Annotated in this window: 49 protein-coding genes (1 of these 49 running past the window's edge); 31 read left to right on the top strand and 18 right to left on the bottom strand. The window is 45.0% G+C overall.

The genetic code is table 11. The annotated features are described in order from the left end of the window. Positions 1–93: 93 nt before the first annotated feature. Positions 94–3,117 carry a PAS domain S-box protein gene (locus AC07M6_RS21945; protein WP_494893192.1) on the bottom strand — a complete coding sequence of 1,008 codons (3,024 nt, stop codon included), beginning with the start codon at positions 3,115–3,117 and terminating at the stop codon, positions 94–96. 142 nt (positions 3,118–3,259) lie between these two features. Here AC07M6_RS21945 and AC07M6_RS21950 point away from each other — a divergent pair, with 142 nt between their 5' ends. The 4 genes from AC07M6_RS21950 to AC07M6_RS21965 all read left to right on the top strand — a co-directional run bounded on the left by AC07M6_RS21950 (position 3,260) and on the right by AC07M6_RS21965 (position 9,523). Further along, positions 3,260–4,546, top strand: coding sequence for a citrate synthase (locus AC07M6_RS21950; protein ID WP_494893194.1), 1,287 nt, complete (start codon positions 3,260–3,262; stop codon positions 4,544–4,546). A 263-nt stretch (positions 4,547–4,809) separates the two neighbouring features. After that, positions 4,810–7,515, top strand: coding sequence for an alanine--tRNA ligase (alaS, locus tag AC07M6_RS21955; protein ID WP_494893196.1), 2,706 nt, complete (start codon positions 4,810–4,812; stop codon positions 7,513–7,515). Between the two features lie 64 nt (positions 7,516–7,579). Then, positions 7,580–8,848, top strand: coding sequence for a type IX secretion system plug protein (locus AC07M6_RS21960; protein ID WP_494893198.1), 1,269 nt, complete (start codon positions 7,580–7,582; stop codon positions 8,846–8,848). A gap of 153 nt (positions 8,849–9,001) precedes the next feature. Further along, on the top strand, positions 9,002–9,523 hold the full coding sequence (locus AC07M6_RS21965; protein WP_494893771.1) for an acyl-CoA thioesterase: 522 nt from the start codon (positions 9,002–9,004) through the stop codon (positions 9,521–9,523). A 4-nt stretch (positions 9,524–9,527) separates the two neighbouring features. Here AC07M6_RS21965 and AC07M6_RS21970 read toward each other — a convergent pair whose 3' ends face one another. After that, complete coding sequence (locus AC07M6_RS21970; protein ID WP_494893200.1) at positions 9,528–10,388, bottom strand: transglutaminase-like domain-containing protein; 861 nt, start codon at positions 10,386–10,388, stop codon at positions 9,528–9,530. Positions 10,389–10,425: 37 nt separating this feature from the next. Between AC07M6_RS21970 and AC07M6_RS21975 the strand changes: the two genes are divergently transcribed. Next, positions 10,426–11,211 carry an O-methyltransferase gene (locus AC07M6_RS21975; protein ID WP_494893202.1) on the top strand — a complete coding sequence of 262 codons (786 nt, stop codon included), beginning with the start codon at positions 10,426–10,428 and terminating at the stop codon, positions 11,209–11,211. Between the two features lie 94 nt (positions 11,212–11,305). Here AC07M6_RS21975 and AC07M6_RS21980 read toward each other — a convergent pair whose 3' ends face one another. After that, positions 11,306–12,442 (bottom strand): BamA/TamA family outer membrane protein, encoded by a 1,137-nt coding sequence (locus AC07M6_RS21980; RefSeq protein WP_494893204.1) that lies wholly within the window; start codon positions 12,440–12,442, stop codon positions 11,306–11,308. A 252-nt stretch (positions 12,443–12,694) separates the two neighbouring features. On the opposite strand from AC07M6_RS21980, the gene AC07M6_RS21985 reads away from it, so the two are divergent. The 20 genes from AC07M6_RS21985 to AC07M6_RS22080 all read left to right on the top strand — a co-directional run bounded on the left by AC07M6_RS21985 (position 12,695) and on the right by AC07M6_RS22080 (position 32,761). Next, complete coding sequence (locus AC07M6_RS21985) at positions 12,695–13,675, top strand: deoxyhypusine synthase family protein (protein WP_494893206.1); 981 nt, start codon at positions 12,695–12,697, stop codon at positions 13,673–13,675. Positions 13,676–14,117: 442 nt separating this feature from the next. Further along, positions 14,118–15,377, top strand: a complete 1,260-nt coding sequence (locus AC07M6_RS21990; RefSeq protein ID WP_494893208.1) for a c-type cytochrome — start codon at positions 14,118–14,120, stop codon at positions 15,375–15,377. 40 nt (positions 15,378–15,417) lie between these two features. Further along, positions 15,418–18,477 carry a TAT-variant-translocated molybdopterin oxidoreductase gene (locus AC07M6_RS21995; RefSeq protein WP_494893210.1) on the top strand — a complete coding sequence of 1,020 codons (3,060 nt, stop codon included), beginning with the start codon at positions 15,418–15,420 and terminating at the stop codon, positions 18,475–18,477. 26 nt (positions 18,478–18,503) lie between these two features. After that, positions 18,504–19,976, top strand: a complete 1,473-nt coding sequence (gene nrfD / locus AC07M6_RS22000) for an NrfD/PsrC family molybdoenzyme membrane anchor subunit (protein WP_494893212.1) — start codon at positions 18,504–18,506, stop codon at positions 19,974–19,976. Positions 19,977–19,984: 8 nt separating this feature from the next. Continuing rightward, positions 19,985–20,521, top strand: coding sequence for a DUF3341 domain-containing protein (locus AC07M6_RS22005; protein WP_494893214.1), 537 nt, complete (start codon positions 19,985–19,987; stop codon positions 20,519–20,521). Then, a complete protein-coding gene (locus tag AC07M6_RS22010; RefSeq protein WP_494893216.1) occupies positions 20,505–21,089 on the top strand; it encodes a c-type cytochrome in 585 nt (194 codons plus the stop codon). Before AC07M6_RS22005 ends, AC07M6_RS22010 begins: the two co-directional genes overlap by 17 nt. Before the next feature lie 13 nt (positions 21,090–21,102). Continuing rightward, entirely contained in the window at positions 21,103–22,371 is a 1,269-nt protein-coding gene (locus tag AC07M6_RS22015) for a quinol:cytochrome C oxidoreductase (protein ID WP_494893217.1), read from the top strand. Positions 22,372–22,416: 45 nt separating this feature from the next. Beyond that, positions 22,417–23,604 carry a cytochrome c oxidase subunit II gene (locus AC07M6_RS22020; RefSeq protein ID WP_494893219.1) on the top strand — a complete coding sequence of 396 codons (1,188 nt, stop codon included), beginning with the start codon at positions 22,417–22,419 and terminating at the stop codon, positions 23,602–23,604. Positions 23,605–23,621: 17 nt separating this feature from the next. Then, a complete protein-coding gene (locus AC07M6_RS22025; RefSeq protein ID WP_494893221.1) occupies positions 23,622–25,508 on the top strand; it encodes a cytochrome c oxidase subunit I in 1,887 nt (628 codons plus the stop codon). Positions 25,509–25,611: 103 nt separating this feature from the next. Then, entirely contained in the window at positions 25,612–26,673 is a 1,062-nt protein-coding gene (locus AC07M6_RS22030) for a COX15/CtaA family protein (RefSeq protein WP_494893222.1), read from the top strand. Next, entirely contained in the window at positions 26,670–27,533 is an 864-nt protein-coding gene (gene cyoE / locus AC07M6_RS22035; protein WP_494893223.1) for a heme o synthase, read from the top strand. The genes AC07M6_RS22030 and cyoE overlap by 4 nt, the downstream gene beginning before the upstream one ends. After that, complete coding sequence (locus AC07M6_RS22040; RefSeq protein WP_494893225.1) at positions 27,530–28,114, top strand: cytochrome c oxidase subunit 3; 585 nt, start codon at positions 27,530–27,532, stop codon at positions 28,112–28,114. The genes cyoE and AC07M6_RS22040 overlap by 4 nt, the downstream gene beginning before the upstream one ends. Positions 28,115–28,135: 21 nt before the next feature. Continuing rightward, on the top strand, positions 28,136–28,852 hold the full coding sequence (locus tag AC07M6_RS22045) for a cytochrome c oxidase subunit 3 (RefSeq protein ID WP_494893227.1): 717 nt from the start codon (positions 28,136–28,138) through the stop codon (positions 28,850–28,852). Between the two features lie 22 nt (positions 28,853–28,874). After that, positions 28,875–29,219, top strand: coding sequence for a cytochrome C oxidase subunit IV family protein (locus AC07M6_RS22050; protein WP_494893229.1), 345 nt, complete (start codon positions 28,875–28,877; stop codon positions 29,217–29,219). Next, positions 29,219–29,911 (top strand): SCO family protein, encoded by a 693-nt coding sequence (locus AC07M6_RS22055; RefSeq protein ID WP_494893231.1) that lies wholly within the window; start codon positions 29,219–29,221, stop codon positions 29,909–29,911. The genes AC07M6_RS22050 and AC07M6_RS22055 overlap by 1 nt, the downstream gene beginning before the upstream one ends. A gap of 7 nt (positions 29,912–29,918) precedes the next feature. Then, positions 29,919–30,491 carry a DUF420 domain-containing protein gene (locus tag AC07M6_RS22060; RefSeq protein WP_494893233.1) on the top strand — a complete coding sequence of 191 codons (573 nt, stop codon included), beginning with the start codon at positions 29,919–29,921 and terminating at the stop codon, positions 30,489–30,491. 23 nt (positions 30,492–30,514) lie between these two features. Then, a complete protein-coding gene (locus AC07M6_RS22065) occupies positions 30,515–30,790 on the top strand; it encodes a hypothetical protein (RefSeq protein ID WP_494893235.1) in 276 nt (91 codons plus the stop codon). A 37-nt stretch (positions 30,791–30,827) separates the two neighbouring features. Then, positions 30,828–31,253, top strand: a complete 426-nt coding sequence (locus AC07M6_RS22070; RefSeq protein ID WP_494893237.1) for a DUF983 domain-containing protein — start codon at positions 30,828–30,830, stop codon at positions 31,251–31,253. Then, positions 31,231–31,893 (top strand): DUF2461 domain-containing protein, encoded by a 663-nt coding sequence (locus tag AC07M6_RS22075; RefSeq protein WP_494893239.1) that lies wholly within the window; start codon positions 31,231–31,233, stop codon positions 31,891–31,893. Before AC07M6_RS22070 ends, AC07M6_RS22075 begins: the two co-directional genes overlap by 23 nt. A 19-nt stretch (positions 31,894–31,912) precedes the next feature. Next, the gene (locus AC07M6_RS22080; protein ID WP_494893241.1) at positions 31,913–32,761 is read left to right on the top strand and encodes an OmpA/MotB family protein; all 849 of its coding nucleotides are present in this window, start codon (positions 31,913–31,915) and stop codon (positions 32,759–32,761) included. A 132-nt stretch (positions 32,762–32,893) separates the two neighbouring features. Here the strand turns inward: AC07M6_RS22080 and rfbC are convergent, their stop codons facing one another. Genes rfbC through AC07M6_RS22095 form a run of 3 tightly spaced genes read right to left on the bottom strand, consistent with a single transcriptional unit; the run spans position 32,894 to position 35,580 of the window. Next, complete coding sequence (rfbC, locus tag AC07M6_RS22085) at positions 32,894–33,442, bottom strand: dTDP-4-dehydrorhamnose 3,5-epimerase (RefSeq protein ID WP_494893243.1); 549 nt, start codon at positions 33,440–33,442, stop codon at positions 32,894–32,896. After that, on the bottom strand, positions 33,439–33,747 hold the full coding sequence (locus AC07M6_RS22090) for a DUF4286 family protein (RefSeq protein WP_494893245.1): 309 nt from the start codon (positions 33,745–33,747) through the stop codon (positions 33,439–33,441). The genes rfbC and AC07M6_RS22090 overlap by 4 nt, the downstream gene beginning before the upstream one ends. A gap of 18 nt (positions 33,748–33,765) precedes the next feature. Further along, the gene (locus AC07M6_RS22095; protein WP_494893247.1) at positions 33,766–35,580 is read right to left on the bottom strand and encodes a tetratricopeptide repeat protein; all 1,815 of its coding nucleotides are present in this window, start codon (positions 35,578–35,580) and stop codon (positions 33,766–33,768) included. Positions 35,581–35,727: 147 nt separating this feature from the next. On the opposite strand from AC07M6_RS22095, the gene AC07M6_RS22100 reads away from it, so the two are divergent. From AC07M6_RS22100 to AC07M6_RS22110, 3 genes are all read left to right on the top strand, one after another. Next, entirely contained in the window at positions 35,728–37,629 is a 1,902-nt protein-coding gene (locus AC07M6_RS22100) for a S9 family peptidase (protein WP_494893249.1), read from the top strand. An 11-nt stretch (positions 37,630–37,640) separates the two neighbouring features. Continuing rightward, on the top strand, positions 37,641–39,284 hold the full coding sequence (locus tag AC07M6_RS22105) for a sensor histidine kinase (RefSeq protein WP_494893251.1): 1,644 nt from the start codon (positions 37,641–37,643) through the stop codon (positions 39,282–39,284). Between the two features lie 98 nt (positions 39,285–39,382). Next, a complete protein-coding gene (locus AC07M6_RS22110; RefSeq protein ID WP_494893253.1) occupies positions 39,383–40,069 on the top strand; it encodes a response regulator transcription factor in 687 nt (228 codons plus the stop codon). 423 nt (positions 40,070–40,492) lie between these two features. Here AC07M6_RS22110 and AC07M6_RS22115 read toward each other — a convergent pair whose 3' ends face one another. The 6 genes from AC07M6_RS22115 to AC07M6_RS22140 form a co-directional block, all read right to left on the bottom strand. Beyond that, entirely contained in the window at positions 40,493–41,110 is a 618-nt protein-coding gene (locus AC07M6_RS22115) for a class I SAM-dependent methyltransferase (RefSeq protein WP_494893255.1), read from the bottom strand. 1 nt (position 41,111) lies between these two features. After that, positions 41,112–41,993, bottom strand: coding sequence for a UbiA family prenyltransferase (locus AC07M6_RS22120; RefSeq protein WP_494893257.1), 882 nt, complete (start codon positions 41,991–41,993; stop codon positions 41,112–41,114). A gap of 26 nt (positions 41,994–42,019) precedes the next feature. Beyond that, positions 42,020–43,312 carry a metallophosphoesterase gene (locus AC07M6_RS22125; protein WP_494893259.1) on the bottom strand — a complete coding sequence of 431 codons (1,293 nt, stop codon included), beginning with the start codon at positions 43,310–43,312 and terminating at the stop codon, positions 42,020–42,022. A 34-nt stretch (positions 43,313–43,346) separates the two neighbouring features. Continuing rightward, positions 43,347–44,849 carry a sigma 54-interacting transcriptional regulator gene (locus AC07M6_RS22130; protein WP_494893261.1) on the bottom strand — a complete coding sequence of 501 codons (1,503 nt, stop codon included), beginning with the start codon at positions 44,847–44,849 and terminating at the stop codon, positions 43,347–43,349. A 221-nt stretch (positions 44,850–45,070) separates the two neighbouring features. Beyond that, positions 45,071–46,168, bottom strand: a complete 1,098-nt coding sequence (locus tag AC07M6_RS22135) for a vWA domain-containing protein (protein ID WP_494893263.1) — start codon at positions 46,166–46,168, stop codon at positions 45,071–45,073. Positions 46,169–46,552: 384 nt separating this feature from the next. Continuing rightward, entirely contained in the window at positions 46,553–47,422 is an 870-nt protein-coding gene (locus AC07M6_RS22140) for a carbohydrate kinase family protein (RefSeq protein ID WP_494893265.1), read from the bottom strand. Between the two features lie 40 nt (positions 47,423–47,462). Between AC07M6_RS22140 and AC07M6_RS22145 the strand changes: the two genes are divergently transcribed. Then, entirely contained in the window at positions 47,463–47,882 is a 420-nt protein-coding gene (locus AC07M6_RS22145; RefSeq protein ID WP_494893267.1) for a YybH family protein, read from the top strand. A gap of 203 nt (positions 47,883–48,085) precedes the next feature. On the opposite strand, the gene AC07M6_RS22150 is transcribed toward AC07M6_RS22145, so the two are convergent. The 6 genes from AC07M6_RS22150 to dnaK form a co-directional block, all read right to left on the bottom strand. Further along, entirely contained in the window at positions 48,086–48,967 is an 882-nt protein-coding gene (locus AC07M6_RS22150; RefSeq protein WP_494893269.1) for a cupin-like domain-containing protein, read from the bottom strand. A 223-nt stretch (positions 48,968–49,190) separates the two neighbouring features. Next, entirely contained in the window at positions 49,191–50,063 is an 873-nt protein-coding gene (locus AC07M6_RS22155; protein ID WP_494893271.1) for a cupin-like domain-containing protein, read from the bottom strand. 141 nt (positions 50,064–50,204) lie between these two features. Beyond that, positions 50,205–50,753 carry a fasciclin domain-containing protein gene (locus AC07M6_RS22160; RefSeq protein WP_494893273.1) on the bottom strand — a complete coding sequence of 183 codons (549 nt, stop codon included), beginning with the start codon at positions 50,751–50,753 and terminating at the stop codon, positions 50,205–50,207. 252 nt (positions 50,754–51,005) lie between these two features. Further along, on the bottom strand, positions 51,006–52,214 hold the full coding sequence (locus AC07M6_RS22165; RefSeq protein WP_494893274.1) for a threonine synthase: 1,209 nt from the start codon (positions 52,212–52,214) through the stop codon (positions 51,006–51,008). A 401-nt stretch (positions 52,215–52,615) separates the two neighbouring features. Continuing rightward, positions 52,616–53,407 (bottom strand): diadenylate cyclase CdaA, encoded by a 792-nt coding sequence (gene cdaA, locus AC07M6_RS22170; RefSeq protein WP_494893275.1) that lies wholly within the window; start codon positions 53,405–53,407, stop codon positions 52,616–52,618. 277 nt (positions 53,408–53,684) lie between these two features. Next, on the bottom strand, positions 53,685–55,592 hold the full coding sequence (gene dnaK, locus AC07M6_RS22175) for a molecular chaperone DnaK (RefSeq protein WP_494893276.1): 1,908 nt from the start codon (positions 55,590–55,592) through the stop codon (positions 53,685–53,687). Positions 55,593–55,901: 309 nt separating this feature from the next. Here dnaK and AC07M6_RS22180 point away from each other — a divergent pair, with 309 nt between their 5' ends. Both AC07M6_RS22180 and AC07M6_RS22185 read left to right on the top strand, forming a co-directional pair. After that, complete coding sequence (locus tag AC07M6_RS22180; protein WP_494893277.1) at positions 55,902–57,029, top strand: M42 family metallopeptidase; 1,128 nt, start codon at positions 55,902–55,904, stop codon at positions 57,027–57,029. Positions 57,030–57,124: 95 nt separating this feature from the next. After that, a protein-coding gene (locus tag AC07M6_RS22185; protein WP_494893279.1) for a nucleotidyltransferase family protein crosses the window boundary here: on the top strand, positions 57,125–57,671 show its 5' portion. Its footprint extends 353 nt past the window's final position; 547 of the gene's 900 nt are visible here — the first part of the coding sequence; its start codon is at positions 57,125–57,127; its stop codon lies off the right edge, out of view.

Genomic DNA, 57,671 nt, shown 5'->3' on the forward strand with positions numbered 1-57,671 from the left:
TGACCCAATGACCCAATGACCCAATGACCCAATGACCCAATGACCCAATGACCCAATGACCCAATGACCCAATGACCGCGCAGCGACTAATGACTACCCCTCTGCCGGCGTCCGGTAAAATTTCGATACCTTCTCAAAAAGTATTTCGGGCATAAAGGGTTTGGTCAGGTAATCGTCCATGCCGCAGTCTTGTGCTTTGGCAAAGGTTTCGGGCATGGCATCGGCAGTAAGGGCAATAATGGGCAGATGGGGATGGGCTTGTTTGATAATTCGGGTGGCTTCAAAGCCGTCCATCACAGGCATTTGCAGGTCCATGATGATTAGGTTGTATTGGTTTTTGGCAACCATTTCGGTAGCGATCAGGCCGTTGTTGGCCTCGCTGATGGTGACATTCCATTTGTTAAGAAAACGGCTGGCAATCAGGATATTCATTTTATTATCATCCACCACCAATACTTTCATACCCGTCAGGTCGCCTTCCTGCATTTTTTGTACCGGGTTAATCTGCGGTTTGGTCACCGGCGCGGCCGAATATTCAAACTCAATAGAAAAGTTAAACTGTGTGCCTTTGCCCAGTGTGCTGCTTACGCGGATAGTACTGCCGTGCAATTCAACCAGGCGCTTAATAATAGCCAGGCCTAATCCGGTGCCACCATAGTCATGCCGTTGCGATTCCTGCACAAAAGGTTCAAATATTTTTTCGAGGCTTTGCTCATCGATACCGATGCCGGTATCAGCCACGGTGAAATTTAGTTTTACCCGTTTGCCATCACGGTTTTCTTCGCGTACCAGTATGGTAACCGACCCTTTGTGGGTAAACTTAATGGCATTACTCAACAGGTTATTCATGATCTGGCTGATACGGATCTGGTCGCCGATCAGATTATTGGGAATCAGTTGGTCAACCTCGACAACAATATCCAGCTTTTTCTCCATGGCCCGGGCCTGAAAAGTTTGTTTGATATTATTAATCAGGTCGCCAATGTTCAGCTGTACCTTGTTGAGTTCCAGCTTGCCAGCCTCAATTTTATTATAATCAAGTATATCATCTATGATACCCAGCAAGTTTTCGCCCGAGAATTTGAGATTATTAAGATAAGCCAGCTGATCGGGTCGCGGGTTTTCTTCCAGTAACAGGTTGGTGGTGCCAATAACCGCGTTCATAGGCGTGCGGATCTCGTGGCTCATGGTTGATAGGAAATCCGATTTAAACAAAGACGACCTTTCGGCTTCCTCTTTAGCACTGATCAGCCGCTGACGATCTTTTTGCTGATCGGTTACATCTTCGCCAATACTGGTAGTTTGCTTAATGTGGCCCTCCTCATCGTAAATGGTGGTGTTTTGCCAGCTGATGATACGTTGCTCGCCGTTGCGGCAAATCACGGGGTTAATATAGTCTGATTTAATGTTATGGTTGAGATACCACTCCTTAAATACGCTTTTTAAATTTGGGGGTACCAGTTTATCGTACCAGTTGATGCCAATCAATTCGCTTTGATCGTAGCCTAACAGGCTGGCCAGGTATTTATTACAATAAATAATATTACCGCTTTTATCCAATGATAAGGCTGCCAGCTTAATACTTTCTAATACCAGTTTGTAGTTATCCTCGGCTTGCTGAATATTCAGCTCGGCTTTTTTGCGGTCGGTAATATCCTGCAGGGTGCCAATTACACTACGTACGCTGCCATCCTCGCCATATTTTATTTTAGTGGTGATCAGGCTCAGGTATTTTATTTCACCCTTGGGGGTGATGATACGGAACTCGTACGAGGTACGGCGCAGGTTAACCGGGTTTTTCAGGAAGCCAAGCAGTATGGATTTATCCTCGGGGTGTACATACTTCAGCAGCAGCTTAAAATGACTGATACCGGCTTTCATGGTAGCAGGGCTAACCTCGTAAATATGGTAAATCTCGTCAGACCAGGCAATGGTTTTTTGACCCAGGTACCATTTCCAATTACCAATTTTGGCAATGGTTTGCGCTTCCTGCAGTTCGGCTTTGCTTTTTTTAATGGTGCGCTCTGTTACCCGGTTTTCGGTAATGTCCTGTATTACGCCGGTTACGCGGGTTATTTCTCCTTTATCATCGCGCACAGGTTCGCCGCGCACGATACGGAAGTAGCGCAAATTGCCGTTGGCCGTTAATATCCTGTGCTGGTTATCCGGATGCTTTATGCCCGCAACATCCGCGAAGAACTGGTAAACCGACCGGCGGTCGTCTGCCTGCACCCGGCTGGTATAATATTCAAAATGGCCGGTGTTTTTCGGCAGGGCGTCAATCTCCAGCAAAGCATACAGATTGTCTGACCAATGGGTTTCTTTCCGGGTAATATCATACCACCAATCGCCCAGGCGGGCAATTTTTTGTACTTCAAGCAGGCGTTGTTGTTTTTCCTTTAATTCGTTCTCGCGCTGCTTTTCGTCGGTAATGTCGGTTACTAACGATGTAGTGCGGCCTGTAAAAACGCCGGCATCATCAAAAACCGGGCTAACGTGCGATTGGTACCACCTGTTCTCTCCGAAAACCGATCGTAACTCAATAGTGGTTGATATACCGTTGGCCGAAACAAAATCAAGCGTGTCGTTAACAATTTTGGCATTTTCCGGGGACATGCTTTCGCTAACAGTTTTGCCGCGAAATAGTTCGGGGTCTGCAACCAGCTTTTGGTTTTTGTTATACCAAAGGTTAATGCAAACATTGTTCTCGTCGTATTCAAAAATAATATCCGATAGCGAATTCAGTATCGCGTTAACTTCGTTAGTGCTTTCGGATAACATTAATTCGGTGGGGGCACTTACCGGCTGTACCGGGACAGGGATAACTTCGACTATGGGTTCGGGCGCAATTGCAACAGGGGCAACAGGTTCTGGAATATATGCCGGCGCTGGGGCAGCGGCTGTAAATTTGATAACGGGTGTTGATGGTACAGGGGCCTGGGGGCTAACCGGTTCCTCTTCGCCCTCAAAATCAGCTTCAAGGCGCAGGCGGTTTAATTTTTTATACAGCATAAAGGCCGCCGCGCATACCAGCAGCAGTGCAAAGCCTGCCAGCATTAACTGGTAGGCAGAGAAGCCCTCGTGTATCAGTAACAAATTTCCTTTAAAAATGTACATTAATAATAAACAGGAGCAACCTGTAAAACAATAATGCTGGTTTATATCTTAGCAAAGATAATTTTACAAACGGTAAATTATTATTGAAGGGTAATAATACGCAGATTTAATTACATTTGTTGAGTATACAATTAAATTTTCTATGTCGGAAACAGCACAGCTAAAAATAGGTGATAAAACATATGATCTGCCTGTAATTGAAGGGTCGGAAAATGAAAAGGCCATCGATATTTCTAAACTAAGGGACCTTACAGGTTACATTACCCTTGATGTGGGCTACAAAAATACCGGGGCTACCAAAAGCGCTATTACTTTTTTAGATGGCGAATTAGGTATCCTGAAATACCGTGGTTACCCGATTGAGCAATTAGCCGAAAAATCGACATTTATTGAAGTTGCCTACCTGCTGATCTACGGCGAATTGCCGACTGCCGAAAAATTGCAGGAATTTGGAACCCTCATCAGCCGCCATACGCTGGTGCACGAGGATATGAAGAAATTCTTCGATGGTTTTCCATCTGGTTCGCACCCGATGGGGCAGCTGTCGTCGCTGATCGGCGCTTTGGCCGCATTTAACCCCGACTCGTTAAAGCCAGGTTTAAATGCCGACGAGATTAATCTGGAAATTGTGAAGCTGATTGCCAAAATGAGCACCATTGTATCCTGGATCTATAAAAAGTCCTTAGGGCATCCGCTTATTTACCCGCAAAATAAATACGATTATGTAAATAACTTCCTGCACATGACCTTTGGTCAGCGCACCGAGGAAGTGGAAATAAAGCCGGTAGTGGTAAACGCCATGAACAAGCTGTTGATCCTGCATGCCGATCACGAGCAAAACTGCTCGGCATCAACCGTAAGGATAGTAGGGTCATCGGATGCTAACCTTTATGCCTCTATCTCGGCCGGGATCTCGGCCCTGTGGGGCCCGCTGCATGGTGGCGCTAACCAGGCGGTGATCGAGATGCTGGAGAAAATTAAAGCCGACGGCGGCGATACCGATAAATGGATCAAAAAAGCTAAAGACAAGAACGATCCTTTCCGCCTGATGGGTTTTGGACACCGCGTTTACAAAAACTTCGACCCGCGCGCCAAGATCATTAAAAAAGCCTGCGACGATATACTAGACGAATTAGGCCTGGACGATGAAGTGCTGGAAATAGCCAAACGCCTGGAAGAAGTGGCTCTGAAAGACCCATACTTTGTTGAGCGTAAACTATACCCTAACGTTGATTTTTACAGCGGGATCATCTATCGCGCCTTAGGTTTCCCTACCGAAATGTTTACCGTGCTGTTTGCCCTGGGCCGTTTACCGGGATGGATTGCGCAGTGGAAAGAAATGAAAGAAAACAAAGAGCCTATCGGCCGCCCGCGCCAGGTATATGTAGGCGCTACCACCCGCGATTATACGGATATTAAAGGGAGATAAAGCCCCCTGCCCCTAAAAGGGGAATTAGAATTTTAAAAAACGGCACCGATGTTTCATCGGTGCCGTTTTTTTATGCTCAAAGTCATGCCGAACTTGTTTCGGCACCCCATCCTAAGGTCAGATTTGCATAATGTTCACTTTGCATGTGGGGTGCTGAAACAAGTTCAGCATGACACCCCCTCTGTTGTAGTAGCTCACAAAAATCCTGTTAATCCTTAAATCCAATAAATCATGGTTCAGACAAATTCCTATCTTTGTCCACTATGACTGCTAAAGAGATACGCCAGGCTTTTCTTGATTTTTTTGCCGCTAAGGGACATACCATTGTTCCATCGGCCCCTATTGTGATAAAAAACGATCCTACCCTGATGTTCACCAACGCGGGGATGAACCAGTTTAAAAGCATTTTTTTGGGTGAGGAACCGGCCAAATTTCCGCGCACGGTTGATACCCAGCGCTGCCTTAGGGTAAGCGGCAAGCATAACGATTTAGAGGAGGTGGGGATTGATACCTATCACCACACCATGTTTGAGATGCTGGGCAACTGGAGCTTTGGCGACTATTTTAAAAAGGAAGCCATCGACTGGAGTTGGGAACTGTTGACCGAAGTTTACAAGCTGGATAAAGACCGCCTGTATGTCACCTATTTTGAAGGTGATGCCAAAGAAGGCCTGGAAAAAGATACCGAAACCCTTAACCTTTGGAAACAATACGTAGCCGACGACCATATCCTGCCCGGTAATAAAAAAGACAATTTTTGGGAAATGGGCGAAACCGGTCCCTGCGGGCCATGTTCGGAGATCCACTTCGATAGTCGCCCGGATAATGAGCGGGCCGAGGTAAGCGGCGCTACTTTGGTAAACGCCGATCACGACCAGGTGATAGAGATTTGGAACAACGTGTTTATGCAGTTTAACCGCATAAAAGATGGTTCGCTGCACCCGCTGCCGGCTAAGCATGTGGATACCGGTATGGGCTTCGAGCGTTTGGTGCGCGTGATGCAGGGGAAGACATCAAACTATGATACGGATGTTTTTCAGGAGATGATCCAGTTTATTGCTGTCAAAAGCGGTAAAACATATAACAGCCAAGCCAAACCCGGTGATACCGATTGGAACGATGCCGTAGCCATGCGTGTAATGGCCGATCATATCCGTGCCATCAGTTTCGCTATTGCTGATGGACAATTGCCGGCAAGTAATAAAGCAGGTTATGTGATCCGTCGTATTTTACGCCGTGCTGTACGTTATAGTTATCAAACTTTAGGTTTTAAAGAACCTTTCTTTAATGAGTTAGTGCCTTTACTGGCCGAACAGTTTAAGGGGGTGTTTGATGAGTTGTATACCCAGAAGGATTTTGTGCAGAAGGTTATTTTGGAAGAGGAAATTTCTTTCTTAAAAACCTTGGAAAAAGGACTTCAACGATTGGGAATTAATGAATTGCAAAGAGCAGCAGATCGTTTTAACGCGGCTGGGAAAATAGACACAACAAAATTCGACTTAGATAGATTGCTAAAACAACCTTATTTAATAGATGGTAAGGTTGCGTTCGAGATTTATGACACATATGGCTTTCCCATCGACTTAATCCAACTGATTGCAAAAGAGAACGATTGGGTTGTCGATATGGAAGGGTTCGAACGAGAACTCCAGCAACAAAAAACCCGCTCCCGCGCTGCTACCGCCATTGATACCGGCGATTGGACAGTTTTGCAGGATGACGACAGCGTGGAATTTACCGGCTATGATGAAACCGAGAGCGTTACTCATATCATCAAATACCGTAAAGTAACTGCCAAAGGTAAGGAGCAGTACCAGATTGTGCTGGATAAAACACCTTTCTACGCCGAAAGCGGCGGGCAGGTGGGCGATACCGGCGAACTGGTTTTCCCCAATGGCGAGGTGATCCATATTACCGATACCAAAAAGGAGAACGGCCTTACTGTACATTTTGCCGATAAGTTGCCATCTAAACCGGATGATGCCCTTACCGCCATTGTAGATGCCGAACGCCGCCAAAGTATTGAGGGCAACCACAGCGCCACGCACCTGCTGCATGCCGCTATGAAACAGGTTTTAGGTACCCACGTTAACCAAAAGGGTAGTTTGGTGAACGGCGATTACCTGCGTTTCGATTTTTCGCACTTCAGCAAGGTGACCGACGAAGAAATTGCGCAGATAGAAGCTATCGTAAACCAAAAGGTACGCGAGAATATCCCGCTGAAAGAGGAACGTAACGTAGCTTATCAAACAGCTATCACCAGTGGCGTAACTGCATTGTTTGGCGAAAAGTATGGCGAGTACGTACGTGTAATTACCTTCGATGATGATTTCAGCAAGGAGCTTTGCGGCGGTACGCATGTGAAGGCTACCGGTCAGATCGGGTTCTTTAAAATAGTGGCCGAAAGCGCTGTGGCTGCCGGCGTGCGCCGTATTGAAGCCATTACCGGGATTGCCGCTCAAAACTATATTAATGAGCAAAATCAGTTGATCCACCAATTAAAGGAGCTGCTGAAAAACCCGAAGGACATAGCCAAAAGCGTGGAAACCCTGCTGGACGAGAACAGCCGTTTGAAAAAGGAGATCGAGAAATCGGTACTGGAAAAATCATCAGGATTAAAAACCGAACTGGCAGCCAAAGCGGAAGCTATTAACGGCATCAACTTTATTGCCCAGCGTGTGGCCCTGCCCAATGCCGACGCGGTGAAGAACCTGGCTTACCAGGTAAAGGATATCGTTGATAACCTGTTTATGGTACTGGCAACCGAAATAGACGGCAAGCCCGGTTTAACCGTCATGGTATCCGAAAACCTGGTGAAAGAGAAAGGCCTCAATGCCGGCAACATCGTGCGCGAACTGGCTAAAGAGATCCAGGGCGGCGGCGGTGGTCAGCCGTTCTTTGCTACTGCCGGTGGTAAGGATGCCAGTGGTTTGGACAGGGCTTTGGAAAAGGCGAAGGGCTTTGTTTAACCGCCGTCTTGTTTTTGCACATTAATTCCATGCGCTTTTCCTATCTTGCTTCATTATAATTATAATGAAGCAAGAACTTTATATTCTTTTCCTGCTCGTCATCGGTTTTAAAGCTACTGCCCAGCAGGCCATGGTTTATGATGATAAAGTTTACCGCCCTCAAATTAAAAGCGTGGAGTTTTATGCGCTGGGTAAAGAGGGCAGCTTGCCCATGATCAACCTACGGACTAACGAGCAGGTGCTGCTATCGTTTGATGACCTGAGCAGTAGCTCCCGCAGTTTTACCTATACCATTGAGCATTGCGATGCGCAATGGCAATCATCACGCCTTTCGCCTACCGAATATCTGCAAAGCTTTACAGATGACCGGATCATGGACTACCGCTATTCTACCGGGACGCGGCAAAAGTATGTGCATTATGAATTGATGCTGCCCAATCAAAACATCGTCCCCAAAATTGCGGGCAACTACCTGCTGAAGGTTTACGAAGACGGCGATCAAAACCGCCCCGTATTGACCCGCCGCTTATACGTGTTAGGCAGCAAAGTGAGCATAGCTGCCGACATAATGGCATCGCAAAATACCAGCCTGCGCGAAACCAATCAAAAGATCAACTTTCAGCTGGATTACGGCGCGCTGAACGTGCAGAACCCTTATAATGATATCCGCACCTTTATCATGCAAAACGCCCGCACGCCAACTGGTGTTATGAACAACCGGCCGGCTTATATCCGCGGCACGCAACTGATCTATAACGATGTAAGCACCAACGATTTCCCCGGCGGTAACGAGTTCAGGCATTTTGATACACGGTCGCTCAGGGTAAACTCGGATAGGATTGACCGGATCTATCGCGATACCGCCAACACAGTAATGCTGCTAACCGACCATAGCCGCGATAAACCAAATTATACCTTTCAGTATGATAACGATGGTAAGTACTTTATCGGCAACCAGGAAGGCCGCGACCCACGCACCGATGCCGACTACGCCCACATTTATTTTAACCTGGCAACCAACAAAACCGATAAGGACGGTGCCGTTTATATCGTTGGGCAGTTTAACAACTATCAGCTTACCGCCGATAATAAAATGGAGTTTGATAATACCAGCGGGCGCTTTTATACCAGTCTGTTTTTAAAGCAGGGTGTGTACGATTACGAATACGTTTGGGTTGATGCCGTCACCAAAAAGCCCGATAATACCTTTTTAGAAGGCAGCCATTTTGAAACCGAGAACGATTACCAGCTATTGGTATACTACCGCCCGGTAGGCGCACGCTGGGATGAATTGGTGGGGTATAGATTGTTGAATACGGGAGCGAGGAGGTAATCCCCCTAACCCCCTAAAGGGGGAACGATGTGCAGATGTGCGAATATGCAGATGTGCAAATGAATATATTAATGTGCAAAGATGCGTTTGGGTGTGAGCAAATGAGCGATAATCTGCATATTTGCACATAAGCACATTTGCACATTGAAAAACATGAACCCGAAGGCGCCCAAAGAATCGTACACGATAATGAATGAACTGGTATTACCCAATGATACCAACACGCTGAATAACCTGATGGGCGGGCGTTTGCTGCACTGGATGGATATTGCCGCGGCTATATCGGGCCAAAAACACTGTAACCGCACGGTGGTAACGGCATCGGTAGATAATGTATCCTTTAAACATCCTATTAAACTGGGCGATGTGGTGAGCATCGAAGCTAAAGTAACCCGCTCGTTCAATACTTCGGTGGAGGTGCGGTTGGATGTTTGGGCACAAAATATACCATCCGGTACAAAAGTGAAAAGTAATGAGGCTTATTACACCTTTGTTGCACTGGATGTGGACGGCAATACTGTTAAAGTTCCCGAGTTATTGCCCGAAACCGAGGAGGAAGCAAGTTTGTTTGATGGCGCCCTTCGCCGCCGTCAGCTGCGTTTGATCTTAAGCGGCAAAATGAACCCGGATGATGCTACCGAACTGAAAGCTTTGTTCTTTGCCGCGAAACAATAACGGCTTACTCCATTATAGCCAATAGTTCTGTAAGCTCCCTTACTTTATCGGGCGATCCTAATGCTTCGTAAGCGCTGATGAGGTTTCGTAAAATGCGTTTAATAATATCGCTGTTGCTGCAGGGTTCGTAAAACTGTTTTTCGGCTTTCAGGTTCAGCTGTTTCAGAAACATATCCACATCGCGCCTGCCAAAAATAAAGCCTTTGTTAAAGGCGTTGATATAGAACAGGATGCCGCCCTCAAAATCGTTCTCCATGCTTTCGTCTACATAAGCCAGGATAAAATGCTGCGGCAGGTTAACGCCATAGATAGGCACATCCAGTTTCTGGGCGATGATAGAATAGATAATAGCCAGCGAGATCTGGTTGCCTTTTTTGGTTTCCAGCACCTGGCTCAGGTAACTGTTTTGCGGGTCCTGGTGGTTGGCGGTATTGCCGCTAAAGCCGTAAATGCTGTACAGCACATGGTTAATCAGCTTCACATGCTCGGCCGGACTGGCATCGTAGATCATCTGCAGCCAGATATCGCGCTTTATGGCTTCAATCTGGTTGATTACTTTCTGCTCGTCAAGGTCGGGGTATTGGTATTTATTGATGATCAGGGCGCCCTGTAACAAGTCGAACGCGCCGCTTTGCTGCCAAAGTTTTAAATCGTCTTTTAACGCCCCAAATTGGATCTCGTGCACCAGGTTGGCAATACGGTCTTGCTGTATCGGGTCAAAGGCCTCTTCAAAAGCCCCTTCCAGGTATTCGATCACCTCGCTGCCATACGATTTTAATTTATCGTGCACATGTTCAAAAACCTCCATGTCTGGGTCGTCCAGCAGGCGTATCAGTGATGCTATTTCTTTAGTATTCTCTATCATTTTCAGTCCCAACCAAAAATATTAATAATTTTACCGCATGTTAAATATAAGGTTCGGTATAGATTACCTGCTACACAAATTTACGGCTAAAAACAGGCATGGCCTGCACTCACCATTTGTGTACCGTTTGGTTGATAAGGTAATTTACGATTTTTCTGAAAAAGAAATATATTCCCGGATTGAAAAAATCAGAAAAAGACTGCTGAATGACAATCATACCATCACGGTAACCGACTTAGGCGCCGGATCGCACCTGAACAAAAACCGCGAAAAACAGGTAAGCGTAATTGCCCAAAATGCCCTGAAATCGCCACGATTGGCACAATTGATCTACCGCCTGGTGGCCGATCTGCAACCCAAAAGTATGATAGAGCTGGGTACCTGCTTAGGTATTACCACCCTATACCTGCAACATGCCGCCCCAACCGCCAAAACATACACACTGGAAGGCTGCCCGCAAACTGCCGCTGTAGCCGGCGATGTATTTAAACAGGATGCTGCTACCGGTATTGAACAAGGGGTAGGCAATTTTGATGATACCCTGCACCCGCTGATTGACAGTTTACCCCAACTGGATTTTGTTTACGTAGATGGTAACCACCAAAAGGATGCTACCCTAAGGTATTTTGAATGGTGCCTGCCCAAGGTGCACGAGGATACCCTGCTCATCTTCGATGATATTTACTGGAGCGAGGGGATGAAGGAAGCCTGGGCACAAATAAAAACCCACCCGCAGGTAACAGTAACGGTGGATTTGTTTTGGATAGGGTTGGTGTACTTTAAAAAAGGACAGGCTAAGGAGGATTTTAAGATCAGGTTTTAATATGATGTGCAAATATGCGTATATGCAGATGTGCAAATAATTCGCAAATCTCTGTTTCTCATCTGCATATTTGCACATCCTCGCATTTGCACATTTAAAACGCTTCCCCCAAACTCAAATAAAACCCGCTCTGCCTTTGCTCGCCGGCAACTTTTTGGCCTACGCCGTAGTCCATACGCATGGTGAGGCCTTTTTCTACATCAAAAAAGTAACGTAGGCCACCGCCGTAATTGGGTTTCAGATCCGAAAAGGAGAACGTTTTATTAAATACCGTACCTGTCCCTGCAAAGCCCGCAATGCCCACACGATCGCTTAGGCGGTAGCGCAGTTCGGCCTGGCCGGCCAGCATGTTACGGTCGCGGTAACGGCCGTTATAGTAGCCGCGCATAATTTCGTCGCTGCCTAAGGATGGCAGCAGGTAAAACGGCGACCGGGCACCTGTCAGGTTTTGGCTTTGTATATCAAACCCCAGCATCAGGCGTTTACTAAGCGAGTTATATTGCGATATTTCAATGTTCAGCAAGCCGCCTTTATAAGTATCGTTAGCGCCAATGCCATGGAACAGGTTAAAGTAACTGGTAACGATAATGCCTTTGGTGGTGTAAGTATTATTATTGCGGGTATCAAAAATAAAAGCTGGTCCGGCTAATACGCTGGAGCCGCCTTTGCGGTCTTCCACACGCGGGTTGGTATCAAAGCTGCCGCCCGGGTTCTCGTTGGTGAATTTATAATCAAAGCCGCCTGCCATAAAACCGATGTAGACGTATTTGCCAAATTTTTTATCGGCCTCAAAATTAAGTTTAAAGCGTTTTTGGCCCAGATGGTCTTTGCCTGCTTTATAAGTATTTGGCCCGATACTATAAAAATCAAACGGGAAATTAATATAACTAATGCCGGCCATATAACGCCAGGCATTGTGCGGCGCCCAATAAGTGGTGCTTAAGCTTAAACGGCTTTGGCCCTTGGTGGTAATGGTGCCATACCCGAAGATGTTTGATACACGGGTATCGTTATGTATGGTATCGGTATAGAAAGAATATAATGCCGAGCCGCCCACTTCCAAACCGGTTTCAGGTGCCGAACTGAGTACGGGCAGCAGGAAAAAGCTGCTGTGCTTGCTGCTGTCTTTCTCGAACAGCATTTTGCGGACAAATTTAGGCAGCAGGTTTTTTTGCGCGAAAAGGGGAGGGGCTAATAAGATGAAGGCTAAAAGCGGGATAAGTTTTTTCATGTTCAGATTTACGGAACTAAGATAGGGGGATTTTGTTTGCCGTGGTGGCTATTTAACCACAAAGTACACAAAGAAAGGAAGCACAAAGTACACAAAGTTTTATTTTATGATGATTGATCCATGGATGTTAATTTGTGACAATTTATTACCGATATAATTAGCTTAGTGCCCTTTGTGCAAAAAACTTTGTGGCCTTTGTGGTTAAACTCACCACACAATCCGTACTTTTGCCCCCTGAAAAATCAATTGAAAATGAGCACTACAAGAGGACCCATATCTCAGTTTATTGAGAAAAACTACCTGCATTTTAACGCGGCCGCTTTAATGGATGCGGCAAAAGGCTACGAAACCCACCTGCTGGAAGGCGGTAAAATGATGGTGACCCTGGGTGGGGCCATGAGTACTGCCGAACTGGGTATTTCTTTGGCCGAGATGATCCGCCAGGATAAGATCCACATTATATCGTGTACAGGCGCAAACCTGGAAGAGGATATCATGAACCTGGTGGCGCATTCGCACTATAAGCGTGTACCAAACTATCGCGATCTGAGTCCGCAGGACGAGTGGGATTTATTAGAGAACCACTACAACCGCGTTACCGATACCTGTATCCCCGAGGAAGAAGCCTTCCGCCGTTTACAAAAGCATATCCACAAAATATGGAAAGATGCCGATACCGCCGGCGAACGTTATTTCCCGCACGAATACATGTATAAAATGTTATTGAGCGGCGTGCTGGAGCAATATTACGAGATAGATCCAAAAAACTCGTGGATGCTGGCTGCTGCCGAAAAAAACCTGCCGATAGTGGTTCCGGGATGGGAAGATAGCACCATGGGCAATATCTTCGCGTCGTATGTGATCAAGGGCGAGATCAAAGCCTCGACCATGAAAAGCGGTATTGAATATATGGCCTGGTTAGCCGGCTGGTACCCCGAAAATTCGGATGGTAAAGGCGTGGGCTTTTTCCAGATAGGCGGCGGTATAGCCGGCGATTTCCCGATATGCGTAGTGCCTATGCTATACCAGGATATGGAGATGCCCGAGATCCCGTTCTGGAGCTATTTCTGCCAGATCTCGGATTCGACCACGTCATACGGCTCTTACTCGGGCGCGGTACCTAACGAGAAGATCACCTGGGGCAAGTTGGATATCAACACCCCTAAATTTATAGTAGAAAGCGACGCGACCATTGTGGCCCCGTTAATTTTTGCGTGGTTATTGAAGCAATAACAGCCCCCCTTCGGGTCTAACCCATAGGGAGAGACCCGAAGGAAATTTTTAAAGCCCTTTCTTTTTGGGGATAGGCCCTGATAAATTGTGTACTTAACAGTTTACCGGGGCTTTTTTTATGATTAATGGATCACTTGTAATTAAATAATCTAAAAGACGCAATAACCGGGTGTTATAACAGATATTAACAATTTTTGCAAAAAGCAGGATGGTGTGGATAAAAAATTGCACAGGCTGTTTTTATAAAAAATGCCGTTTAAAGCAAATTTAGGCTGTTTTTCATACTTATTTAGAACAATTATAAATTATAGTTTACTGTCATTAATTTGTCAGCGATACTGTAATAAATTTTACTTTTGTGGACTGAAATAAGAGGGTATTCTATACATCTGCCCAGGTTTTCAAACAAAAAAATAAAAATTATTAAGCACAAATACACTTTATGAGAAGTATCTCATTGATTCTTAAACAATTTTCCAGGTCGGTTTTACTGATCGCCGGATTGGCGGTAATGGGTGTTGCAGCCCATGCACAAGGAGATGCGGCTAAAGGTGAAGCGCTGTTTAAAGCCAAATGTACAGCCTGTCACAAAATGGATGTGCGGATGACCGGTCCGGCATTGGGCCCAACCATTCAATCTGAAACAGATGACAAATGGCTAACCAAGTGGATCCAGAACAACCAGGCGCTGATTGCCGCTAAAGACCCTAAAGCATTAAAAGTTTTTAACGAGTACAATCAGGCAAACATGACCGTGTTTGCCGATTTAAGCGATGGCGATGTAGCAAACATTATTGCTTACGCACGTGCCTGGAAACCGGAAGTTAAAGCTGTAGCAGGCGGCGCTGAAGGTGCAGCAACCGAATCGGCCCCAAGCACAATGATGATCCTCGGCCTGATCGCTGTGATCATTGTAGCCTTTATTATTATCCTGGTATTAAACAGGGTAGTAGGCACATTGGAGCGCTTGCTGTTAAAAAAGAACGGTTTATTAACTGAAGAAGCAGAAGCTGTTGAAGTAGCCAAAGCCGACCCAATGGCTAAGGTTAAACAACTGGCTAAAAATAAAAAATTCGTATTCTTTGTTGTTGTTTGCGCTGTTATCGCGTTAAGTACCTGGCAGTTTGAGGTGTTGTGGAACACCAATGTGCACCAGGGCTACCAACCGGTACAGCCGATCAAATACTCGCACGAGTTACATGCCGGCGTAATGAAAATTGATTGCCAGTATTGCCACTCGGGCGCTTACAAATCAAAGAACGCGTCTATCCCATCGTTAAACGTTTGTATGAACTGTCACAAGGCAGTTAAAACCGAATCGCCTGAAATTCATAAAATATATGATGCTTTGGGTTACGATCCGGCTACGACGAAATATGATAGTACTAAGGCTAAACCTATCCAGTGGGTACGTGTACACAACCTGCCCGATCTGGCTTACTTTAACCACTCGCAGCACGTAAAAGTTGGTAAAATTATTTGCCAGACATGCCACGGCCCGGTACAAACCATGAAAGAGGTTTACCAGTACGCGCCGCTGACCATGAAATGGTGTATCCAGTGCCACAAACGTACCGATGTTAACTTTAAAGGTAATGATTACTATACACGCATGGTTGCCGTGCACGATATGATCAAAAAAGGCGAGAAAATGACCGCGGCAGCAATGGGCGGTATTGAGTGCGGCAAGTGCCACTATTAATAATATACAGAACTTAGCAATTACAGTTTATATAGCTTAAATGGACAGCAATAAAAAATACTGGAAAGGTTTAGAAGAACTAAACAATACGCCGGAATTTGTTGAGAAAAATAAACACGAATTCGCCGAGCCTATCCCTATCGAGGAGGTTTTAAGCGGATCGGGTTTATCAGCCAAAACACCCCGCCGCGACTTTTTAAAGGCGCTGGGTTTTGGTGTGGGTGCGGTTACCCTGGCAGCTTGTCAAAAGGTACCTGTGCATAAATCTATACCTTATCTTATTAAACCTGAAGAGGTTACCCCGGGTATAGCAAACTATTATGTTTCCAGTTTTGAAGGTCAGCCTATCCTGGTGAAAACCCGCGAAGGCCGCCCCATCAAAATTGAAGGTAATCCTGCCGATATCATGACCAAAGGTGGTATCAGCGCGCAGGGACAGGCGTCGGTATTAGATCTGTACAACTCGGGCCGTTTACAGGAACCACAAATGAATGGTGGAGCTGCCGCGTGGGAAGCCATTGACGCTTATGTTAAAAGCCAGTTGACAGCTATTAAAGCAAGTGGCAAAAAGATCCGTATCATATCATCAACGGTTTACAGTCCTTCAACTTTAGCGGTTATCAATAGCTTTATTGCCGCTTATCCAACAGCCAAACACATCAATTACGACGCAATATCTTATACAGGTATTATCCAGGCTAATATGAACAGCTTTGGTAAAGCCGTATTACCGCACTACCGTTTTGATAAGGCAGATGTGATCGTTAGTTTCGGCGCCGATTTTCTAGGTACCTGGATCTCGCCCGAAGAGCACACCCTGCAATACGTTTCTAACAGGAACGCCAAATCATTAGAAGAAAAAAGAATGTCGCGCCATATCCAGTTTGAAACTGGCATGAGCATGACAGGCACCAACGCCGATACCCGTATCCCTGTAAAACCATCGCAGGAAGGTTTAGCGCTGATTGCTTTATATAATGAAATATCGGGCACTACTTTACCGGGTTCGGGCAAGTTAGATAACAACGTTGTCAGCAACGCTGTAAAAGTAGTAGCTAAGGAATTACTGGGCGCTAAAGGTAAGGCGCTGGTTGTTGCCGGTACCAATGATGTAGCCGCGCAGATTTTAGTAAACGCTATTAACTCCCTGCTGGGCAGCTATGGCACTACTATCGATCTGGATACCCCGGTAAATAAATATGCCGGTAACGATACCGAGTTTGCTGATTTCATCAGCGAAATGAAAAGGGGTGAGGTTGATGCGGTGTTCTTCCTGAACGCTAACCCTGCTTACGATTACTATAAAATAAAAGAATTTACCGACGCGCTGGCTAAAGTGAAACTGAAGGTTTCCTTTGCCGATCAAAAAGATGAAACTGCCGCTATGTGTACAGTTTTAGCGCCAAACCATCACTTCCTTGAATCATGGGGCGATGCGCAGGTAATAGAAGGTTATTATTCTATTGTACAGCCAACTATTAACCCGGTATATAATACCCGCCAGGCCGAGCAAAGCTTAATGCTTTGGAGCGATAACCCGGTAAAAGATTATTACACCTTTGTACGCAACAATTGGGATACTACCATATTCCCTAAAGTTGGCGCCGGCAGCGGACAAAAAGCATGGGAAGCATTATTGCAAACCGGCTTTGTAAAAACAGCAGATAAAGCAGCAGGTGTTTACACCTTTGCAAAAGACCTGAATGCTGTTGCCCAAACCATAACCAACCAAAGCCCGGCTTTAGCAGCTAAAGGCGATAAACAAGTTGAACTGGCGCTTTACCAGAACAATGGTATTGGCGATGGTAAAAAAGCAAACAACCCATGGTTGCAGGAAATGCCCGATCCGGTATCGAAAGTTACCTGGGATAACTTTGCAGCCATATCCGAAAAATTTGGTAAAGAAACACTGAAAGTTGAAGAGGGCGATGTAGTTAAGATCACGGTTGACGGATACAGCATTGAAGTGCCTGTATTATTCCAGCCGGGCCAGGCGCAGGGTACCGTATCGGTAGCTTTGGGTTATGGCCGTACATCAAGCGGTAAAGTTGGCGATGGTGTAGGTAAAAATGCCTATCCTTTTTACAGCTACCGTAACGGAACTTTCCAAACTACAGGTGTAGCTACTATCGAAGCTACAGGCGAGAAATCTCCCTTAGCCCAAACGCAAACACACCATAGCTATGAAGGCCGCGACGTTATCCGCGAAACTTCATTTGCCAAATATGTAAAAGACCCTAAATCGGGCAGCGGCCGTGGCGAAGAGAAGAAGGATTATAACGATAAATCTCTTTGGGACGAGTATGAACGCCCGCAATATAACTGGGTAATGGCTATCGACTTAAACGCCTGTACCGGTTGCGGTGCCTGCGTGGTTGCCTGTAACGCCGAAAATAACGTACCGGTTGTAGGTAAAGACGAAGTACGCCGCCGCCGCGAAATGCACTGGATCCGTATCGATCGTTACTACAGCTTTAACGATGATGGTACCAACGCGGTTACCAGGGAAAAAGAGATCAGTAAACTGGATAACCTGGATAACGTATCGGTAGTGCACCAGCCTATGCTGTGCCAGCACTGTGATCACGCTCCTTGCGAAACAGTTTGCCCGGTACTGGCCACCGTACACTCAAGCGAAGGCTTAAACCACATGGCATATAACCGTTGTATAGGTACACGTTACTGCGCTAACAACTGCCCGTATAAAGTGCGCCGTTTCAACTGGTTTAACTACTGGAACGATTCGCGTTTTGAAAATTACATGCAAAACGAATACACACAATTAGTATTGAACCCTGATGTTACCACCCGTTTCCGCGGTGTAATGGAAAAATGCTCTATGTGTATCCAACGTATACAAGCCGGTAAACTGAAAGCCAAAATGGAAAAGCGCCCGTTAAAAGACGGCGAGATCAAAATGGCCTGCCAGCAAACCTGTACCGCTAACGCTATTGTTTTTGGTAATGCTAACGATCCAGAATCGGAAGTATCAAAAGCATTGAAAAGCGAGCGTACTTATTACGTGCTGGAAGAATTAAACGTTCAGCCGGGTATTGGTTACCAGGTTAAGGTGAGAAATTTAGTTGAACAAGGGGCTTAATTTTATTATAATAGAGATTAATATATATGGCATCTCATAATGAATCAATAATCAGGGAACCGTTAATTACCGGCAAGGATATTACCTATGCTAAAATTACCGACGATGTATTGCGCCCTGTAGAAAATATGCCTACAAAGGCCTGGTGGATAGGATTTATTGTATCCGCGTTAGGCGCTTTGCTATGGGTGTTTGCTGTTAGCTGGACGTTTTGGTTCGGTATCGGCGAATGGGGCTTAAATAAAACAGTAGGATGGGCCTGGGATATCACCGGTTTCGTATGGTGGGTAGGTATCGGTCACGCCGGCACGCTGATCTCGGCGGTATTGTTACTCTTCCGTCAAAACTGGCGTAATTCCATCAACAGATCTGCCGAGGCGATGACCATCTTCGCGGTAATTTGCGCGGCCACTTATATTGTGGCACACATGGGCCGCCCGTGGATGGCAGTTTACTCGTTACCATTGCCAAACCAGTACGGTTCGCTTTGGGTTAACTTTAACTCGCCGCTTATCTGGGACGTATTCGCGATATCAACTTACTTCTCGGTATCATTAGTATTCTGGTACACCGGTTTATTGCCAGATATTGCCTCAATCCGCGACCGTGCATCAGGCTTACGCCGCAAAATATATTCGGTATGCTCTTTCGGCTGGACGGGTTCGGTAAAAACCTGGCAGCGTTTCGAAACTGTATCGCTGATATTAGCAGGTATATCAACCCCACTGGTACTTTCGGTACACACCATTGTATCTATGGACTTTGCAACATCGCTTGAACCGGGATGGCACACCACCATCTTCCCTCCATACTTCGTTGCGGGCGCTATCTTCTCGGGTTTTGCCATGGTGCAAACCTTATTACTGGTAGCACGTAAAGTTTTGGCGCTGGAAAACTACATCACCATGTTCCATATCGAATCGATGAATAAGATCATCATCTTAACCGGTTCAATTGTTGGTGTGGCTTACTTAACAGAGTTCTTTATCGCCTGGTATTCGGGTGTTGAATATGAGCAATACGCTTTCATTAACCGCGCTACCGGTCCGTACTGGTGGGCATACTGGAGCATGATGAGCTGTAACGTGATCAGTCCGCAGTTATTATGGGTTAAAAAATGGCGCACAAGCGTAAACTTCTCATGGGTATTATCTATCGTGGTAAATATCGGTATGTGGTTCGAGCGTTTTGTGATCATCGTAACCTCGCTTCACCGCGATTATATCCCGTCAAGCTGGGCTATGTTTTACCCAACCTGGGTTGATGTGAGTGTTTTCATTGGTTCGATAGGCGTATTCTTTACCTTATTCCTATTGTTCATCAGGGTATTGCCTTCAGTGGCGATGGCCGAAGTGAAATTGTTGCTGAAAGGATCAAGCGAGCAGGCTAAGAAGAAGCTGATTGAAGAAGGTCACCTGGATCAAACCCATGTTGATTTTTACAAGGAAGCGATAACTAAGTTTGATAGTGTTGACATGGCTGATTACGAAAAAATATAATTAACGAGATGAGCAGTACTAAATTTATATTAGGCCTTTTTGATGATCCGGATGATATGATGCACGGGATCGAAAAACTGCAAAAAAACAGTGTGCCTATTTATGATGTATATACCCCAATGCCTATACACGGTATTGAGGCTAAACTGGGCATCAAACCATCGCGCCTGGGCTATGCGGCCTTTATGTTCGGTTGTTTGGGCGGCAGTACCATATTCGCCATTATTTATTACACAATGGTGCACGACTGGCCTATAAACATAGGTGGTAAAAATCACTTTGCTATACCGGATTTTATCCCGATCACGTTTGAGTGGACCGTATTATTCACCGCCTTCGGGATGGTAGCTACGTTCTTTTACGCCACGCACCTTTTCCCGGGCCGCACGCCAAGGGTAATGGATTACCGGGCAACAGACGATAGGTTTGTAATAGCAATTGACGCAAAAGGTAATATCCCTCATGATGATATTACCAATATATTAAAAGACGCGGGAGCGGTTGAAATTAAGCATAACGACAGAAAATATGTTAGCTATGAATAAATTTAGAATATTGGGTGCATCGGTGATCGCTATCGCTGCTACGGTTGTCATAACATCGTGCAAAGATAAAAGAAGCACCGGTTGGGAGTACGCCCCCAATATGTATGAGCATATTGCCTATGACCCGGATCAAAAGAATCCGAATTTTAAGGACGAGAAAACCGCACAGGTTCCGCCGGCAGGTACTATCCCTGTAGGTTTTGTGACGTTTGATTATCTAAACAATAAGGCTGGCTATGAATTAGCAAGCACTGAAGTGCATAACCCGGTACCTCAAACGCAAAACAATTTTGCCGAAGGCAAGGTGCTTTTTATGCATTTCTGTTCGCCATGCCATGGCGAAACCGGGCAGGGTGATGGCCTGGTAGTTCAACATGGTTATCCGCCGCCGCCTTCGTATTCAAAAGGGCAATCATCACGCGGTGGCGCTATGAAAGATCTTACAGATGGTAAAATATATCATACCATTACTTACGGTGTAAACCAGATGGGTTCATACGCATCGCAATTATCGCCTGAGGAACGCTGGAAGGTAGTTATGTACGTTCACCATTTACAAACTTTATAAGCATTAGAACTGAATGAAGACTCATAATAGTTTTGACGGGCAATACGAATTTTTAGGCAAGGCCAAAACCTATAGCCTGATCGCAATTTTAGTTGGGGTAATCACAATAGTGCTTGGCTTTGTATTGGGAGCAGCAGAACGCACTTTTGCTAACTTGCTGCTGATGGGATATTACTTTACCTGTGTGTGCATGGCCGGCGTATTCTTTTGCGCCGTACAATATGTGGCACAGGCGGGCTGGTCGGCATCTATGTTGCGTGTACCGCAGGCATTTGCCAAAACATTGCCGATTGCCGCTACCGTATTAATCATCATTGTGATAGCTGGTTTATACATCACTCACGAAGGTGTTAACGAAGAAGGCCATAAAGCAGTAGTTCCATACTTATATAAACTGTGGGCTATTGATGGCGTATCAACCGCGGGCAGCGAAAATTACGACCATATTATCGCCGGTAAATCATCGTTCCTGAACAAAGGGTTTTTCCTTGGACGTATCATCGGCTTTTTAGGCTGCTACGCGATATTTGGTAACTTGCTGATCAAATACTCAGAAAACGAAGACGAACTGGGCGGCATGAGCAATTACGAGAAAAGCTTTAAAATGTCGTGCATATTCCTGGTAATATTTGGTTTCACTACCCCGATATTTGCTTTCGACGTGATCATGTCTTTAGAAGCACATTGGTTCTCTACCATGTTTGGCTGGTACAACTTTGCCGCCATGTGGGTGAGCGGGTTAGCTACCATGACATTGGCTATCATCATCCTGAGAAAGAACGGTTACCTGCAATGGATCACCGAAGATCACCTGCATAACATGGGTATCTTTATGTTCGCCTTCTCTATCTTCTGGACGTATGTATGGTTCGCGCAGTTTTTACTGATCTATTACGCCAACTTACCTGAAGAGACCGTTTACTTTTACAAACGCTGGGAGCCGCAGTTTAAACCATGGTTCTGGTTAAACATCGTGTTAAACTTTGTAGCGCCTTTACTGGTACTGATGATGCGCGACTCGAAACGTATGACCTCTGTTTTAAAAACTATCTGTATCATATTGATCATCGGTCACTGGTTAGATTATTTTATGATGATCATGCCGGGAACAGTTGGTCCGCAAAAAGAATGGTGGATGGAAATTGGCCCGATTGAGATCTTTACATTTATAGGTTTCGCAGGTTTATTTACATTCCTGATGCTGACATCGTTAAGCAAATTTAAATCGCTGATACCAACCAAGCATCCATTCCTGCAGGAAAGCCTGCACCACCATATATAATTGCTAATTTTGTAAATTAAAAGAGAATACCAAACGAACACAATAATGGCATTCAAAAATTTGATAAATTCTAAAAAAATAGCCGGGCTGTTAGCTGCGCTGCTGCTGGGCAGTACACAAATGCTGATGGCGCAGGCTACTACCGCTGCAGCCACTACAACAGAAGAGGTTGATAAATCGGGCATGTGGACAGGTGTAGGGTACTATGTGCTGCTGTTTGTACTGGTTTGCATAGGCGTAGCCATCATTGGCCGTATTTTAAAAGTATACGATTTAACTAACCAGCTACAAGGTAAAAAAGGCCTTAACTGGAACAATTTAATGGCTACTATTTGCGGCTTGTTTTTAGTGGCAGGTGCAATAGGCGCTTATTGGTCTTTCGCGGTACAGGGCGCTATGGTGTTGCCAGAGGCAGCTTCTGAACATGGTATCAAAATCGACGAGATGTTTTGGACAACCACTGTCCTTACGATGATCGTATTTGTTATCACGCAGATCTTGCTGTTCGTATTCCTGTTCAAATACAGGCATTCTGAGAAACGCAGAGCTTACTTTTTACCTCATAACAATACCATCGAAAAGGTATGGACAATTGTTCCGGCTATTGTTTTAACCATCCTGGTAGTGTTTGGCTTTTTTACCTGGCGAACAGTTACCAACACTGCCCCCGAAAAAGGCGATATCAATATTGATGTAACCGGTCACCAGTTTGCCTGGGAAATACGTTATCCCGGCAAGGATGGTAAATTGGGTGCCAAAAATTATAAACTGTACACCGGTGTAAATAACTTAGGCGTCGATTTTAAAGACCGTAACTCCTTTGATGATCTGAAGGCTGATACTTTGGTTATCCCTGTACGTAAATCTATCCGCATCAACATCTTTGCGCAGGATGTGATCCATAGCTTTTATTTACCTTATTTCCGTGTACAAATGAACGCGGTACCAGGTTTGCCTACTTACTTTAAATTTGTGCCAACTATCACAACCAACGAGATGCGCACTAAACTGAACGACCCTAAATTTGAATACGTACTTTATTGCAATAAAATATGCGGCGATGGCCACTACAATATGCAAAAATTTGTACGGGTAGTTTCGGAAGCAGAATATCAAGATTGGCTTAGCCATCAAAAACCTTACCTGAGTGACGGGTTGAAAAAAGAATTGAAACTTGCTGGCACCGGTGTGCAGGCAAACGCGGGTACAAACAGGTTAGCATTAAATAATTAATATTTCATATAGCAATTATGTCAACATTATCAGTTCAAGATCACGGAGTTAAGCATGACCATGACCATGATCACGAGCATCACCATGATACTTTCCTGACTAAATATATCTTCAGTCAGGATCATAAGATGATTGCCAAGCAATTCCTGATCACAGGGATTACCATGGCCGTTATCGCGATGATCTTATCTATACTTTTCAGGATCCAGTTAGCTTATCCTGAAAAAAGCTTCCCATTACTGGAAACATTATTAGGTCGCTTTGCCCCAAATGGCCGTTTAGACCCGGGCTTTTACCTGTCGTTGGTTACCATACATGGTACCATTATGGTATTCTTTGTACTAACAGCCGGCTTAAGCGGTACCTTCAGTAACTTATTGATCCCGCTGCAATTAGGCGCACGTGATATGGCATCGCCATTCATGAATATGCTATCGTACTGGTTCTTCTTTACGGCCAGTGTGATCATGCTCAGCTCGTTCTTTATCGAGAAAGGTCCTGCCAGCGGTGGCTGGACAATTTATCCGCCGTTATCGGCATTGCCAAAGGCCATGAAAGGTTCGGATCTGGGTATGACTTTGTGGCTGATCAGCATGGTTTGTTTTATCGCATCATCCTTATTAGGAGGTATTAACTATGTAAGTACCGTGCTAAACATGCGTACCAAAGGGATGGACCTGTGGAAAATGCCTTTAACTATCTGGGCATTCTTCCTTACCGCTATCCTGGGTGTATTGGCATTCCCGGTACTGGTTGCCGGTGTGGTATTGTTGATATTCGACCGTAGCTTTGGTACCAGTTTCTACCTGTCGGATATTGTACTGAACGGAAAAGTTTTATCATTTGAAGGCGGTAGCCCCATCCTGTTCCAGCATTTATTCTGGTTCCTGGGCCACCCCGAAGTATATATCGTAATTATGCCGGCCATGGGTATCTCTTCCGAGATCATGTCGGTAAATTCACGCAAGCCTATTTTCGGCTACCATGCCATGGTTTACTCGCTGATAGGTATCACCGTATTATCGTTTATTGTATGGGGCCACCACATGTTTATTACGGGTATGAACCCGTTCCTGGGCGGTGTGTTTATGATCACTACTTTGATCATCGCTGTTCCATCGGCAGTAAAAACATTTAACTGGCTGGCTACATTATGGCGCGGTAATATCAGGTTTACGCCGGGTATGTTGTTCGCTATCGGTATGGTGTCATTCTTTATATCAGGTGGTTTAACAGGTATTTTCCTGGGTAACGCAGCATTGGATATTAACCTGCATGATACTTATTTTGTGGTTGCCCACTTCCACCTGGTAATGGGTTCGGCTGCTATATTTGGTATGTTGGCCGGTGTTTATCACTGGTTCCCTAAAATGTTTGGCAAAATGATGGACGAGCGCCTGGGCTACCTGCACTTTTGGTTAACCTTTATTGGTGCTTACCTGGTGTTTTTCCCAATGCACTTTATGGGCCTTGATGGTGTACCACGCCGTTACTATGCCTTTACCGAGTTTGAGTCGATGAAACGCTGGTTATCAGTAAATATGTTTATTACCTGGGCGGCTATTTTATCGGCATTGGCACAGGTTGGTTTCCTGATCAACTTTATACACTCGATATTCTGGGGTAAAAAAGCTACAGAGAACCCATGGGAAGCTAATACACTGGAGTGGACTACGCCTGTTGAGCACCTGCATGGTAACTGGCCTGGCGAGATCCCTACCGTTTATCGTTGGCCTTATGATTACAGCAAGCCTGGCGCCAAAGAGGATTTTATCCCGCAAACAGTGCCGCTTTCTGAAACCATGAGCTCGAACATACATCATGACTTTGAAGATAACGAAGCTGGCATGAAGGCGCACGAAGCCTGGGTTGCAGCTAATAAATCTAACGAAGAAGTAAAATAAACATTTAGTCGGTCTTAAGTTTTAAGTCTTAAGTCTTAAGTCATGGGTCTTAAGTCAGAAGTTGCTTACTTAGAACTTCTGACTTAAGACTTAGTACTTTAACATGAATATATCAGCAGCAAAAAAGAGATTCCAGTTATTTAACCTTACTGCAATTGTTTTGCTATTTATTTTGATATTAGCCGGCGGCGTAGTGCGCAGCACAGGGTCGGGGATGGGTTGCCCCGATTGGCCTAAGTGCTTTGGGGGATACATCCCGCCAACAAATGCCTCGCAATTACCGGCCGATTATAAGCAGAAATATGTTGACGGCCGTTTAGCCAAAAATCAGCGCTTTGCCAAAACTTTAGATCTGTTTGGCTATAGCGATCTGGCTACCCGCATCCGCGAAGACAAATCTATCCTTGTACCCGAAGACTTTAACGCCGGTAAAACCTGGACAGAATACATTAACCGCTTAATTGGCGCTATCTCCGGACTGTTTTTATTGCTCACAGCTATTTACTCGTTCAGCTATAAAGGGGTGAATAACTGGATAATAGTGGCCAGCGTAGCTAATTTAATTGCTGTGGGCTTTCAGGGTTGGCTGGGCTCTATCGTAGTATCTACCAACCTGGTAGCCTGGATAGTAACTGTACACATGCTGCTGGCGCTGGTGATACTGGCATTAGCTATTTATGGTTATCATGCCGCTAAAGTGAACGGACGGCCAAAAATGGCCATAAAGGGTTTCATATTACTGATAACTGTGCTGGTGCTTTTACTCAGCGTTATACAGATCACGTTGGGTACATCCGTAAGGGAAAAAATAGATGAGGTATCGGCACATCTGCAAGGAGGCTACCGGCAGGATTGGGTATCCAAGGCCGGCGATATATTTAACCATCACCGCGATTTGGCTGTGGCCGTATTTGTTTTAAATGTGATGTTGTATGGGCTGGTGCGTAAAAGCTACAGCCGCCACTCAATCCATCAGCAAATAATGAGTTTTACATTTTTAATGATCATGCTGCAAATAGGCACGGGGATAACGCTATCGTACTTCGCCTTGCCGCCTTATGCGCAGGCATTACATATTTTATTGGCCAGCCTGGTATTTGGCACGCAGTTTTATTTGCTGCTCAATTTATCACGGTCGGCTAACAGCAGGGGGGCATTGGCATGACGTTGGGCGATTTTTCAAAACTGATCAAATTCCGGTTAACGTTCCTGGTGGTGTTTTCCGCGTCCATATCGTTCCTTATTGGCAGTAAGGCCAACGGCATTATTATCTGGGGCGATTGGGTGAAACTGATCATCGGCGGTTTCCTGGTAACATCGGCAGCCAACTGCTTTAACGAGATTATAGAGAAAGACCTGGATAAGCTGATGAAGCGCACAATGGACCGCCCAATGCCTGCCGGACGAATGACCACAGGGCAGGGACTGGTTTTAGGTTTGGGTATGGGCATAGCCGGTACTTACCTGTTAGGCGGCCTGAATTTGTTGACAGGCTTGCTTTCGGTGTTCTCTATCCTGCTGTATGCCTTTGCTTATACGCCGTTAAAACGCAAATCGCCCATCGCGGTGTTTGTGGGTGCTATACCCGGCGCGCTGCCACCGCTTATTGGTTATGTGGCCGCCCATGGTAAAATAGATGATATAGCTTTAATACTATTTGGGATACAGTTTGTATGGCAGTTCCCGCATTTTTGGGCTATTGCCTGGGTGCTGGATGATGATTATAAGCTGGCCGGCTTCCGCTTACTGCCTACCGGGCAGCGCGATAAAGCCAGTGCTGCAATTACATTTTTATTTACCGTGATACTGGTGCCGGTAAGTTTACTGCCAACTATTTATGGTTATGGTGGTTATTATGTGGGCGGTGTATCATTGGTGTGCAGCCTTATATTTTTATACCAGGGATTTGTACTTTTGCGCACCTGCGAAATTAAATCGGCCCGGCAGCTGATGTTCGGTTCGTTTTTTTATTTGCCGGTAGTACAGTTAATGTTTTTGTTTGATTTTATTGGCAAAGTGAAATGATGGCTCAGATACAGCAAGATAATGACAGGATAAACCTGGGCGCCAAAAAGTTTAACATGTGGATTTTTGTATTCTGCTCGTTTATGCTTTTTGCGGCTTTTAGCAGTGGTTTTATAGTTTACTCGGGCGGGAAAGGCCATGGGTTAAATGTAATATTGCCCAACTCGTTTAAATATAGCACCATTGTATTGGTGATTAGCAGTATTACCTTGTTCCTGGCATCCAGGGCAGCCAAAAAGCTGGAAGCAGGCAAGCAACAATTGTTTTTGTGGCTCACCATTGCCTTAGGCATCGCGTTTTTTGCATTGCAGGTATACGGCTGGTATGTACTGGCCTACAAAATGCAGGTTTTTTTAACCGATCCTAATGCATCGCGTTCTTTTGTTTATGTGATCACCTTTATGCATTTACTGCACATTATTGGCGGCCTGGTATGGATGGCCGCGGCGCTGGGCGGTAGTATTAAGGGGATACCACAGGTTAAGAATTTATTCCGTATGGAAATGACATCTATTTTTTGGCATTTTCTCGATATTATATGGATTTATCTCTATGTTTTTTTACTTTTGAACCAAATTTAAACATCTCTTATTTTAGTACAGATGAGTACAACAACATCACCAATTGACGAAGTAAAGACCACACCATGGGCCGGGGGCCGATCGCCATTCTCGATAGAGTATGGTAAACTAATGATGTGGTTCTTCCTGCTTTCGGATGCGTTTACATTTTCAACCTTACTGATCTCTTATGGTGCCCTGCGTTTCAGCTCACCAAGCTGGCCTGCACCCGATCTGGTATTCCAGTCTGTACCGTTCCTATATGAACACGGCAAGCCATTGGTTTTCGTAGGTATCATGACCTTTATACTTATTTTGAGTTCGGTTACTATGGTACTGGCTGTTGAGGCTGGTCATCGTAATTCTAAAAAAGAAGTTGTTTGGTGGATGATAGCTACCGTTATTGGTGGTTTTATGTTTTTAGGCTGCCAGGCATTAGAGTGGACTCACTTACACGAAGAAGGCTTTTGGTGGGGCCATATACCTAATATGGAAGAGTTAAAAACACTGTTTCATAAAGGTTCACCTGTCAATGCAGTTTATACACAGCAATTTGCTAACCTCTTTTTTACCATTACAGGTTTCCACGGTTTCCACGTATTTAGTGGGGTGATCATCAATATTGTTATTACTATTAACGTATTGTTAGGCACCTACCAAAAACGAGGCAGTTACCTGATGATTGAAAAGGTTGGTTTATACTGGCACTTTGTAGACCTGGTTTGGGTATTTGTATTTACATTCTTCTATTTAGTATAAAGCCATTTTTAAAGATATTATTATGTCAGAATTATCACACGATATACACGCCGAAGGCGGCGATCACGAAGGAATGACCAGGGGTAAGATAGTAAAGATATTCTTATACTTATTGATCATCACAGTTATTGAATTTATCATAGCGCTTTGGTTAGTGCCGGCTGAGTATATACCTGCACATTGGGCTAACCCGATATACATTGTACTTACGCTGCTTAAAGCATTTTTAATTGTAGCTTACTTTATGCACTTAAAGTTTGAGCGGTTAGCACTGATCTATACTATTATTGTGCCTATCCTGTTTATCATCGGTTTAATCCTGGTATTGACCAACGAAAGTCATCACTGGATTGACGTAAGGGGATAATGAGTAAGGTAAAAAAGATTATTGTCCTGGTACTGATATTAGCGGTACCGGGATTTTTATATTATTTACTAACCAGTCAGGGTAAAAACAGGTACAAACCACTGGCTTTTTTTGGCCCTAAGCCGTTATCCGGCACCTACCATACCGTTAAGGGTAAAAAGATCCCGGATACCCTTTATCACCAGGCTGCAGGCTTTAATTTGAAGGATCAGGAGGGGAATGCCGTTAACTATCAAACGCTAAAGGGCCAGATACTGGTAATCAGTTTTTTTTATATCCATTGCCCCAACGTGTGCGATAAACTGAACGCCCACATGGATAGCCTGGCCAACTACTATACCAAAAATAAGATGGTCACCCTACTATCCATTACGGTTGACCCCGAACGGGATAATGCCGCTGTTTTAAAAGGCTATGCGGCAAAATACAAGCAGCCTTTAACCAAGTGGAAGTTTTTAACAGGCGACACCACCGAAATCTATTCATTTGCGCGTAAAGGGTTGTTGGTAGATGCCCTGCAAAGCGGGAAGGATGATTTTATATACAGCAGTAAGCTGATATTGCTTGACCCGGCGCACCATATCAGGGGTTATTACGATGGCACATCGGTTACCGAGTTGGAGCGCCTGGCTAACGAGCTGAAGGTGCAGATATCCGAAGAATTGCGGAAGAAAGATAAACCGCTTTATTAATAGTACAATGACAGATAAATTTATATTTCGTTTCGTAGCCGGTATATCCGTGTTTGTGTTTTTAGTAGTGCTGATCCTGAACAGGAAAGTGATACCGCCGCCGGCACATTTACCATCGTTTACCTACTTTTTGCCCAAGTTGAATGCCATATTGAATGGTACCTGTAGCGTATTGCTGGTATGTTCGCTGTTTTTTATCACCCGTAAACAAATCACCATTCATAAGTGGCTGAACATTACGGCTTTTTGCCTGTCGTCCTTGTTCCTGGTTTCTTACATCCTGTTCCACTACATGGCCCCCGAAACTATCTTTGGCGACCTGAGCGGCGATGGCGTAATTGATGCGACAGAAAAAGCGGCTATTGGCAACGTGCGTACCATTTACCTGGTAATACTGATATCGCATATTATACTGGCCGCGGGTGTTTTACCGTTAATATTATTGAGCTTTTACCGCGGCCTGCAAATGCAGGTAGAAAAGCATCGTAAACTGGTAAGGTGGGCGTTCCCGATATGGTTATATGTAACCATAACCGGCGTGATAGTTTATCTAATGATATCGCCATATTACCATTTCTAATTTAATAATAGGTAAATTTGTATATGAAGTTTGTGAAGTTGATATTGCTTGTTTTTGCTTTTGGTTTGATGTTTTGCAGCGTTAAAACCGCTAATGCCCAATGCGCCATGTGTTCGACTATGGTAGAGACAAATAACAAAAGCGGCGCGGCAACTACCAAAGGGTTAAACAACGGTGTACTGTTTTTATTAGCGGCCCCTTACCTGGCTGTTGGGATAGCAGGTTATATATGGTATAAAAAATATCGCCGTAAAAATGTGAACCTGCAAATCCGTAACGAAAAACTACATCTGAATTAATTGCACCAATCATGCTTTTCCCTGATTTTAAAAAAGCATGAAAACCAATAACATAATGGCCGAAACACCCAAACTATGGGCCATGCTGCATGGCAAATGCCCGCGATGCCGCCGGGGCGATATGTTTATAGGCGCTATGTATGGCTGGGGCACCAACAGCATGCGCGAGCAATGCCCGCGTTGTAACCTTACCTTCGAGATTGAGCCGGGCTATTTTTATGCCGCTATGTATGTAAGCTACGCCATGAATGTATCTCAGTTGGTTACCCTGGCAGTAGCTACTTATTTAATAACCGGTAATATGACATCGCCGTGGTTATATTTGAGTGTGATTTTAACCGGCTGCCTTTTGCTGGCGCCCTTTAATTACCGATATTCGCGTATATTGATGCTGTACTGGTTATCGCCAAAAATACATTATCAGCCACATTTAGATACCGATGATAGCCCAAAAAACGCTTGATTTTATAGATCTGCTGAAGCAAAACAATAACCGCGAGTGGTTCCTGGAGCATAAGGAACTTTACCAGGCGGCTTATGATAACATACTGCAATTCACGGCCGAAGTACTGAAGGAACTCAGTAAGATAGATCCATTGGTTGATGCCCATACCGACCCTAAAAAGTGCGTGATGCGCATTTACCGCGATATCCGTTTCAGTAAAGACAAAACGCCTTACAAACATTGGATAGGGATCCATAAACTAAGTCAGGGTAAATACGCGGGCGGCATTGGCTATTACCTGCATATCGAACCCGGCCACTCATTTGTTGGCGGCGGTTACTGGATGCCGGAGGGCGAACATGTAAAAATGATACGGCAGGAGATTGATTATAACGCTGCCGATTTTAAAGCCATTGTTGACGCACCTAATTTCAAAAAGATCTTTGGCGAATTCAGAAAACAGGAGCAGTTGAAAACCATCCCGAACGGCTATGATACGGATAACGAAAACATCGACCTGCTGAAACTGAAAAGCTTTGCCGCCGTTCACCAACTAAAAGATGCTGAATTAAAACAAAAAGATATTGCAATTACTATAGCCAACGTTTTTAAAGAACTATACCCGCTGCTTGGCTTTTTGCAACATGCTATTATTTAAACCAATAACCCACATAATCATGAAAATGAAGTATTTTCTGTTCATCCTAATTGCCTGCGCGGCTTTACAGTCGTGCGTAGTGTTATCGCCAAAAAAGTATAAGGCCTTGCTGGCCGAACGCGACTCGCTATCATCACGTACCATGAGCCTGGAGGCCGAGCGCACCAAGCTGCAAAGCGATACTGCCCGCCTGCATCACGAGATTGCCGATCTGAAGAAAGCTTATAACGACCTGAACGATAATTATACTGCCGCCAATAAAAATATCGACGCGCTGAATAGCAAGTATAACGCTACCTCATCAAAAGTTACCCAGCTCTCCGGCGATCTGGCCAGGCGGGAAGCCCGGTTAAAGGAAGTGGAAGACATTTTGCGTAAACGCGATGAAGCAACCAATGCGCTGAAAGAGAAACTACAGAAAGCATTGCTTGGTTTTACCCAAAACGGTTTATCGGTTGATATCCGTAACGGCAAGGTATACGTATCACTTACCGATAAGCTATTATTCCCCTCGGGTAGTATTGTGATAGACGACAAGGGTAAACAAGCCTTAAAACAGCTGGCAGCCGTGTTAAACAAGGAACCAGATATCAATATGGCGGTAGAAGGGCATACCGATAACAAAAAAGTAAAAAACCTGGGACAAATCAAAGACAACTGGGATTTAAGCGTACTGCGCGCCACATCGGTTACCCGTTATTTAACCGAAGTTGAAAATATTGATCCGCACCGCTTAACCGCTACCGGGAAAAGCGAGTTTCAGCCAATTGATGCCGGTAACACGCCCGAATCTTTAGCTAAGAACAGGCGGATAGAAATTGTGCTTTCGCCAAAATTGGATGAACTGTATAATTTGATAACCAAATAAGGGCGCGTGGTTATTTAACCACAAAGCGCACAAAGTTTTTTCACAAAGGTCATAAAGCTATTCTTCGTATTAGCCTTTGTGACCTTTGTGTTTCTATTTTATCTTAGTGTACTTTGTGGTTAATTTTCAAATTTAAAACGGGCTTACAAAATCCTTAAAGGCAGGTAATACCTCATCTTTAGGGGATATAATGGCGTCACGCTCATCAATGCCCCAGCCTATGGCCAGGGTAGGGTCGTTCCATATCACACCAATTTCTGATGCTTTGTCATAACCATTAGTTACTTTATAAGTAAAGATGGTATCATCTTCCAGGGTTACAAAGCCATGCAAAAAACCGGGTGGTACCCAAAACTGCACATGGTTATCGCCGCTTAATTCAATGCTTACATGCTGGCCAAAGGTAGGGGAGTTTTTGCGGATATCTACCGCTACATCCATTACACGCCCCTGTATAACGCGTACCAGTTTGCCCTGTGCAAATGGATCGGCTTGCCCGTGTAAGCCACGCAACGCGCCTTTTTGCGAGAACGACTGGTTATCCTGCACAAAGTTGTCAGTAATGCCAGCTGCGGCATATTTTTGCTGGTTATAGCTCTCGTAAAAATAACCACGGTCATCCGGGAATATGCGTGGTTCAATAATCAGCAATCCTTCAATTGCGGTGGTAGTTACTTTCATTTTTCGTCAATAGCTTGCATTAGAGTATTAAACAGCACAAAACGGTTTTCAAACTTCTGGTTATGTAAGTGATGAAAATGGGGTAAGTGTTGTTGATGGAAAAAATCGTATTTCTCCCGTGTATCTGTCAAAAACTGTACGCAATAAGTTACGCCCTCGTTAGGCGATTCCAGCACAGTTAGTATTTTATAGGAATTGAACCAGCCCAGTTTCATAATGGCCGGTATTTGTACGGTTTGCATCCAGTTAAGCCATTCATGCCTGATAGCTTCTTCCATTACGTACGTTTCGTTATAAATGATCATTGGGCAAAAATAGAAATTTTATGATTGCCCGTTCATTTTATCGCCTCTTAAAATCCTGAAGCGTTTACGGGCTTCGTTAATAAACAAACTGCCCGGATAGTCGGTTATTATTTTTTGGTAATAAGCTTTGGCCTTTTCGGGGTCGTGCAGGTGGTTTTCGTAAATATCACCCAGCATAAAAACGGCGTCATCGGCCCACAGGTCAAACTTATGATCGTCGGCAATTTTTTGCAGCAGGGGCGCTGCCATCGCATATTCCTTTTGTTGGATAAATATGCGGGCTTTAGCCATCAGGATATCATCGGCCAAAGCATTATTGGGAAACTTTTTATCAATACTGTCCAGCGCCATTATGGCCTTATCCGGCTGTTCTTTAAAGATCCACATATCGGCACGGGCGTATATTTTTAATGCGGCCCCGGTGCTATCCTCTTCTAAATTATCCTTAATTAATAACGACAGATTAAGCGCGTCATTAGCTATCAATTGGGTGGTTGCCGCTTTTAATATATCCAACTGGCCTTTTGCCCAGGTAAAATCGCCGGTGTAATAGGCCAGTTTAGCGTTGCGCAGTTTAGCATCCTGGGTAATGGATACATCATTAGTGCTGCTCCTTTCAACCTGGCTATAAAGCAGGGTAGCTTCCCAAGGCTGGTTATTCATTACATAAACATCACCCAGGTCAAGCTTGCACGCTGCCATCATGTTACTGTTTAAGTTAGGGATCTTGATGATCTCTTCCAGCAGTTTCTGAGCATCGTTTAACTTATGCAGTTTAAAAGCCTGCAGGCGGGCCAGCTTTTGCATGGCAAAAGCGGTGCCGTTGTTGCGGCCAAATTCGGTCAGCAGGTCAAAATAATCTTTTTCCAACCCAAGCAAATCGGCTTCGGTGTATTTACCTGCCGTAATCTTCAGGTTTTTGGTGTTAATGAGTTCTACCTTGGCGGCAACATACATCTGCTGGTCTTTACCGCTCTTGTTCACCAGGTACTCGTAACCACGGATGGCCTCGTCATAAGCTTCATTGGTAACCAGGGTTTGGCACAGTTCAAAAATGCTGCTGCCGTCATCATTACGGCGGCGGCTAAGGGCCAGTGCCTGGTTAAGCGCCTGTTCAAAATCTTTTTGCTGCATATACTGCCACGTCAGCAAATCGGCGTAGATCACCTGCTGCGGCGCGGCCTGTATACGTTTAAGCAGTTCGGCTTTTAACAGATCATAATCAGCCGGACCCTGGAATAAAGCCGCCATGGTGTTTTCGGCAGAGTTAAGGTATCCGGGGTTTAGCGGCAGAAAGTTTAAGTACTCGTTGATCAGGGGGACCTTGTCGCGTTTAAAACGGTACAGGCTGATGAGCTCAAGGGTAAAACCCTGCTCGTTTTTTAATGCTTTACGCCCCTGCTGAAATATGCGGATGGCCACATCGGTATTCTCCGACTGGTAAAACTGGGTAGCCAGGTTTACAATGCTGTTATAATCGGCCGGGAGATTTTTAAGCAGATCGCTATAAACATTCTCGGCTTTGTCTTTATGACCCTGTTCGCGGTAAACACGGCCCAATGCTATTGCGTATTGAAAATCGGCCGGGTGCTTTTTGATCATTTTTTTGGTGATGCTTTCGGCATCATCCAGCTTTTTTGAGATGAGCAGGCTGTTTAAATAGTTTGGGAAATAGGTATCATTATCTTGCTTATAAAGCCGCTGGTAAATTTCAAGCGCCTTTTGCTCTTCGCCATTGGCGCTGAATTGCTGGGCAAGCTGCACATCGGTGCTTTGTGCAAATAGCCCTGTGCTTAAGATTAGCAGTAAAAAAAGAATTTTAACACATTTCATCCAAATCAAAAATAATCATTAAAAGCCATTATTTATGTGACGGGGCCTATAATTTATGTAACGAAATAAACGGGTAAAATTGTAGTGACAGTTTGTTTGCATTAAACTATTTATCTAATTTGACCTGATTAATAAAGAGAGGGCCAAGTGTATAATCTATTTAAGCGTAAAACTTTCGCGATTGTTATTTTACTGGTATTTACCTTACAGGCCTGCAATAAGCCACAGGTGAGGGAAATACCTGTGCGCGACTTTTTTAAGACCCCCGAAAAAAGTATATTTAAGATATCGCCCGACGGGAAATACATATCATACCTTAAACCCTACAAAAAAAAGCAGAATATTTTTGTACAGGATATTGCTACCGGGCTGGAGCGCAGGGTAACCTCTTTTGAAGATTATTCGATACGCCGAGATTATGCCTGGACCTACAACGATCAACTGGTGTTTTCGCAGGACCTGAACTCGTTTAAGCAGTTTAAAATGTGCGCGCTTGACCTGGCCACCATGAAGATACGGACCTTACTGGCGCAGGATAAAGCCAGTATGCAGCTGATCATGACCAAAAACAGGCAGCAGCCCGATGTGATCACGATTAGTATGAATAAGCGCGATTCGGCCAATTTTGATATTTACCGGCTGAATATACGTACATCCGAATTGAAGCCCTATTTAATTAACCCCGGCAATATTACCGAGTGGTTCCCTGATGCGGACGGCAAAATACGCCTGGCAAAGGTATCAGACGGGGTAGACGAAACGATACTATACCGTCCAACAGATGACGCCCCGTTTAAACCGATCATCAAAAATAATTTCAGAAACTCGGTAGAGCCGGCTATGTTTACCGGCGAAAAGAATTATTTCTACGCTTTATCAAATGTGGGCAGGGATAAAAGCGCCCTTGTAGAGATCAACGCAAATAACGGTAAGGAAGAAAAAGTGGTTTACGCCAGCGATGCCGCTGATATATCGGATGTTGGGTTTTCCAAATATTCGCACAAGCTGGAATCCGTATCATGGGAGGATGCCAAAAAACAAACCCATTTTCTGGATAAAAAAATTGAGCGGATATACAGGGAGCTTGACGGACAGCTTAAAGGAAACAAGATTAAGATCATTGACAGGGACAGTGCCGAAAGGAAATTTATTATCAGCACCTATACCGACCGCGACCCCGGATCATACTACCTGTACGAACCAGAGGTTAAAAAGCTGACTAAAATTGGGGAAACCAACCCGGCTATTACCCCTAACGAACTGTGCGCTATGCAACCCATATCGTTTAAAGCAAGCGACAGTACGCAAATAAACGGGTATTTAACTATGCCGCAGGGTAAAAGTAAAACCAATTTACCGGTGGTGGTTTTGCCGCATGGCGGCCCCTGGCGCCGTGATAGCTGGGGATACAGCAGCGAGGTGCAGTTTTTGGCTAACCGTGGTTATGCGGTATTCCAGGTTAACTACCGGGGCTCAACCGGGTATGGTAAGGCTTTCCATAGCGCCGGCTTTAAGCAGGTAGGGGGCAAAATGCAGCAGGACATTACAGATGGCGTTAAATGGCTGATAGCACGCAAAATAGCTAATCCTAAAAAAATAGCGATTATGGGTGGCGGCTTTGGCGGCTTTTCGGCGCTTTACGGCATATCTAACCATCCCGAACTATACAATTGCGCCGTTGTACAATCAGGACTGATTAACTTTTTTAACTATATTAAAGATGTACCGCCGTTTTTAAAGGCACTATTAAAAATGCGGTACGAAATGGTGGGCAACCCCGAAACCGATGCCGACCAGTTTAGGGCCATATCGCCGGTTTTCCATACCGATAAGATAAAGCTGCCCCTGTTGATCTTCCAGGGTGGCCGGGACCCTCATGCCAATATCAGCGAATTAAACCAGTTTGTGCGCGAACTGCAAAAGCGTAAAGTGCCCGTTACTTTTATATATAAAGAGAACGAGCGTAACTTTTTTTCCGAAGAAAGCAGGATGTTGATGTATGCCGAGATAGAAAAGTTCCTGGATAATAATATGCGGGTTAAACCGTAGGTTTGCTGGGTATGCAGGTTACCAATAATGTTTACCGGAAAAACTTATTACTGATCAGCGCTTTCCTGGTCATGATATCGGTAACACTTGTTATAGCCTTGATCATTACCTATAATTTCACCACAAAATCCATACAAAACGAATTTTATTCCGAAAAAAACGATATCCTGGAGCAAACCACCAAGCCCTATTTCGATTTTTTTAATAATAAGATTCCTGAGATAACCTCCTATACCGGTTTCCTGGATTCGGCCTCGGCCGCGCAATATGCAGCTACCGTTTTTAACGATTACCCCTTTGTGCAAAAGATCATTTTTTATGATATCGCTATCGGCAATCAGTCAAAGCGGCATATTAAAGGTAAACTGGATATAGCGCCTAAAGCTATTTATCAGTACACGCAGAACGATGGTATACTAACCAGTTTAAAAAAACCGCGCCTGGCCGAGGAAAGCGATTTTAAACCTATGGTAGATAAGCTAAGTACCTATATAGCATTGGCCGATACCATACGCGGGCCAAGCGAAGACGAAAAGTTTAAAACATTTTACGATGTTAAGCCCGATAAGATCAGCTATATGAATGTGCCGCGCCCGGCAGAAATAAAAACTTATCGCGAGCTGCAAAAGAACGGGCAACCACCTGCTTTTTCGGGGCAGGATATGATGACCTTCTTTCTTGATCCCTACCAGTTGGATATTAGGAATACCCATAAGGAATTGTACAGCGATGTTTCGGTACAGCCGGTTGTGTACGATCCGCTGAATAATGATAACGATAAACTTTTTACCGATGCCGCTTTCCCGGGCGCATTTGCCGATTATAAGCTTTATTTTAAATCGGATAAAAACTATTTAAATAACGAGATAAGGAGGCGGTTTTTACCGCTGGCCGGCATCGTTTTTTTGATCTATATTTTCCTGGTGGTGATAGGCTGGCTGATCTATCGTAATTTAAGCATCAACATTAAGCTGTTTAAACTGCAGTACGATTTTATTAACAACTTTACACACGAATTTAAAACGCCGGTGAGCGTCATAAAAATTGCCGGATCGAACCTGCGCAGCGATACCGAACTAACCGAAAGACAACGCAGGCACTACGGTAAAATACTGGACGAAGAGGCCGATAAGCTGAACGATTTGATGAATAAACTGCTCTCGTTTACGCAGATAGAGAACCGGTCGATAAAAATAAAGGTAGAAGAAATAGATATACAGGAGTTTATTATGAGTTATGTGGATACCTTTAGCCTGAAGTATCCCGACCTGAAGCTGACCTATAAAATTGGCAAAGGGATCAAAACTTTTTTTACCGATCCGGTGCTGCTGGGCAGTATATTTCAAAACCTGATAGAGAATGCCTACAAGTATTCGCACCCGGATAAAAAGGAAGTTTTAATAACCATTTTGTTAGAGAAGCGAAATGTTGTATTTTCATTTGCTGATAAGGGGATAGGGATCCCTAAAAGCGAAATCACTAACGTGTTTAAAAAGTTTTACCGCATAGAAAATAAGTATAATCAGAACGGTAGCGTAGGCCTTGGTTTGGCGTTTTGCAAAGAACTGGTTAATTTTATGGACGGACAGATTGCTGTTAAAAGCAAGGTAAATGAAGGATCGGAGTTTATTGTAACGCTCCCTTATGAAAATTAAAAGGAGATTTGAGATGTTAGATATGAGATTTGAGACAGCGCCCAATTATGCCAGTCTTCACTCATATCTCAAATCTCATGTCTCAAATCTAAACAAAGATGAGTAAAGAAATAAAAATTGCCCTGGTTGAAGATGATGAAAACCTTCGTTTCCTGGTAGCCGAACGTTTACAAACTGAAGGATATAAAGTTTTTGAAGCCGCTGATGGTGATGAGGCTGAAAAAATGATTATAACCGAACAGCCGGATATTGTTTTATTAGACTGGATGCTGCCCGGCAAACAAGGATCGGAAGTGTGCGCCAGCATCAGGGAGCAAGGCTTTGATAAGCTGATTATTATGATGACGGCCAAAGCGCAGGATATTGATAAGATAGAGGCCTATAACTTTGGCGTATCCGACTATATTACCAAGCCATATAATATGGATGTGCTGGTGGCGCTGATTGATAACAAGATCAAATTCTCGTTGAATAACGATAAGTCCGAATCGTACAAGTTTGCCAATATGGAGCACCAGCCCAATACCCATATCCTGATAAAGGATGGTAAAAAGGTAGAGCTGACCATCCTGGAAAACCGGATCCTGCTGTACTTCCTCAAAAACAAAAACAAGGTGATTAACCGCGAAGAATTGATGATGGAAGTATGGGGCTATAACGCCGATGTAAATACCCGCACGCTGGATATGCATATTGTGCGCCTTCGCAAAAAGATAGAGGATAACCCCGATTCGCCAAAGTACCTGCAAACCGTGAGGGGGATTGGGTATAAGTTTGCGCTGTAGGTATTAAACCCATGTCATTGCGAGCGATAGCGCGGCAATCTCGTAGCTGTGTGCTGCATTATGATTGGCGGTCTGCTCAAGGCCGCAGGGGTATATTACTTTTTTCTTGAAAAAAAAGTAACAAAAATTCAAGACAGCAAAAATGCTTCCTTTGCCGCACGTGGCCTTTGCCCTGCAAACCGGGCAGAACCACGGCTACGCTTATTTGCCCCGCTTGCGCACGCACCTGTCCCTGCTTCTGCAAAACGCTGATGCCCTCCACCTCCACAGGCCAACACGTTCTGCCCGTTTTCGCCCGGAAGCTTCTTTGCTGTCGGAAAACTAAAAAACAAACACGTCATGGGTAGGTACGAAGCAATCGCACAGCCAAAAAGCGATTATATATAGTTCGCGATTGCTTCGTACCTCGCAATGACAAGCTGATTATTTCCTATACACCGTAGCTGCAATAAACTCCCCAAAAAAAGTTCGCTCATCCTGTGTTTGATATCCGCCGAGGTTAAACCGTTGTTTGATCGATGGCAAATCCACGTTCTCCACGCAGCCTATCATCCTGAAAAAAAGGTACATGCTTTTTAATAGCGGCTTTTGCCACCATTTGCCGGTTAATTGAAAATCAATATTAATCCACATACCGGATGGGTCTAAGAGGCTATCCAGACACTTAAACACAGCGTTAAAAATATCAGGCGGCAAGCTATCCAACAGGAACGGCGTGAACACTACATCATAGCCCGGCTGCAGTCCGGCTGCTTCAACCGGCGCATTTATGTAGATGACGGTATTACCACCTGCATTTCTTTTTTTAGCGCGTGCCATCATCTTTTCAGACAATTCCACATAAGTAATGTGCAAACCGGATGAGTGTATTTTGCCCATCTCTTCCAATATCCAACCCGTACCCCCGCCGGCTATTAATATTGTTGAATGAGCAGGGATAAGATGCAGGAAGGCGGTTTGTGCTTTAATTAAAGCCCGGCCATATACTATCCGCGAAAGGCGGTCGTAAAACCAGGCGGCATTATCGTAGTTTGATGGCAACTTATTTTAATATCAGGTTAAATATAACCAGTGTAATGTATTGAAGGATCAGCACGCCATCCATATAAAAGAAATAGTAATACTCATTCTTTTCCCATTTCGATTTGAAAATAAGCCAGCCGGTTAATAAAGCTGTAGTTGTCAGCGCCCAAAAATCGATAGAGAAACCGTTGTTTTGAAAGATGAACAGCAGTATAACATACCCCGCCAATAATACCTGGCAAAACAGGTAGGCATTTTTTTCGCCCCAGGCAACGGGTATGGTTTTAAGACCGGTCTTTTTATCGTGAAACAGGTCGCGGATATCAAAAGGGACGGTTAAGGCACCAATAAAGAGGAAACGCTTAGCTACTAAAATAGTAGTATCGCGCATGTTAATAGTGGTTTGGTGCATGTCCTGCGCTTCCAGCACGGGCAGCATTACGCAGCTTAAAGTCCACACCAGGGTGATGAGGAACGGCTTTAAACCCGGTACATGGCGCAGGCCAAATTTATGATCGCCAATGCTGAATATCGGCATGCTGTAACCCACACACAACACGGCCAAAAATATAAGCAGCAAGCGCGACTCGATAGATATCAACAGGAACAGCGGAATGAGTAATAATATGGAAACAATAGTAAACGTAACCATTAACCGGTGATGGGCATAAAACCAGCGCACCCTGGCAAAGGGCGATTTTAACGGCTGCTTAGGCTTACCCACCAGTACGCTAAAGTTATATTCGACCAAGGTGGCGGTAAACAGTATCCCCAATACCGAGTAAACAGGTTTCGAGCCGATCAAATGAAAAGTAACCAATGCCTGCGCTACGCCGCACAATGCCATAAAAACATTGCTGAAGAGTATAAAATCAAGAACTGGTTTAAACAGTTTTTTCATTTAAGGCACATGCAATAAGCCGCTATTTAAGCTGTTGGGTTTTTTAACAAAGGGTCGGTAGCGGATTTAAGTGTAAATATCGTAATCTCCGGCAATATTCCAATTCGGCCGGGATAACCAATATATCCAAAACCTACGTTTACATAAATCTGCTGCTGGCCTTCACGGTAAAGCCCGGCCCATTCCTGGTATAAATATTCAATAGGGCTCCATTGAAAGCCATCAGCGCGAACGCCAAATTGCATACCATGCGTATGCCCGGCAAAAACAGCATCTATCTGCGGGTATTTAGGCAGCACCTCTGCACGCCAGTGAGATGGATCATGCGATAGCAGGAGTTTTACAGGCAGGTCATCTGTGTTTTTTACGGCCAGGTCCATGCGGCCGTATTTTGGGAAACGGCTTAGCTTACCCCAGTTTTCAATACCTAAAATGCCAATTTCTTCGCCGTCAACTTTCAGCCGGCGGTTTTCATTCAGCAGTAGGTCCCAGCCATAGTTTTTATGAACGGTTAGCATATCCGCGCGGTTTTTTTGGCGGGGGATACCCGTAAGATGGGCATAATCACCATAATCATGATTACCCAGACTGGAAAACACGCCTAAGGGCGCTTTTACTTTTTCAAAGCAATCATACACCCATTTAATTTCTGATGTTTGATTGTTGACCAGGTCGCCGGTAAAAAATATCATGTCGGGCTTCTCGTTCATTAGCATTTCTACCCCGCCGCGGATAGCTACCCTGTCGCGCTGATGAAAGCTGCCCGAATGGATATCTGAGATCTGCCCCAGCTTTAACCCGTCAAACTGTTTGGGGAGGTTGGGTAAATACAGGTTAACCCGTTTAATGCGGTAATCAAACAAACCCATGCGGGTGATAACCCCCGTGCCTAATGATATGATGGGGATAGAAGTAGCCATGATACCCGCCTTCATTAAAAAAGCCGAGCGGCTGATGGGCAGGGGTGCTGTTTCCGGGTCACTGTTATTTTGCGGGGCAACAGGTTTTTTCCTTTTTAAAAATAAGATCAGCCTGCGTATATCATCAATGATCATGAACGGCAAAAAGCACAATTTGGCAGTTTGGCATACAAAAAAGAACATCATAAAAGCCGCTCTGAAACCTACCCCCAGGTTAACATATACGCAAAGCAGCAGGCCGGTAACCATGCTTACGCAAAATATCCAGTAAAAAATGGTAAACTCTTTCCGCTGGATAGTTTTCCGTATGGCAAACGCCGCGCGCAGCCCATGCAGTAAATAGGCATCTATTAATAAAAGTACGCAGGCAATAAATACGGTAAAAGCGAAACTATGCATTCAATATATTGAAAAGCGTTATTTATTGGATGAACTAATAACGATCATCATTCAAATCCAGATCGTCGTCATCATCAGGCTGCAAGTTAAATAAGCTGTCGAACATATCCGAAAACGCGAAGCCGTTATCCAGGAAACCTTTATTCAGTTGCGAAAATTCGGCCAGGCCATGCAGTATAAATTCCATCAGCAGCAGTTGCTGGTTCTCGCTCAACTTAGGATGGAAGGTTTTTACCAGATCCTTTAACCCACTAACCGAATTTAATGCGTTTTTATATTCCTGCATGGGCAGGCCGTCAATCAGCGACAAATTATTGGCATCGCTAAACCAGGCAATAACACCGGCGTAAGGGTTGGCTTTCTTTGTTTTTTTAGCCTTCTCCGGGTCGGGGAAGTATTGCAGCATCAGGGTTTTAATAGCTTTGCCTACCAGGATATTAGCCACTTTGGCCGGGCCTTCCAGCTCGCCCTCGTAAACCAGTTCTATTTTACCGGTAATAGCCGGGATAACACCTAAAAAGTCGGAGATCCGCACAAATGTATTTTTCTCCGCATTAATGATCATCCGGCGTTCGGCATTGCTGATCAAATTCTCGTAGGCTGATATGGTTAAACGCGCCGATACGCCCGATTTTTTATCGATATATTCGGAGTTACGCGCTTCAAAAGCAATCTGCTCTATCAAATCCTTAACCAAACCATCCGCCTCCACATTTTTTCGTTGATCGGCTGATAATGACGCCTCCTGCTGAGTGATCTTACGGGAGATCTCTACCGAACGCGGGTAGTGGGTTAATATCTGGCTTTCTATACGGTCTTTTAACGGCGTAACGATAGAGCCGCGATTGGTATAATCCTCGGGGTTAGCCGTAAACACAAACTGGATATCCAGCGGTAAACGCAGTTTAAACCCGCGGATCTGGATATCCTTTTCCTGCAGGATATTGAACAGCGATACCTGGATGCGGGCTTGTAAGTCGGGCAATTCGTTGATCACAAATATACCGCGGTGCGCGCGCGGGATCAGGCCAAAGTGCAGCACCCGCTCATCCGAATAGGTGAGCTTTAAGGTAGCCGCCTTTATCGGGTCTACATCGCCGATCAGATCGGCAACGGTAACATCCGGCGTAGCCAGCTTTTCGGTATAACGCTCGCTGCGGTGGATCCAGGCAACAGGGGTAGCATCGCCATGTACTTCTACCTGGTGATGGCCGTACCATGAGATAGGCGCCAGCGGATCATCATACAATTCCGATCCTTCTATATAAGGCACATATTCATCCAGCAGGTTTACCAGCAGGCGGGCAATACGTGTTTTTGCCTGCCCGCGTAAGCCTAACAGCAGGATATTATGACGCGACAGGATAGCCGTTTGCAGATCGGGGATAACGGTATCCTCGTAACCTACAATGCCCTCAAAACCACCCTCGTGCTTTTGCAACTGGATGATCAGGTTCTCGCGCAGCTCGTCCTTAACCGAGCGGCTTTTATAGCCCGATTGCTTTAATTCGCCTAATGTTTTTATGTTTTTCGTCATTGTCATTCCTTTGATTTCACCGATTACTTTTGATTTCACCGATTATTATTTTGATTTGTCATGCTGAGGTACGAAGCATCTCTCGTTAGCATTTCGTAAATGCAATGGCGGTAGATTCTTCACTCCGTTCAGAATGACAAATCATTTTTAATATACTTCATTTGCATATCTGCATATTCGCACATCTGCACATTAACACCCCCTTCAGGGGGCCGGGGGGCTTACCTAACCGTCTTCCTCCGGTTTCTTGCGTAATCCTCAAATATGTATTCACCTAAGTTATTTAGCGAGCTGTAGAACGCCTTGCCACCGTTGGTCTCGGTAAACTTGCGGACAAACTGCTGCAGGTAAGGGTCTTTAGCTATCATAAACGTAGTGATGGGTATTTTTAAGCGTTTGCATTGCGCGGCCATGTTCAGGGTTTTGTTGACCACTTTACGGTCGAGCCCAATGCTGTTTTTATAATACTTGGTGCCTTCTTTTAAGCAGGTAGGCTTACCATCGGTAATCATAAATATCTGCTTGTTATGCGTTTTACGGCGGCGCAGCAGGTCGGTAGCCAGTTCAAGCCCGGCATAAGTATTGGTGTGGTAGGGGCCAACCTGCAAATAAGGCAGGTCCTGCAAGGTGATAGGCCAGGCATCGTTACCGAAAACCACAATATCTAAAGTATCCTTAGGATACTTGGTGCGGATCAGCTCGGCCAGCGCCATGGCTACTTTTTTGGCGGGGGTAATGCGGTCTTCGCCATACAGGATCATTGAGTGCGATATATCGATCATCAGCACAGTAGAGGTAAGGGTTTTAAAATCCATTTCCTCTACTTCCAGGTCCTTTTCGGTCATCATAAAATCGCCGATACCGTGGTTTACCTGTGCGTTATGGATAGATTGGGTCATATCTATCTGATCCAGGCTATCGCCAAATTCAAACTCGCGCCGTTCCGAATTGCGCTCATCGCCCTGTCCTGATTGCGGCGAACGGTGGTTACCACGGCCTGATTTTTTCAGCTTGCCGAAAATCTCCTCAAGTGCCGATTGGCGGATGCTTTGCTCCGTTTTAGCTGTAATACTGAAATTGCCGCTTTGATTATCCTCGTTCAGGTAACCTTTTTGCTTCAGTTCGTCAATAAAATCACCCATGCCATATTCGTCATTGGTGAGGTTGTATTGCTTGTCCAGCTCGTTCATCCAGGCCAAAGCTTCGCCCGCATCGCCGGCCGTATAGTTCAGCAATTCTAAAAATAACTTTAATAATTCATCAAATCCGCCTTTTTGAACCTGACGTGGGGTAAATTTTGAAAAACCGTAACCGCGCATAATTGCCCTTTCTGTTATAAAGGAACGGATATTTTTGCTGAAAAGTTTACTGTAATAAAGGGAAAAGTATAATTGTTAGGCAGGGATGACAAATAATTAGAAAGTGCGGAAGTCAGAAAGACCGAAAGTCCGGAAGTAAGCGTTTATAAGTGCTTTTAGTTTTAACCTTTCTGCTTTTAGCTCAATTAGAAAACGAACGTTCAGCATTTCATAGCATCTGCAGCCCCGTTTTCCCCTGCAAGTCCTCACTGCGCTACGCTGCGTTCCGGGCTTTACGGTACAACCGGGTTTAGTTAATAAAGGCAATGCACAAAACCAGATAATAGAATGACTCAATGACCCAATGACTCAATGATGCGCAGCGAAATGATGCAAAGCAAATGACTATGACACCAGCAAGCCTTTGGGGTAAACCGGGTTGGCCCCGCGCTGTGTAGTTACATAAGCGCTGATCTTGCAGGCGCGTTCCAGTATTTGCGGCACAGGTTCCGAAGCCAGCATACCGGCAATAAAAGTAGCCAGGAACGAGTCGCCCGCGCCAACGGTATCTACCGTTGCTACCTTACAGCCCGTGTGCTCATAAAATTGCTCATCGTGCCAAATCATGGCGCCTTCGGCACCGCGGGTAATAATAATGGTATGGTTATGATAAGTTTTTTGAAACTCAATGATCTTTTGCTGCAGTTTTTTACCGCTGCTGCGGCCAATCAGTAAAGTGGCCTCTTCTTCATTCATTTTAATAACGTCGGCCCTTGCAGCCAGTAAGCCTATAGTTGCCAGTTCAAAATGCGGGGCGCGCAGGTTTACATCAAATATTTTGGTGGCTGTGCTTTCTTCAAGCAAAGTGCGCAGCGTATTACGGGTAGCGGTTGCGCGGTTGGCCAAACTGCCAAATACAATCACGGGTGCCTGCGCGGCTGCTGCAATCAAATTGTCATCGGCCTGGATATTATCCCACGAAACGGGTTGTGGAATTATATAAGTAGCCTGCTTGTTAGCATCTAACTGCACGGTCACCTCGCAGGTGGGCAGTTGCGCGTCTTCCTGTATCAGGTTTGAATAAAGGCCTTTATCCTTTAACGCCAATATCAGCTCCCTGCCCGACCGGTCGGCGCCTACACGGCTGGCAAATTGTGCCTTTATACCTTGCTGTACCAGGTGGCTGGCCACGTTCATTGGAGCGCCACCGGCGGTTTTCTCGTAACCAAAGGTATCCCACAAAACTTCGCCGAAGCATAAAACCTGTTTTTTCATAGACGATGTAAAGCTAAAGGTTTTTGGTTAATTTAGTGTTATGAAAAAATACTGCTATATATGTCTGATGATGTTGTTTAGCCTTATCGTAAAGGCGCAGGATAAGCAAGCGATATTAAAAGTATTGGAAGTACAGCGCCTGGCCTGGAACCAGGGGAATATCGAAGCTTATATGCAAGGCTACTGGCACTCAGACTCGCTGATGTTTGTAGGGAAGAACGGCCCGCAATACGGCTGGCAAAAAACCTTTGATAACTACAAAAAATCATACCCCGACAAAGCCGCCATGGGCGAATTAACTTTTGATATTATTAAAGTGAACCTGCTGGATAAAACCAACGCCTTTGTGCTTGGCGCCTGGCATTTAAAACGCGAAAAAGACGCGCCCGGCGGTTACTTCACCTTATGGTTTAAAAAAATAAAAGGGGTGTGGATGATTGTGGCTGATCATTCCAGTTGATTATGCTGCGCTGTCATTATGCTGCGCGTCATTGAGTCATTACGCTTCGCGTCATTATGCTACGCGTCATTGAGTCATTACGCTGCGCTGTCATTGAGTCATTAAATAGTTAGTAAAAAAAATGCCGCAGGCATTTTGACCCAATGACCCAATGACCCAATGACCCAATGACCCAATGACCCAATGACCCAATGACCCAATGACTAAACCGGCTTTCCGGCCTTCAACGCCTTTCCGGCTCTTTTAATGGCTACCCGTTCGCGGTATGCGGCATACTTGCCTTTGAACGTCATTTTTAATAAGCTATCCAGGCCGCCTTTGGTAGCCAGGTTATACAAGCTGGCAGCCTTGCGGGTAATAGAAGCATCCCAGGCGCGAAGGCTGAGCGAATAGGAGCCATCGATATACTTCATCCAATGCCAGTAGCCGGTGGGCATAAACAGGGTATCGCCGTGTTCCAGAAAAACTTCCTGGCCTTCTACTCCTTCAAGGGCCGGGAAACGTTTGGTATCGGGATTTAACACATCGTAATCCTCCAGCGCGTAGGTAGCGTTTGGAAGGCAGTATAAACGGCGTTTCCATTTATTTTCGAACAGGATCACGTGCTTGCGGCCGCCAAAATGGGTATGGAAAATATGCGGCAGATCGATATCGTAATGTAAAAAGGTAACCGAGTTTGATCCGCCGAAGAACATGGCCGGCATACTTTCAATGAAGCCTCCCATTAAATCTTTAGGGATAATTACGTCATTCAGCAATTCGGGCGCCTGCTTAAATATATTGAAGAAAAAGATCCTTAACTCGGTAGGTTGCGAACGGATGAGGTTGATATACTCATCAAAAGGCATCTCTGCCGCTGATGAATTAATGGGTTTTGACGGATCGGCTTTGGAATTATCGTACAGGGGCACTACTTTACTGCCTACCATTTGCTTCAGGTATTCAGGCGTCCATTTTGCGCGTGCAGGCCAGTTGTTGGTCAGCCCTTTTATTACTACCGGGCGCCGTGGTTTCAGGTACCGATCCATAAAATCCTGCGGACTAATGGTATCTACAACATCAACCGGCGTTAATTTAAAACCCATATACAATTAGCTTAATGTTTTAGTGATAAGCAGGCCAAACCCCGTTTATGCGCAACAAAAAGCAAATTAACGAATTTAAACGTTATGGGATATTAAATTAGTGTTAAGATAAGGGAGTTGTAAGTCTCGAGTCTAAAGTCGTAAGTCTTAAGATGTAAGGGGGGGTGAGTCTTAAGATGTAAGTCTTAAGATGTAAGGGGACTTATGACTTGAGACTCAAGACTTACGACTTAGAAATCGCTTTATTAGCCCGTTTCACCGCCAAGCCCTCTTTCCAGCTCATATATTTAACCCGGAAGTTCTTTTTCATAAAATCATCAAACTTGCGCTGCACAGTGAGGTTATACAGACTTTTGACTTTAATACCCCACGATTTATCCCAGGCGCGCAGCGAAATAGAGAACGAACCATCCAGGTATTTCATCCAGTGCCAGTAGCCGGTAGGCATAAACAGGGTATCGCCATGCTCTAAAATAGCTTCCTGCCCCTCAATCCCATTCAATGCGGGGAATTTGTCAAAGTCGGGGTTTTCGATATCATAGTCCTCCAGCGCATAGGTTGCAAAGGGGATACAATACAGACGTTCGCTCCACTTCTGGTCGAACAGGATCACGTGCTTGCGGCCGTTAAAATGGGTATGGAAAATGTGCGCCAGATCGATATCGTAATGTAAAAACGTAACCGAGCTGGCCCCGCCGAAGAACATATTAGGATATTTATCCAGGAACCCGCCCATCAGGTCTTTCGGTGCGCGGTAATCATCCAGTAAACCAGGTGCGTGCTTAATGGGGTCGAACAGGAAAATGCGCAGATCGGTTGGCCGGGTTCGGATCAGGTCGATATAATCCCCAAATTTCATTTCGGATGCTGCCGCGTTAATGGGTTTGGATGGATCGGCTTTGGAGCTGTCGTATAGCGGAACGGTTTGGTCGCCCACTACTTCTTTCAGATATTCAAATGTCCATTTTTGCAGGGCCGGCCAGCTTTCGGTGGCTTTGCGGATCACCAGCGGCTTGCGCGGAATGAGATAATTATTAATAAAATCCGCTTTACTGATATGATCAACCCTGTCAATAGGTGCCAGATTTAAACCCATATTCATCCTAAGTTAACACACAAAAATAGCTGGGAATATAAAATTGTCAAAAGGAGAATATGGTTTTTGATGATTTGCTGACAAACAGAAACCCCGGCGCTTTCGCTGCCGGGGCCCTGTTTCCATAGGTAGATGGATCTTTTATTTAGGCATTAATACCGTATTTACTACGTGTATCACACCATTTTTTTGAAAAACGTCGGCAATGGTGATCCACGATTTTCCTCCTTTTTCGTCAACCAGGTATAGTTTTTTGCCTTCCTGTTTTACCCACAGGCTGCCGCCGGCAACGGTTTTTAGTTCGGTTTTGCCCATGCCGGCTTTTACTTTAGCCATCAGGTCTTCGGCACTTAAGCGGCCGGCTACCACATGGTAAGTTAAAATTTTAGTTAAAGTGGCTTTGTTTTCAGGTTTCAGCAGGGTCGGTACGGTTTCTTTGGGCAGTTTGTCAAAAGCCTCGTTAGTAGGTGCAAAAACGGTGAACGGGCCTTCGCTTTTCAGGGTCTCCACCAGTCCGGCTGCTTTTACAGCCGCTACAAGTGTGGTGTGGTCTTTAGAGTTAACGGCATTGTCTACAATATCCTTTGTTGGATACATAGCCGCGCCGCCAACCATTTTAGTTTGAGCATAAGTTTTAGGGGCAATTACGATAGCTGCTAAAGCAATTGCTGCAATGAATAATTTTTTCATGGTGTATGTTTGTGTATTTGTAGCAACTAACGGAAATGATGAATTGGCGGATTTTAGTCTGTGCGTGTTTTTTATAAAGTATTTATTATCAAATATTTATCATGTAAAAAATCGTATAGCTAATAGTTGTGTGCTATAAATTGAGATTGTGCACGCCCTGTTTTTTTGAGTCGGAGTGTATCGGATCGCAATAAAAAAGCACCCGCCAAACCAGCGGATGCTCATGTATAATCCATTAAAAGGGAAGAGTGGTTAACTGATGTTTTCCAGGTACTTATAGCCGCTGCCCGTATTAAGCAATAATACCGTTTGGCCACTACGCAGCCAGCCGCCCGCTTTTAACTGTTTAAAGGCATGCCACAAGGCCGCGCCTTCGGGCGCTATAAGCATACCCTCGTTACGGGCAATTTCCTTTAGTGCGGCTTCCATATCGGTATCGCTTACGCTGATGGCATTGCCGCGGCTTTGGCGCAGCACTTTCAGTATCAGCTTATCGGCATAAGGTTTAGGCACACGCAGGCCATTGGCAATGGTAAAGCCTCCATCGGTAAACTCGGACACGCTATGCTCGCGGTGGAAGGCTTTAACGATGCCATTGCAACTGTCAGATTGTACGGCTACCATGCGTGGCCGTTCGCTGCCTATCCAGCCCATGCGCTCCATTTCGTCAAAGGCCTTCCATATACCCAGCAAACCTGTGCCGCCGCCTGTAGGGTACAATATTACATCGGGGAGCTGCCAGTTAAACTGTTCGGCAATTTCGTAACCCATGGTTTTTTTGCCTTCTAAACGGTAAGGCTCTTTCAGGGTTGATACCTGGAACCAGCCGTTTTTGATGGCTTCGTCGTTAGCCAGTTTGCCGCAATCGCTGATGCTACCGTTAACTTCTATTAATTGCGCGCCGTACAGGCGGCATTCGTCTTTAAACAGCTTTGGGGTTAGTTTAGGCATGTATACCACGGCTTTAATGCCCGCCCTTGCCGCATATGCCGCCAAAGCGCCGCCGGCATTGCCCGCGGTAGGGGTAACCATGGTATCAATCCCTAATTCTTTAGCTTTAGATACTGCCGCGCTAATGCCACGCGCCTTGAACGAACCTGTAGGGTTGCCCGATTCATCTTTCCAGTATACCTGAATATCGCCGGCAATGGGCTGCAGATTTTGCAGCGGCAGGATTGGGGTAAAGCCCTCGCCCAGGGTAACGATATTTGCAGGATCAATTACCGGCAAAAATTCGCGGTAGCGCCACATGTTGGCGGGGCGGCCAATCAATATTTCTTTAGATAGGGTGTCATCCAGCTGATATTCGGCGAAAAGGGATGAATTGCAGGTGCCGTTGTTGCAAACCGTTTGTATGGTTGATGTATTGTAAATCTTACCGCATTCGGGGCAGCGCAGATGTGTCAATAACGATCCGGTTGCTGATCCTATACCTGGCAATATGTTATGTGCGGCTATCATAGGGGATATTATATTAATTAATAACGGCTTGTAATTTTAACGGCAATCTTAATTAATAAGAACCTTGTGTACAGTATGGATAACAGCTATTTTACAATTTTGTAGCACGATATTTTTTAATAGGGTATAACTATAAATTATATCGGTAATTGCAAGGGGCATGTGGCAGCCGGGAATAATTATCACTTGACTGGAGCCCACAAATGTTAGGAAGATTAGAAAAAGGATGGCATTGTGCGATTCCCTCCCATCGGGAGGGTGTAGGGAGGGGTTTCATCAAGCGTAATAAAACCCCTCCCTGCCACCGCACAATCAGTCGCACCCCTCCCCGTGGGAGGGAGCTAAGAAGCATCTTTCTGAAACCAATGGCTTGGTTCCAGACTTCCGCGCTCGCTTAACGGTTAAAAATCCTTATTCAGCAATTTCTCTAATTCAGCAAAGCTGATATTGATCTTCACTTTACCTTGTTTGGCGTAGGATAATTCGCCGGTCTCTTCGGATATGATGATGGCCGTGGCATCGTTAGCCTCGGTTACACCAATGCCGGCACGGTGCCGTAGGCCGAACTGTGCGGGCAGGTCAGTTTTGTCGGTCAGGGGCAAAATACAGCTGGCCGATTTAATACGGTTACCCGATATCACCACGGCCCCGTCATGCAGCGGACTGTGTTTCTGGAAAATGCTTTCGAGCAAGCGTTTGGAGATTTTGGCTTCCATTACCTCGCAGCTGTTTTGATAAAACTGCTCGTCGTAATATTTCACAAAAACAATCAGTGCCCCGGTACGGGTTTGCTTCATGCTTTTGCAGGCATCAATAATGGGTTTTATACGGGCGTAATTGTTCTTTTCGGCTTCTTTTTTCCCGAAAAAATACCGCCACCATTCCCGGTTGCGCTGAAAGGACGCGTTTTTCCCAACCAGTAGCAGAAACCGCCTGATCTCCTGCTGAAAAACTACTACCACAGCAATAACACCAACCTTCATAAAGTTGCCCAATATGTAGCTCAGCATGCGCATGTGCAGCTTATCAACCGCAAAATATACCAGGCAGGTTATAAACAGACCAATAAATATATTAGCGGCAATGGTACCCTTAATCAGGTTGTATAACTGGTAAAGTATAAAAGCTACCAGCAATACGTCCAGCACATCAAAAAAAGTGAATTTTAATAAACTAAAGTCAATTGCTTGCATGCTTTAAAGGTAGGGGATTTAGCAATAAAATAGACACGAATTTCAAGAACCTTGCAATTATGTGTGAATTAAACAATCAGCACGAATTTCACGAACTTGTCCTGAACATGACGAATCTTCACAAATGGTGCAGTTAGTAATTTGTGAAAATTTTATAATGCAGGCCGAGGTTCGTGAAATTTGTGTTATTTAACTTAGCGTCAACTTGATTCGTCCTAAATTAAAAAAGCCCCGGTGGATCTCTCCGCCGGGGCTTTCATATTTATACTTGATGAAATTATTTTACTTCTTCAAAGTCAACATCGGTTACGCTGTCGGCGTTACCTTGTGGCTGGCCGCCGCCTTGCGCGCCGGCATCGGGGCCTGGTTGCGCGCCGCCATCAGCTGATGCTTTGTACATGTCTTCAGAAGCAGCCTGCCATGCGGCATTCAGTTCTGTTTGGGCAGTTTCAATATCAGCCAGGTTTTTGGCAGCATAAGCATCCTTCAGTTTTTTCAGGCCTTCTTCGATAGTGCCTTTTTTATCAGCAGGAATTTTATCGCCGTACTCTTTCAGTTGCTTTTCGGTACTGAAGATCAGGGCATCGGCCGAGTTCAGTTTTTCAACTTCCTCTTTGGCTATCCTGTCGCTTTCTGCATTTGCTTCAGCTTCATCTTTCATCTTCTTGATCTCGGCATCGGTTAAGCCCGAAGAAGCCTCGATACGGATCTTCTGCTCTTTACCGGTTGCTTTATCTTTAGCCGATACATGCAATATACCGTTAGCGTCAATATCAAAAGTTACTTCAACCTGTGGTACGCCGCGTGGTGCAGGTGGGATACCATCCAGGTGGAAACGGCCTATGGTGCGGTTAGCCGCAGCCATTGGGCGCTCGCCCTGTAAAATATGGATCTCTACAGATGGCTGGCTGTCTGAAGCGGTCGAGAACACTTCCGATTTTTTGGTCGGAATAGTAGTGTTCGACTCGATCAGTTTGGTCATTACGCCACCCATGGTTTCGATACCTAATGATAATGGGGTAACGTCTAACAGTAACACATCTTTCACTTCGCCGGTTAAAACACCACCTTGTATGGCGGCGCCTATAGCCACAACCTCATCAGGGTTAACACCTTTTGAAGGGGCTTTACCGAAGAATTTCTGTACCGCTTCCTGTATAGCAGGGATACGGGTTGAACCACCTACCAGGATGATCTCGTCGATATCAGATACGCTGTAACCCGCGTTTTTCAAAGCGGTTTTACAAGGCTCAATAGTACGTTTGATCAGGCTATCGGCCAGTTGCTCAAATTTTGCACGGGTTAATGATTTAACTAAGTGCTTTGGCATACCGTCAACAGCGGTAATGTATGGCAGGTTAATTTCGCTTTGGGTAGTGCTGGAAAGTTCGATTTTAGCTTTCTCGGCAGCTTCTTTTAAGCGCTGTAAGCCCATCGGGTCTTTACGCAGGTCAATACCTTCTTCGGTTTTAAATTCATCTGCCAGCCAGTCGATAATTACCTGGTCAAAGTCGTCACCACCCAGGTGGGTATCACCATCGGTTGATTTTACTTCAAAGATACCATCGCCCAGGTCAAGCACAGAAACGTCATGGGTACCGCCACCGCAGTCAAACACCACAATTTTCATGTCCTTGTGCGCTTTGTCTAAGCCATAAGCTAAGGCAGCGGCAGTAGGTTCGTTAATGATACGTTTAACAGTTAAGCCTGCAATTTCGCCGGCTTCTTTAGTAGCCTGGCGTTGCGCATCGTTAAAGTAAGCCGGTACGGTAATAACCGCTTCGGTTACTTCGTGGCCTAAGAAATCTTCAGCGGTTTTCTTCATTTTCTGAAGGATCATGGCCGAAATTTCCTGTGGCGTGTATTTACGGTCGCCTATCTCTACACGTGGGGTGTTGTTATCACCTTTAACCACTTTGTACGGTACGCGATCGGCTTCTTTAGTAACCTCGTTAAACTGGTTACCCATAAAGCGTTTAATTGATGAGATGGTTTTGGTTGGGTTGGTAATAGCCTGGCGTTTTGCAGGATCACCCACTTTACGCTCGCCATTATCCACAAACGCCACTACAGACGGAGTGGTCCTTTTACCCTCGCTATTGGCAATAACTACCGGCTCGTTACCTTCCATTACTGCTACGCAGGAGTTTGTTGTTCCTAAGTCGATTCCAATGATTTTAGACATATGATTGATTTTTTCCTTTACTTATATTATTACTTAACAAGGCTATAATAACAATGGTTGTGCCAATATCATATTGGCAGAAAATTGTCACTTGCTGACGTTTTTGCGGGATTATTTCGTCAGGAATGCACCGCAGGGTGGTGACAGGTTGGCAGAAGGCAGGCAAGTCCGGAAGTCGGAAAGACGGGAAGTCCGGAAGTCTCAGGGATATAACCTGTAAAATCAATTCCATAATTCCAGCCCGATTAATTATCGCATTATCAACCGCTTTGTTATATTTGCGCACGCTGTGTTTAAAGCGGGATACGTATGTCTAAGAAAAAACCGGAAGAGATAAAAGACCAGAAACAGCATGTGCCTGTTGTTACCGATAACTCCATTGCCTTCTTTGAAAAATATATTAATAATCCATCGCCTACAGGCTTTGAATATATGGGCCAGCAAATGTGGCTGGATTACATTAAACCCTATATAGACGAATATTATACAGATAATTACGGCACTGCCGTTGGCGTTATTAACCCCAAAGCCGAATACAAGGTGGTGATTGAGGCGCATGCCGACGAGATCTCGTGGTTTGTGAACTATATTACCAGCGATGGTTTGATCTATGTGATCCGTAATGGCGGATCAGATCATCAGATAGCCCCATCCAAAAGGGTGAACATCCATACCGATAAAGGTATTGTAAAGGCTGTATTTGGCTGGCCCGCTATCCACACCCGCTTAGGCGGCGAAAAGGAAGAAGCCCCGACGCTTAAAAATATTTTCCTGGATTGCGGCTGCACCACTAAGGCCGAGGTAGAGGAATTGGGTATCCACGTAGGCTGCGTAATTACTTACGAGGATGAGTTTATGGTGCTGAACAACCGCTACTATGTTGGCCGCGCTTTAGATAACCGCGCAGGTGGCTTTATGATTGCCGAAGTTGCCCGCCTGCTGAAAGAGAACAAAAAGAAGCTGCCTTTTGGCCTGTACATTGTAAACGCCGTACAGGAAGAAATTGGCCTGCGTGGCGCCGAAATGATAGCCCATCGTATTAAACCAAACGTGGCTATTGTAACCGACGTTACACATGATACCCAAACCCCGATGATCAACAAGATCACCCAGGGCGATCTGGCTTGCGGCCGTGGCCCGGTAGTGTCATACGCACCAGCCGTACAAAATAACCTGAACAAATTGCTGATAGCGACTGCCGAAAAAGCAGGCATCCCGTTCCAGCGCCAGGCTTCGTCGCGCTCAACCGGGACAGATACCGATGCTTTTGCTTACTCGAACGGCGGTGTACCATCGGCATTGATATCGCTGCCGCTGCGTTATATGCATACCACGGTAGAGATGATCCACAAAGAGGATGTAGACAACGTGATCAGCCTGATATACGAAGTACTGCTGAATATTGAAGCAGGGCAGGATTTTCGTTACATAAAGTAGTCCGGAAGATATCGTGTAAAAAGCAATGTAAATACGGTTACTTAAAAACTATTTAAAGATAATCACCTTTAGTAAAACATATCACTCAAATAACAATGAAACCAACACTTTTAATATTGGCCGCAGGTATGGCCAGTCGCTATGGCAGCATGAAACAGGTTGACGGCTTTGGCCCTAACGGCGAAACTATTATCGACTATTCTATTTATGACGCCATTAAAGCCGGGTTTGGTAAGGTAACCTTTATCATCCGCGAGGAATTCCTGGATAGTTTTAAAGGCATATTTGAACCTAAGCTGCAAGGTAAAGTAGAAACAGATTACGTTTTCCAAAGTTACGACTTAACCCAGTTTGGTATTGATAAAGTTGTAGAGCGCGCCAAGCCATGGGGTACAGCCCACGCGGTATTAGCCGCCCGCAACCAGGTGCATGAGCCTTTTTGCGTGATCAACGCCGATGATTATTACGGTTACGATGCCTTTGAAAAGATGGCCAAATTTTTGACCAGTGAAGTACGCGACGATCATTACTCGCTGGTGGGTTACGAGATAGGCAATACCTTATCCGAGTATGGTTCGGTATCGCGCGGTGTTTGCGACATGGACGAGAATGGCAATATGATTGGTGTTACCGAGCGTACCG

The sequence above is a fragment of the Mucilaginibacter sp. GW821-FHT07H05 genome, assembly GCF_059418485.1.

Excerpts from the sequence above, each read along its gene's own strand:
- AC07M6_RS22125 (WP_494893259.1), bottom strand. The coding sequence starts at position 43,312 with ATGCATAGTTTCGCTTTTACCGTATTTATTGCCTGCGTACTTTTATTA.
- AC07M6_RS22135 (WP_494893263.1), bottom strand. The coding sequence starts at position 46,168 with ATGCGCGGTTACGGTTTTTCAAAATTTACCCCACGTCAGGTTCAAAAA.
- cyoE (WP_494893223.1), top strand. The coding sequence starts at position 26,670 with ATGACGTTGGGCGATTTTTCAAAACTGATCAAATTCCGGTTAACGTTC.
- AC07M6_RS22130 (WP_494893261.1), bottom strand. The coding sequence starts at position 44,849 with ATGACGAAAAACATAAAAACATTAGGCGAATTAAAGCAATCGGGCTAT.
- AC07M6_RS22025 (WP_494893221.1), top strand. The coding sequence starts at position 23,622 with ATGTCAACATTATCAGTTCAAGATCACGGAGTTAAGCATGACCATGAC.
- AC07M6_RS21990 (WP_494893208.1), top strand. The coding sequence starts at position 14,118 with ATGAGAAGTATCTCATTGATTCTTAAACAATTTTCCAGGTCGGTTTTA.
- dnaK (WP_494893276.1), bottom strand. The coding sequence starts at position 55,592 with ATGTCTAAAATCATTGGAATCGACTTAGGAACAACAAACTCCTGCGTA.
- AC07M6_RS22105 (WP_494893251.1), top strand. The coding sequence starts at position 37,641 with ATGCAGGTTACCAATAATGTTTACCGGAAAAACTTATTACTGATCAGC.
- AC07M6_RS22050 (WP_494893229.1), top strand. The coding sequence starts at position 28,875 with ATGTCAGAATTATCACACGATATACACGCCGAAGGCGGCGATCACGAA.
- AC07M6_RS22080 (WP_494893241.1), top strand. The coding sequence starts at position 31,913 with ATGAAAATGAAGTATTTTCTGTTCATCCTAATTGCCTGCGCGGCTTTA.
- AC07M6_RS22145 (WP_494893267.1), top strand. The coding sequence starts at position 47,463 with ATGAAAAAATACTGCTATATATGTCTGATGATGTTGTTTAGCCTTATC.
- AC07M6_RS22160 (WP_494893273.1), bottom strand. The coding sequence starts at position 50,753 with ATGAAAAAATTATTCATTGCAGCAATTGCTTTAGCAGCTATCGTAATT.
- AC07M6_RS21980 (WP_494893204.1), bottom strand. The coding sequence starts at position 12,442 with ATGAAAAAACTTATCCCGCTTTTAGCCTTCATCTTATTAGCCCCTCCC.
- AC07M6_RS21965 (WP_494893771.1), top strand. The coding sequence starts at position 9,002 with ATGAACCCGAAGGCGCCCAAAGAATCGTACACGATAATGAATGAACTG.
- AC07M6_RS22095 (WP_494893247.1), bottom strand. The coding sequence starts at position 35,580 with ATGAAATGTGTTAAAATTCTTTTTTTACTGCTAATCTTAAGCACAGGG.
- AC07M6_RS22055 (WP_494893231.1), top strand. The coding sequence starts at position 29,219 with ATGAGTAAGGTAAAAAAGATTATTGTCCTGGTACTGATATTAGCGGTA.
- AC07M6_RS22065 (WP_494893235.1), top strand. The coding sequence starts at position 30,515 with ATGAAGTTTGTGAAGTTGATATTGCTTGTTTTTGCTTTTGGTTTGATG.
- AC07M6_RS22165 (WP_494893274.1), bottom strand. The coding sequence starts at position 52,214 with ATGATAGCCGCACATAACATATTGCCAGGTATAGGATCAGCAACCGGA.
- cdaA (WP_494893275.1), bottom strand. The coding sequence starts at position 53,407 with ATGCAAGCAATTGACTTTAGTTTATTAAAATTCACTTTTTTTGATGTG.
- AC07M6_RS22020 (WP_494893219.1), top strand. The coding sequence starts at position 22,417 with ATGGCATTCAAAAATTTGATAAATTCTAAAAAAATAGCCGGGCTGTTA.
- AC07M6_RS22150 (WP_494893269.1), bottom strand. The coding sequence starts at position 48,967 with ATGGGTTTTAAATTAACGCCGGTTGATGTTGTAGATACCATTAGTCCG.
- AC07M6_RS21975 (WP_494893202.1), top strand. The coding sequence starts at position 10,426 with ATGTTAAATATAAGGTTCGGTATAGATTACCTGCTACACAAATTTACG.
- AC07M6_RS21995 (WP_494893210.1), top strand. The coding sequence starts at position 15,418 with ATGGACAGCAATAAAAAATACTGGAAAGGTTTAGAAGAACTAAACAAT.
- AC07M6_RS22155 (WP_494893271.1), bottom strand. The coding sequence starts at position 50,063 with ATGGGTTTAAATCTGGCACCTATTGACAGGGTTGATCATATCAGTAAA.
- AC07M6_RS21970 (WP_494893200.1), bottom strand. The coding sequence starts at position 10,388 with ATGATAGAGAATACTAAAGAAATAGCATCACTGATACGCCTGCTGGAC.
- AC07M6_RS22140 (WP_494893265.1), bottom strand. The coding sequence starts at position 47,422 with ATGAAAAAACAGGTTTTATGCTTCGGCGAAGTTTTGTGGGATACCTTT.
- rfbC (WP_494893243.1), bottom strand. The coding sequence starts at position 33,442 with ATGAAAGTAACTACCACCGCAATTGAAGGATTGCTGATTATTGAACCA.
- AC07M6_RS21960 (WP_494893198.1), top strand. The coding sequence starts at position 7,580 with ATGAAGCAAGAACTTTATATTCTTTTCCTGCTCGTCATCGGTTTTAAA.
- AC07M6_RS22010 (WP_494893216.1), top strand. The coding sequence starts at position 20,505 with ATGTTAGCTATGAATAAATTTAGAATATTGGGTGCATCGGTGATCGCT.
- AC07M6_RS22120 (WP_494893257.1), bottom strand. The coding sequence starts at position 41,993 with ATGAAAAAACTGTTTAAACCAGTTCTTGATTTTATACTCTTCAGCAAT.
- AC07M6_RS22090 (WP_494893245.1), bottom strand. The coding sequence starts at position 33,747 with ATGATCATTTATAACGAAACGTACGTAATGGAAGAAGCTATCAGGCAT.
- AC07M6_RS22005 (WP_494893214.1), top strand. The coding sequence starts at position 19,985 with ATGAGCAGTACTAAATTTATATTAGGCCTTTTTGATGATCCGGATGAT.
- AC07M6_RS22060 (WP_494893233.1), top strand. The coding sequence starts at position 29,919 with ATGACAGATAAATTTATATTTCGTTTCGTAGCCGGTATATCCGTGTTT.
- AC07M6_RS21945 (WP_494893192.1), bottom strand. The coding sequence starts at position 3,117 with ATGTACATTTTTAAAGGAAATTTGTTACTGATACACGAGGGCTTCTCT.
- AC07M6_RS22110 (WP_494893253.1), top strand. The coding sequence starts at position 39,383 with ATGAGTAAAGAAATAAAAATTGCCCTGGTTGAAGATGATGAAAACCTT.
- AC07M6_RS21985 (WP_494893206.1), top strand. The coding sequence starts at position 12,695 with ATGAGCACTACAAGAGGACCCATATCTCAGTTTATTGAGAAAAACTAC.
- AC07M6_RS21950 (WP_494893194.1), top strand. The coding sequence starts at position 3,260 with ATGTCGGAAACAGCACAGCTAAAAATAGGTGATAAAACATATGATCTG.
- AC07M6_RS22045 (WP_494893227.1), top strand. The coding sequence starts at position 28,136 with ATGAGTACAACAACATCACCAATTGACGAAGTAAAGACCACACCATGG.
- AC07M6_RS22070 (WP_494893237.1), top strand. The coding sequence starts at position 30,828 with ATGAAAACCAATAACATAATGGCCGAAACACCCAAACTATGGGCCATG.
- AC07M6_RS22040 (WP_494893225.1), top strand. The coding sequence starts at position 27,530 with ATGATGGCTCAGATACAGCAAGATAATGACAGGATAAACCTGGGCGCC.
- alaS (WP_494893196.1), top strand. The coding sequence starts at position 4,810 with ATGACTGCTAAAGAGATACGCCAGGCTTTTCTTGATTTTTTTGCCGCT.
- nrfD (WP_494893212.1), top strand. The coding sequence starts at position 18,504 with ATGGCATCTCATAATGAATCAATAATCAGGGAACCGTTAATTACCGGC.
- AC07M6_RS22030 (WP_494893222.1), top strand. The coding sequence starts at position 25,612 with ATGAATATATCAGCAGCAAAAAAGAGATTCCAGTTATTTAACCTTACT.
- AC07M6_RS22180 (WP_494893277.1), top strand. The coding sequence starts at position 55,902 with ATGTCTAAGAAAAAACCGGAAGAGATAAAAGACCAGAAACAGCATGTG.
- AC07M6_RS22015 (WP_494893217.1), top strand. The coding sequence starts at position 21,103 with ATGAAGACTCATAATAGTTTTGACGGGCAATACGAATTTTTAGGCAAG.
- AC07M6_RS22075 (WP_494893239.1), top strand. The coding sequence starts at position 31,231 with ATGATAGCCCAAAAAACGCTTGATTTTATAGATCTGCTGAAGCAAAAC.